The organism is Beduini sp. (genome assembly GCF_047239305.1).
Classification (GTDB): Bacteria; Bacillota_I; Bacilli_A; order Erysipelotrichales; family Coprobacillaceae; genus Beduini.
On sequence record NZ_JBKTEM010000003.1, the window covers coordinates 174,304 to 230,766 of the forward strand.

Annotated in this window: 63 protein-coding genes, 1 pseudogene, 1 riboswitch and 1 other annotated feature (2 of these 66 cut by a window edge); of the genes and pseudogenes, 43 read left to right on the forward strand and 21 right to left on the reverse strand. The window is 37.2% G+C overall.

The features are described from left to right. From ACLRVU_RS07110 to ACLRVU_RS07160, 11 genes are all read left to right on the forward strand, one after another. Positions 1–2,566, forward strand: partial view of a hypothetical protein gene (locus ACLRVU_RS07110; protein WP_412891335.1) — the 3' portion only. 296 nt of this gene lie to the left of the window's left edge; only the last 2,566 of its 2,862 coding nucleotides appear in the window; its start codon lies beyond the left edge, outside the window; it ends in the stop codon at positions 2,564–2,566. Positions 2,567–2,639: 73 nt separating this feature from the next. Beyond that, positions 2,640–3,869 (forward strand): aminopeptidase, encoded by a 1,230-nt coding sequence (locus ACLRVU_RS07115; protein ID WP_412891336.1) that lies wholly within the window; start codon positions 2,640–2,642, stop codon positions 3,867–3,869. A 97-nt stretch (positions 3,870–3,966) separates the two neighbouring features. Next, positions 3,967–4,740 (forward strand): HAD family hydrolase, encoded by a 774-nt coding sequence (locus ACLRVU_RS07120; protein ID WP_412891337.1) that lies wholly within the window; start codon positions 3,967–3,969, stop codon positions 4,738–4,740. Positions 4,741–4,750: 10 nt separating this feature from the next. Beyond that, on the forward strand, positions 4,751–5,452 hold the full coding sequence (locus ACLRVU_RS07125) for a DUF554 domain-containing protein (protein WP_412891338.1): 702 nt from the start codon (positions 4,751–4,753) through the stop codon (positions 5,450–5,452). An 87-nt stretch (positions 5,453–5,539) separates the two neighbouring features. After that, a complete protein-coding gene (locus ACLRVU_RS07130) occupies positions 5,540–5,857 on the forward strand; it encodes a PadR family transcriptional regulator (protein WP_412891339.1) in 318 nt (105 codons plus the stop codon). Next, the gene (locus ACLRVU_RS07135; protein WP_412891340.1) at positions 5,850–6,455 is read left to right on the forward strand and encodes a DUF1700 domain-containing protein; all 606 of its coding nucleotides are present in this window, start codon (positions 5,850–5,852) and stop codon (positions 6,453–6,455) included. Before ACLRVU_RS07130 ends, ACLRVU_RS07135 begins: the two co-directional genes overlap by 8 nt. Continuing rightward, positions 6,428–6,586 carry a hypothetical protein gene (locus tag ACLRVU_RS07140; protein ID WP_412891341.1) on the forward strand — a complete coding sequence of 53 codons (159 nt, stop codon included), beginning with the start codon at positions 6,428–6,430 and terminating at the stop codon, positions 6,584–6,586. Before ACLRVU_RS07135 ends, ACLRVU_RS07140 begins: the two co-directional genes overlap by 28 nt. 172 nt (positions 6,587–6,758) lie before the next feature. Continuing rightward, a complete protein-coding gene (locus ACLRVU_RS07145; RefSeq protein ID WP_412891342.1) occupies positions 6,759–7,250 on the forward strand; it encodes a helix-turn-helix domain-containing protein in 492 nt (163 codons plus the stop codon). After that, the gene (locus ACLRVU_RS07150) at positions 7,250–7,489 is read left to right on the forward strand and encodes a hypothetical protein (RefSeq protein WP_412891343.1); all 240 of its coding nucleotides are present in this window, start codon (positions 7,250–7,252) and stop codon (positions 7,487–7,489) included. Before ACLRVU_RS07145 ends, ACLRVU_RS07150 begins: the two co-directional genes overlap by 1 nt. Positions 7,490–7,619: 130 nt before the next feature. Next, positions 7,620–8,243 carry a TetR/AcrR family transcriptional regulator gene (locus ACLRVU_RS07155; RefSeq protein WP_412891344.1) on the forward strand — a complete coding sequence of 208 codons (624 nt, stop codon included), beginning with the start codon at positions 7,620–7,622 and terminating at the stop codon, positions 8,241–8,243. Next, positions 8,240–8,953 carry a flavodoxin family protein gene (locus tag ACLRVU_RS07160; protein ID WP_412891345.1) on the forward strand — a complete coding sequence of 238 codons (714 nt, stop codon included), beginning with the start codon at positions 8,240–8,242 and terminating at the stop codon, positions 8,951–8,953. The genes ACLRVU_RS07155 and ACLRVU_RS07160 overlap by 4 nt, the downstream gene beginning before the upstream one ends. 22 nt (positions 8,954–8,975) lie before the next feature. On the opposite strand, the gene ACLRVU_RS07165 is transcribed toward ACLRVU_RS07160, so the two are convergent. Next, positions 8,976–10,292, reverse strand: coding sequence for a M18 family aminopeptidase (locus tag ACLRVU_RS07165; protein ID WP_412891346.1), 1,317 nt, complete (start codon positions 10,290–10,292; stop codon positions 8,976–8,978). Between the two features lie 135 nt (positions 10,293–10,427). On the opposite strand from ACLRVU_RS07165, the gene dapF reads away from it, so the two are divergent. The 4 genes from dapF to ACLRVU_RS07185 all read left to right on the forward strand — a co-directional run bounded on the left by dapF (position 10,428) and on the right by ACLRVU_RS07185 (position 14,008). After that, a complete protein-coding gene (dapF, locus tag ACLRVU_RS07170; RefSeq protein WP_412891347.1) occupies positions 10,428–11,255 on the forward strand; it encodes a diaminopimelate epimerase in 828 nt (275 codons plus the stop codon). Between the two features lie 10 nt (positions 11,256–11,265). Next, the gene (gene dapD / locus ACLRVU_RS07175) at positions 11,266–11,973 is read left to right on the forward strand and encodes a 2,3,4,5-tetrahydropyridine-2,6-dicarboxylate N-acetyltransferase (RefSeq protein WP_412891348.1); all 708 of its coding nucleotides are present in this window, start codon (positions 11,266–11,268) and stop codon (positions 11,971–11,973) included. 16 nt (positions 11,974–11,989) lie between these two features. Continuing rightward, positions 11,990–13,111 (forward strand): M20 metallopeptidase family protein, encoded by a 1,122-nt coding sequence (locus tag ACLRVU_RS07180; protein WP_412891349.1) that lies wholly within the window; start codon positions 11,990–11,992, stop codon positions 13,109–13,111. An 84-nt stretch (positions 13,112–13,195) separates the two neighbouring features. Then, complete coding sequence (locus tag ACLRVU_RS07185) at positions 13,196–14,008, forward strand: Cof-type HAD-IIB family hydrolase (RefSeq protein ID WP_412891350.1); 813 nt, start codon at positions 13,196–13,198, stop codon at positions 14,006–14,008. A gap of 2 nt (positions 14,009–14,010) precedes the next feature. Here the strand turns inward: ACLRVU_RS07185 and bcp are convergent, their stop codons facing one another. Beyond that, entirely contained in the window at positions 14,011–14,472 is a 462-nt protein-coding gene (bcp, locus tag ACLRVU_RS07190; RefSeq protein ID WP_412891351.1) for a thioredoxin-dependent thiol peroxidase, read from the reverse strand. 99 nt (positions 14,473–14,571) lie between these two features. On the opposite strand from bcp, the gene ACLRVU_RS07195 reads away from it, so the two are divergent. From ACLRVU_RS07195 to ACLRVU_RS07225, 7 genes are all read left to right on the forward strand, one after another. After that, entirely contained in the window at positions 14,572–15,975 is a 1,404-nt protein-coding gene (locus ACLRVU_RS07195) for a polysaccharide deacetylase family protein (RefSeq protein ID WP_412891352.1), read from the forward strand. Between the two features lie 121 nt (positions 15,976–16,096). After that, the gene (locus tag ACLRVU_RS07200; RefSeq protein WP_412891353.1) at positions 16,097–16,861 is read left to right on the forward strand and encodes an HAD-IIB family hydrolase; all 765 of its coding nucleotides are present in this window, start codon (positions 16,097–16,099) and stop codon (positions 16,859–16,861) included. Positions 16,862–16,873: 12 nt separating this feature from the next. Next, complete coding sequence (gene metF, locus ACLRVU_RS07205) at positions 16,874–17,764, forward strand: methylenetetrahydrofolate reductase [NAD(P)H] (RefSeq protein WP_412891354.1); 891 nt, start codon at positions 16,874–16,876, stop codon at positions 17,762–17,764. Continuing rightward, the gene (locus tag ACLRVU_RS07210; RefSeq protein ID WP_412891355.1) at positions 17,761–18,393 is read left to right on the forward strand and encodes a vitamin B12 dependent-methionine synthase activation domain-containing protein; all 633 of its coding nucleotides are present in this window, start codon (positions 17,761–17,763) and stop codon (positions 18,391–18,393) included. Before metF ends, ACLRVU_RS07210 begins: the two co-directional genes overlap by 4 nt. Beyond that, positions 18,375–20,729 carry a homocysteine S-methyltransferase family protein gene (locus ACLRVU_RS07215; protein ID WP_412891356.1) on the forward strand — a complete coding sequence of 785 codons (2,355 nt, stop codon included), beginning with the start codon at positions 18,375–18,377 and terminating at the stop codon, positions 20,727–20,729. The genes ACLRVU_RS07210 and ACLRVU_RS07215 overlap by 19 nt, the downstream gene beginning before the upstream one ends. A 58-nt stretch (positions 20,730–20,787) precedes the next feature. Then, the gene (locus ACLRVU_RS07220) at positions 20,788–21,204 is read left to right on the forward strand and encodes a hypothetical protein (protein ID WP_412891357.1); all 417 of its coding nucleotides are present in this window, start codon (positions 20,788–20,790) and stop codon (positions 21,202–21,204) included. Positions 21,205–21,299: 95 nt separating this feature from the next. Then, on the forward strand, positions 21,300–21,446 hold the full coding sequence (locus ACLRVU_RS07225) for a hypothetical protein (RefSeq protein WP_412891358.1): 147 nt from the start codon (positions 21,300–21,302) through the stop codon (positions 21,444–21,446). 17 nt (positions 21,447–21,463) lie between these two features. Here ACLRVU_RS07225 and ACLRVU_RS07230 read toward each other — a convergent pair whose 3' ends face one another. Both ACLRVU_RS07230 and ACLRVU_RS07235 read right to left on the reverse strand, forming a co-directional pair. After that, on the reverse strand, positions 21,464–22,909 hold the full coding sequence (locus tag ACLRVU_RS07230; RefSeq protein ID WP_412891359.1) for a metallophosphoesterase family protein: 1,446 nt from the start codon (positions 22,907–22,909) through the stop codon (positions 21,464–21,466). A 167-nt stretch (positions 22,910–23,076) separates the two neighbouring features. Then, complete coding sequence (locus ACLRVU_RS07235) at positions 23,077–23,400, reverse strand: hypothetical protein (protein WP_412891360.1); 324 nt, start codon at positions 23,398–23,400, stop codon at positions 23,077–23,079. Between the two features lie 134 nt (positions 23,401–23,534). Between ACLRVU_RS07235 and ACLRVU_RS07240 the strand changes: the two genes are divergently transcribed. After that, positions 23,535–25,217: a M14 family metallopeptidase gene (locus ACLRVU_RS07240; RefSeq protein WP_412891361.1), complete on the forward strand. Its 1,683-nt coding sequence runs from the start codon at positions 23,535–23,537 to the stop codon at positions 25,215–25,217. Here ACLRVU_RS07240 and ACLRVU_RS07245 read toward each other — a convergent pair. The 4 genes from ACLRVU_RS07245 to ACLRVU_RS07260 form a co-directional block, all read right to left on the reverse strand. Next, entirely contained in the window at positions 25,214–27,268 is a 2,055-nt protein-coding gene (locus ACLRVU_RS07245) for a transglutaminase domain-containing protein (RefSeq protein WP_412891362.1), read from the reverse strand. The genes ACLRVU_RS07240 and ACLRVU_RS07245 overlap by 4 nt on opposite strands. Then, the gene (locus ACLRVU_RS07250; RefSeq protein ID WP_412891363.1) at positions 27,252–28,271 is read right to left on the reverse strand and encodes a DUF58 domain-containing protein; all 1,020 of its coding nucleotides are present in this window, start codon (positions 28,269–28,271) and stop codon (positions 27,252–27,254) included. Before ACLRVU_RS07250 ends, ACLRVU_RS07245 begins: the two co-directional genes overlap by 17 nt. After that, entirely contained in the window at positions 28,268–29,200 is a 933-nt protein-coding gene (locus tag ACLRVU_RS07255) for an AAA family ATPase (protein WP_412891364.1), read from the reverse strand. The genes ACLRVU_RS07250 and ACLRVU_RS07255 overlap by 4 nt, the downstream gene beginning before the upstream one ends. Before the next feature lie 219 nt (positions 29,201–29,419). Further along, complete coding sequence (locus ACLRVU_RS07260; RefSeq protein ID WP_412891365.1) at positions 29,420–30,754, reverse strand: RsmB/NOP family class I SAM-dependent RNA methyltransferase; 1,335 nt, start codon at positions 30,752–30,754, stop codon at positions 29,420–29,422. Positions 30,755–30,991: 237 nt separating this feature from the next. Between ACLRVU_RS07260 and infC the strand changes: the two genes are divergently transcribed. The 3 genes from infC to rplT are packed head-to-tail and all read left to right on the forward strand — an operon-like array spanning position 30,992 to position 32,125. Beyond that, the gene (gene infC, locus ACLRVU_RS07265; RefSeq protein ID WP_147550345.1) at positions 30,992–31,543 is read left to right on the forward strand and encodes a translation initiation factor IF-3; all 552 of its coding nucleotides are present in this window, start codon (positions 30,992–30,994) and stop codon (positions 31,541–31,543) included. Between the two features lie 18 nt (positions 31,544–31,561). After that, the gene (gene rpmI, locus ACLRVU_RS07270) at positions 31,562–31,756 is read left to right on the forward strand and encodes a 50S ribosomal protein L35 (protein WP_041138757.1); all 195 of its coding nucleotides are present in this window, start codon (positions 31,562–31,564) and stop codon (positions 31,754–31,756) included. A 15-nt stretch (positions 31,757–31,771) separates the two neighbouring features. Continuing rightward, positions 31,772–32,125, forward strand: coding sequence for a 50S ribosomal protein L20 (rplT, locus tag ACLRVU_RS07275; protein WP_412891366.1), 354 nt, complete (start codon positions 31,772–31,774; stop codon positions 32,123–32,125). Positions 32,126–32,269: 144 nt separating this feature from the next. Here the strand turns inward: rplT and ACLRVU_RS07280 are convergent, their stop codons facing one another. The 9 genes and pseudogenes from ACLRVU_RS07280 to tenA all read right to left on the reverse strand — a co-directional run bounded on the left by ACLRVU_RS07280 (position 32,270) and on the right by tenA (position 38,618). Next, a complete protein-coding gene (locus ACLRVU_RS07280) occupies positions 32,270–32,947 on the reverse strand; it encodes a hypothetical protein (RefSeq protein WP_412891367.1) in 678 nt (225 codons plus the stop codon). Next, positions 32,947–33,789: an ABC transporter ATP-binding protein gene (locus tag ACLRVU_RS07285; RefSeq protein ID WP_412891368.1), complete on the reverse strand. Its 843-nt coding sequence runs from the start codon at positions 33,787–33,789 to the stop codon at positions 32,947–32,949. Before ACLRVU_RS07285 ends, ACLRVU_RS07280 begins: the two co-directional genes overlap by 1 nt. Further along, positions 33,786–34,250: a hypothetical protein gene (locus ACLRVU_RS07290; protein WP_412891369.1), complete on the reverse strand. Its 465-nt coding sequence runs from the start codon at positions 34,248–34,250 to the stop codon at positions 33,786–33,788. Before ACLRVU_RS07290 ends, ACLRVU_RS07285 begins: the two co-directional genes overlap by 4 nt. Beyond that, a complete protein-coding gene (locus ACLRVU_RS07295) occupies positions 34,247–34,690 on the reverse strand; it encodes a LytTR family DNA-binding domain-containing protein (protein ID WP_412891370.1) in 444 nt (147 codons plus the stop codon). The genes ACLRVU_RS07290 and ACLRVU_RS07295 overlap by 4 nt, the downstream gene beginning before the upstream one ends. 139 nt (positions 34,691–34,829) lie before the next feature. Beyond that, positions 34,830–35,651, reverse strand: coding sequence for a formamidopyrimidine-DNA glycosylase (locus ACLRVU_RS07300; RefSeq protein ID WP_412891371.1), 822 nt, complete (start codon positions 35,649–35,651; stop codon positions 34,830–34,832). Positions 35,652–35,706: 55 nt separating this feature from the next. Further along, entirely contained in the window at positions 35,707–36,501 is a 795-nt protein-coding gene (gene thiD / locus ACLRVU_RS07305) for a bifunctional hydroxymethylpyrimidine kinase/phosphomethylpyrimidine kinase (RefSeq protein ID WP_412891501.1), read from the reverse strand. Between the two features lie 48 nt (positions 36,502–36,549). Next, positions 36,550–37,143: pseudogene (thiE, locus tag ACLRVU_RS07310) on the reverse strand (thiamine phosphate synthase); the annotation flags it as partial. Then, a complete protein-coding gene (gene thiM, locus ACLRVU_RS07315; protein ID WP_412891372.1) occupies positions 37,130–37,954 on the reverse strand; it encodes a hydroxyethylthiazole kinase in 825 nt (274 codons plus the stop codon). The pseudogene thiE and the gene thiM, both read right to left, overlap by 14 nt. Next, positions 37,947–38,618 carry a thiaminase II gene (gene tenA / locus ACLRVU_RS07320; protein ID WP_412891373.1) on the reverse strand — a complete coding sequence of 224 codons (672 nt, stop codon included), beginning with the start codon at positions 38,616–38,618 and terminating at the stop codon, positions 37,947–37,949. Before tenA ends, thiM begins: the two co-directional genes overlap by 8 nt. Before the next feature lie 45 nt (positions 38,619–38,663). Continuing rightward, a riboswitch (TPP riboswitch) is annotated at positions 38,664–38,772 on the reverse strand. 108 nt (positions 38,773–38,880) lie between these two features. Between tenA and ACLRVU_RS07325 the strand changes: the two genes are divergently transcribed. From ACLRVU_RS07325 to ACLRVU_RS07350, 6 genes are all read left to right on the forward strand, one after another. Continuing rightward, the gene (locus ACLRVU_RS07325; protein WP_412891374.1) at positions 38,881–39,597 is read left to right on the forward strand and encodes a DNA alkylation repair protein; all 717 of its coding nucleotides are present in this window, start codon (positions 38,881–38,883) and stop codon (positions 39,595–39,597) included. 34 nt (positions 39,598–39,631) lie between these two features. Beyond that, entirely contained in the window at positions 39,632–39,796 is a 165-nt protein-coding gene (locus ACLRVU_RS07330; RefSeq protein WP_412891375.1) for a hypothetical protein, read from the forward strand. Between the two features lie 189 nt (positions 39,797–39,985). Continuing rightward, positions 39,986–40,258, forward strand: coding sequence for a TIGR04076 family protein (locus ACLRVU_RS07335; RefSeq protein WP_412891376.1), 273 nt, complete (start codon positions 39,986–39,988; stop codon positions 40,256–40,258). Then, positions 40,255–40,899, forward strand: a complete 645-nt coding sequence (locus ACLRVU_RS07340) for an alpha/beta fold hydrolase (RefSeq protein ID WP_412891377.1) — start codon at positions 40,255–40,257, stop codon at positions 40,897–40,899. Before ACLRVU_RS07335 ends, ACLRVU_RS07340 begins: the two co-directional genes overlap by 4 nt. 262 nt (positions 40,900–41,161) lie before the next feature. After that, on the forward strand, positions 41,162–41,431 hold the full coding sequence (locus ACLRVU_RS07345; protein WP_412891378.1) for a metalloregulator ArsR/SmtB family transcription factor: 270 nt from the start codon (positions 41,162–41,164) through the stop codon (positions 41,429–41,431). Next, positions 41,428–42,087, forward strand: coding sequence for an SdpI family protein (locus ACLRVU_RS07350; RefSeq protein WP_412891379.1), 660 nt, complete (start codon positions 41,428–41,430; stop codon positions 42,085–42,087). The genes ACLRVU_RS07345 and ACLRVU_RS07350 overlap by 4 nt, the downstream gene beginning before the upstream one ends. Before the next feature lie 268 nt (positions 42,088–42,355). Here the strand turns inward: ACLRVU_RS07350 and ACLRVU_RS07355 are convergent, their stop codons facing one another. Next, on the reverse strand, positions 42,356–42,790 hold the full coding sequence (locus ACLRVU_RS07355; RefSeq protein WP_147550325.1) for a DUF3887 domain-containing protein: 435 nt from the start codon (positions 42,788–42,790) through the stop codon (positions 42,356–42,358). 183 nt (positions 42,791–42,973) lie between these two features. Between ACLRVU_RS07355 and ACLRVU_RS07360 the strand changes: the two genes are divergently transcribed. The 4 genes from ACLRVU_RS07360 to ACLRVU_RS07375 all read left to right on the forward strand — a co-directional run bounded on the left by ACLRVU_RS07360 (position 42,974) and on the right by ACLRVU_RS07375 (position 46,596). Next, positions 42,974–44,047 carry a M42 family metallopeptidase gene (locus ACLRVU_RS07360; RefSeq protein WP_147550323.1) on the forward strand — a complete coding sequence of 358 codons (1,074 nt, stop codon included), beginning with the start codon at positions 42,974–42,976 and terminating at the stop codon, positions 44,045–44,047. Between the two features lie 181 nt (positions 44,048–44,228). Further along, positions 44,229–45,341, forward strand: coding sequence for a S1C family serine protease (locus ACLRVU_RS07365; RefSeq protein ID WP_412891380.1), 1,113 nt, complete (start codon positions 44,229–44,231; stop codon positions 45,339–45,341). A gap of 62 nt (positions 45,342–45,403) precedes the next feature. Beyond that, the gene (locus ACLRVU_RS07370) at positions 45,404–46,216 is read left to right on the forward strand and encodes a hypothetical protein (protein ID WP_412891381.1); all 813 of its coding nucleotides are present in this window, start codon (positions 45,404–45,406) and stop codon (positions 46,214–46,216) included. Then, entirely contained in the window at positions 46,213–46,596 is a 384-nt protein-coding gene (locus ACLRVU_RS07375; RefSeq protein ID WP_412891382.1) for a hypothetical protein, read from the forward strand. The genes ACLRVU_RS07370 and ACLRVU_RS07375 overlap by 4 nt, the downstream gene beginning before the upstream one ends. A gap of 14 nt (positions 46,597–46,610) precedes the next feature. Here ACLRVU_RS07375 and sspI read toward each other — a convergent pair whose 3' ends face one another. Further along, entirely contained in the window at positions 46,611–46,811 is a 201-nt protein-coding gene (gene sspI, locus ACLRVU_RS07380; protein WP_041138743.1) for a small acid-soluble spore protein SspI, read from the reverse strand. A 54-nt stretch (positions 46,812–46,865) separates the two neighbouring features. On the opposite strand from sspI, the gene ACLRVU_RS07385 reads away from it, so the two are divergent. The 7 genes from ACLRVU_RS07385 (at position 46,866) to ACLRVU_RS07415 (ending at position 55,128) form a co-directional block, all read left to right on the forward strand. Beyond that, complete coding sequence (locus ACLRVU_RS07385; protein ID WP_412891383.1) at positions 46,866–47,546, forward strand: M48 family metallopeptidase; 681 nt, start codon at positions 46,866–46,868, stop codon at positions 47,544–47,546. Further along, complete coding sequence (locus tag ACLRVU_RS07390; protein ID WP_412891384.1) at positions 47,524–48,285, forward strand: TrmH family RNA methyltransferase; 762 nt, start codon at positions 47,524–47,526, stop codon at positions 48,283–48,285. The genes ACLRVU_RS07385 and ACLRVU_RS07390 overlap by 23 nt, the downstream gene beginning before the upstream one ends. Positions 48,286–48,339: 54 nt before the next feature. Continuing rightward, positions 48,340–48,544: a binding site (T-box leader), on the forward strand. A gap of 37 nt (positions 48,545–48,581) precedes the next feature. Next, positions 48,582–49,619, forward strand: a complete 1,038-nt coding sequence (gene pheS, locus ACLRVU_RS07395; protein ID WP_412891385.1) for a phenylalanine--tRNA ligase subunit alpha — start codon at positions 48,582–48,584, stop codon at positions 49,617–49,619. A gap of 1 nt (position 49,620) precedes the next feature. After that, positions 49,621–52,011 carry a phenylalanine--tRNA ligase subunit beta gene (gene pheT / locus ACLRVU_RS07400; protein WP_412891386.1) on the forward strand — a complete coding sequence of 797 codons (2,391 nt, stop codon included), beginning with the start codon at positions 49,621–49,623 and terminating at the stop codon, positions 52,009–52,011. A 73-nt stretch (positions 52,012–52,084) separates the two neighbouring features. After that, positions 52,085–53,011, forward strand: a complete 927-nt coding sequence (locus ACLRVU_RS07405) for an alpha/beta hydrolase (protein ID WP_412891387.1) — start codon at positions 52,085–52,087, stop codon at positions 53,009–53,011. Between the two features lie 179 nt (positions 53,012–53,190). Further along, positions 53,191–54,387, forward strand: a complete 1,197-nt coding sequence (locus ACLRVU_RS07410; protein ID WP_412891388.1) for an ATP-grasp domain-containing protein — start codon at positions 53,191–53,193, stop codon at positions 54,385–54,387. Then, entirely contained in the window at positions 54,388–55,128 is a 741-nt protein-coding gene (locus tag ACLRVU_RS07415; RefSeq protein ID WP_412891389.1) for an esterase family protein, read from the forward strand. It abuts the gene before it with no gap. Positions 55,129–55,191: 63 nt separating this feature from the next. Here ACLRVU_RS07415 and ACLRVU_RS07420 read toward each other — a convergent pair whose 3' ends face one another. Both ACLRVU_RS07420 and ACLRVU_RS07425 read right to left on the reverse strand, forming a co-directional pair. Further along, positions 55,192–55,911, reverse strand: coding sequence for a type 1 glutamine amidotransferase (locus ACLRVU_RS07420; protein WP_412891390.1), 720 nt, complete (start codon positions 55,909–55,911; stop codon positions 55,192–55,194). 2 nt (positions 55,912–55,913) lie between these two features. Beyond that, a protein-coding gene (locus ACLRVU_RS07425) for a MurT ligase domain-containing protein (protein ID WP_412891391.1) crosses the window boundary here: on the reverse strand, positions 55,914–56,463 show its final stretch. Its footprint extends 797 nt past the window's final position; only the last 550 of its 1,347 coding nucleotides appear in the window; its start codon lies off the right edge, out of view; the stop codon is at positions 55,914–55,916.

Here is a 56,463-nt window from a genome sequence, read left to right on the forward strand (position 1 = left end):
AAATATTGTGGATTATTCTACTGATATAATAGAACCATCTCCTTTGTTTATTCGACCGGGTGCATCAGTAACGCTTATTTTAGAAGGTGAAAATAAATTTAAAGGGGCAGATTATAATGCTGCTATTGGAGTTCCGCAAGCGAGTGACGGCACAATGGCAGAATTAATCATTGAGGGAAGTGGTTCAGCAATTTGTCGTACCGGTAAAAGAGGAGCAGGTATAGGTGGAGGGCAAAAATGCGGCTATACAGAAGGAGCCGGTATTATCACTATCAATAGTGGAGTGATCGATACTGTTGGAGGAGATTATGGCGGAGGTCTTGGCAATGCTGAAAGAAATGGAAATAAGAATTGTCAAATTACAATTAACGGAGGAATAATCAAAGCGTCATCCAATAACCAATCTAACGGAATAGGGGGATCCCGTGATAGAGAATCCGGAAAAGCCGATATTATTATTAACGGCGGTATCATTTATGCCAGCGGACCTAATAATGCGATACGTGGTGAATCTATTCAATATAATGGTGGAAATGTTCTTGCTTTATTAAACGGCAATAATACAAATTGGCAGCAATTTAATGTATCTCCATTGGATCAGTCCAGTAATTCTGTTCGTTTTGCGTCTGTTCAGCTGGATAAAGTTGATCGTTCTAAAGAGCTTTCCATTACTTGCGGTGATCATGTTTATTCAGTAACGAGTGATGATCAGGCAAGAGTTAATATTCCTTTATTTCAAGGCGATGGAAATATCATCTCACTTTCGAGTACAACAGGGAATGTTTATGGTTTAGACTATAGTATGCTGACTTCATCTACTATTGTTACAGATCGTCCCTATTCTTATCCTGTACTAACGATTACTCCTGATCACAATCAATCTATTCAATATGGAGAAACATTTACCCCATCATATAAAGTGTATCAAGAAGATGGAAGCATATTTGATGATACAGACAATATTTTTTCAGGAAGTTTAGATTATCAGGTGACAAATAATTGGTATCCTCAAACTGTTGAAATAACAAGCGGAGATATACAAATAAATTCTTCATCTTATTGTTTTACATTGACACCCGATATAACAGCGGTAATCACAAAAAGAAAAATTGCTGTTTCAATTAATGATTTGGAAGTCTTAGATGGTATTTACAGTCGTTATGACTTGCCTTTTCAATATCATTTAGAAGAAGGAACTCTTGTTTTGGGAGATACTTTAGAATCGATTATGAATTCTATTAATGCGGCACCAAATGACGGCAGTGATTATTATCATAAAGGAATTTATCCTAATCTGAAAATTTATTTTAATAGTTCAAAATATGAGATTACATTAAAAGGAAATAATCCTACATTGACAGTCTTAGAAAATGAGTGTCTGTTTAAACAAGGAGATCGCCTGCAATTTGGACAAGATTTATCTCATCATCCTGTAAAATGGATTGTTGCTAATGAAATAGGAGAAAATATACTTCTTTATTCAGAGAATGTCTATGACCAGTTTACTTTTGAAGAAGCTAAGCAGGTGAAAGATAATGCAATTCATTATATATTAAATAAAATTCCTACGCTAACGGATGTATCCTATTTTATTGTAGATACCAGAATAATGGATAATAGTATTGTAAATGAGTTGTTTTTAGATTCATCGTTTGAACAGCAAGCAAAAGATGCAGAAGGAAATCCTGCCAAATATTGGTTGTTTACTGAAGATTCTTATCCATATCAAGAACAGCCGGTATATCGAGATGAAAATGGTGAAATGCAGGTAGCTGCTGATGATACACTAACAGCAGGTGTACGTATCATGATGCTCATTTCAACGCGAACGCATACGCTTCCGCAAATTACTTTAGATGAATCTTTAACACCACGTATTGAATATGGCATGATTGAAGAAGGAACGATTATTGGTCAAGTAAAAGACGGCGCCGCAATCGTTGAACATAAAACAGAATCATTTAGTTTAGTTTCAGCATCAGATGATTTTACATTACAGGAAGATGGTACCGTCATCGCAAATCGAAGACTGAAAGCCGGAGAGTATTTACTAACAGTTTGTTCAATAGATGATACCGGCTATGAAACAAAAAGTTGTATTTCATTTACTGTTGAACCTAGACAAATAGAAATCTTGCCGCAATCCAATATCAGTTTTTCATTGGGGGAAAATCTTCCGGCAATTCCTTATAGTTATGACGAAAGTCGCCTGCTTCATGGTGATGTAATAATTGGATCTTTGGCAATTGAAGGAGAACTTACACCGGGAGAACATAAAATCACTTTAGGGACATTAAGTGCTGGCGTAAATTATCGTTTGGTCTTGTCAAAAGAAGAAACAATTACGATCTTAGATAAACCAAAGGTACCAACACAAAATGAAAATGATCATCAAGATCGAAATGATGAAGCAGACGAGGAAACGATTATTGAAAAAGAAAAGGAAAATGTCTTGACCGGAGATCAGCAGATTCCTGCTATTATTTTTTTTATGATACTATTATCAGGGTCAGCGTTTTTCATTATTAAAAAAATAAAGCAAACAGACGATAGCATGTTGAGATAATAATCAATGCATCAGCACCTTTGTTTTTCTTTCTTTAAGATTAGTGTATAATGGAAAAATAAGGAGGGGAATTATGAAAGAGTTATTAGAAAAATATGCACGTTTAGCTGTAAGAGTGGGAGTGAATTTACAGCCTAATCAGTATTTAGTGATTACATCTACTTTGGAATATCCAGAATTTACACGTATGATCGCTAAAGCTGCTTATGAAGCTGGAGCAAGCAAAGTGGAAATTGAATGGAATGATGCAGAAAGTCATCGCCTAGATTACCTTTACAACAGTGACGAAGAATTGGCAAATATTCCAAAATGGAAGATTAAGCAAAAAGAAGAACAGATTAATCGAAAGTGTGCCATGATCAATATTGCCTCACCTAAACCATCGTTATTAAGTGATATTGACAGCAAGAAGATTCAGATTGAGCAACTGGCATCTTCAAAAGCCTTTCAGCCATTCCGCTATTATAAATCAACTAGTCAAGGACAATGGCTGGGGTTATGTGTACCTAATGCGGACTGGGCGGCTTTGGTTTTCCCGGATTTGGAGCCGGATGCCGCTGTTTGTAAACTATGGGAAGCGATATTTGAATGTTGTCGTATAAATGAAACGGATGATCCGATTGTATTATGGCAGAAGCATGTTGATACAATTTTAAAGCATCGTCAGCTGTTAACCGATCATGCCTTTGAATCTTTGCATTTTAAAAACAGTTTAGGAACAGATTTAATAGTTGGATTAGTAGAAAATCATCAATGGTCAGGTGGGCAGGAAATGACACCGACAAACATTGGCTTTACACCTAACATGCCAACAGAAGAAATATTCTGTATGCCGCATCGTTTGAAAGTTAATGGAAAAGTAGTTGCCACAAAGCCATTAAACATACAGGGGAAATTATGCGAGGATTTCTATTTTGTCTTTAAAGATGGAAAAGTGATCGAAGCAGAAGCAAAAAAGAATCAGGAAGCGTTAGAAAGCCTATTGAATATGGATGAAGGCGCACGCTATCTTGGAGAAGTGGCATTAATCAGTGATCATTCACCGATTTCAGATACTGGATTGATTTTCTATAATACATTGTTTGATGAAAATGCTTCTTGCCATTTGGCTTTAGGAAACTGCTATGGCAGTAACCTAAAAAATGCTTCAAACATGTCAAAAGAAGAAATGGAAGATGCCGGAGCCAACTTCTCAATGATTCATTGTGACTTTATGTTTGGAAGTCCGGACATGGAAGTTATTGGGACATGTGCAGATGGAACCAAAATACAATTATTTAAAGATGGAAACTTTATTATTTAAGAAGGGAATCTTTGTGATTTTCTTTTTTTATTTTTAGAAAAAGAAATATCAAAAATATGTACAGCGACTATACTTATAAACAAAGGAGTGTTAGGGTATGAAATATATATTTTTTGATATTGATGGAACACTGGTTTCAATAAAGGATGGGAAAGAGTATATTCCTGAATCAACAGTAAGAACTATTAAGGCATTGCAGGATAAAGGGCATGTGACAGCGGTTGCTTCCGGACGTTCGATGCTGACTGTAAAGCCGGTAGCAGAAAAGTTAGGTATTCATTATATTGTGAGTGATGGGGGACATGGATTGATGATTCGCGACCAGTTAATTCATGTGGAACCTTTAGATAAACAATTAGTTGTACGCTTGTGTGATGAATTATTAGAGAAGAAAGTGCCTTTTGCTTTTATGATTGATCATTCGGGAAAACTGCATGCTAATTCAACCATGCTATGCGGACAAAAACAAATTGGGTTTGAAACTTTCCCAGTTGAAATAAACGAGGCTTTTGATCATCGTCAAAATGATGCCTATAAAGTCTTTTTAGGATTGCAGCGTGGTGATGAAGATAAAATTCAGACGATTGATGCCCATAAGATCATGCGCTATGTTGATGAATGCATTGCTTTTGAACCGGACAATAAATATAAGGGCGTAAAAGAGTTGGTGGAAATGGAAAACGGCAGTATTGATGATATCATTTTTTTTGGCGATGGTCAGAATGATGTTGCGATGTTTAAAGAAGTTCCGTTTTCTATTGCGATGGGGAACGCTATTGACGAATTAAAAGATTTAGCCTATTATGTAACTAAAAGTGTAGATGAAGATGGCATTGAATATGCCTGTAAACATTTTAATTTGATTGATTAGGGGGAAAACTATGCCATTTGGGGTGATTGTCAATACATTGGCTGTATTCATCGGATCGATGATTGGCGGGTTACTACGTCATTACGTACCGGAACATCTAAAGGAAACTTTGCCTAAAGTCTTTGGCGTGTGTGCGATGTCTATCGGGATTACTTCTTTAGTGAATGTTCAGACATTGCCTATTGTGATTATGTCGTTAATTATTGGTACGGTGATTGGGGAAATGCTTCACATTGATCGTTATGTATCTTGTTTTTTTGAAAGGATACTGAAACGCTGTTCTTTTAAAATAGAAGGAGATCACGGTGCATACATGGAAATGTATCTGCTGGTTGTAGTAATGTTCTGCATGAGCGGAACCGGTATTTTTGGTGCCTTGGTTGAAGGAATGTCAGGAGACTCTACGGTGCTGATGTCTAAATCTATTTTAGATTTCTTTACAGCTATTCTTTTTGGAACGACACTGGGGTATGCTCAGGCATTGATCCCGATTCCTCAGTTTGTCATTTTATTTGCCTGCTTTTTAATAGCGAAGGGGATTCTTCCTTATGTCAATGATGTCATGATCATGGATTTTAAAGCGTGCGGTGGGCTGATGACAATTATTTTAGGCATGAGTGTGGCTAAAATACTACATATTAAAGCGATTAATCTTATCCCGTCTTTGGTGATTGTAATGCCATTAGTTGGCGTATACCAAATTCTTTTATAGCATTCAGATAATGTCTGAATGTTTTTTATTTACTGCTTGACACATAATACTATGTAATATATAGTATTATGTGATAGGAGGGATAAAATGGATATTCAGCTAAAAAAAGGCTTGCTCGATATATGTGTTTTAACCGTATTGAAACGGGGAGATTCCTATGGCTATCAAATCGTCAAAGATGTAAGTGACTATGTTGAAACAAGTGAGTCCACATTATATCCGATATTAAAACGTTTAGAAGCAAATGGCAGTTTAACCACTTATTCTGTGGAACATCAGGGACGTCTGCGTAAATATTATCAGATTACAGATAATGGAAAAGAAAAAATAAAAGAATTTCTTGTGGAATGGAAACAAGTAGAAAAAATTTATCAATTTATAAAGGAGGAGAATGAACGTGAATAAACAAATGTTTTTGGATACACTGGATAAAGCTTTGTTTAAGCTAAGTTATTCAGAAAAGAAAAATATATTAAACTATTATGAAGAACTGATTGAGGATTATAAGGAAAATGGCTGCAGTGAGGAAGAAGCAGTTGCTCGCTTGGAAGAACCAAAAGAAATTGCCGATAGAGCGGTCAGTGAATCACAGCCTGCTTTAGAACAATCTGCCCCTCCTACGGTTTTAGTAAAGACGTTAATTATTTTAGGCTCTCCTTTATGGGTAAGCATCTTGCTAGCTGGGGCAATGTTTATCTTATCAATCCTAATTATTATTTGGTGTTTGCCTATTGTTACGGTATCTTTTGCTTTTGCAAGTGTCGTTGGCGCTCTTATTGGGATCTTTGGCGCAGTTCCAGTCATGATAACAACATTTCTTTATGGCATCTTTCAGCTAGGTGTCGGTATCTTTTGTGTTGGGTTAAGTTATTGGACGATTCGTTTAGCTCAAAAATCGATTGATTATTCAAAAAGTGCAAGCTGGCGAATTATTGACAGTGTCAGCAGTGCATTTAGAAATGGGGGGTGTTTTTCATGGATCAAGATAAATGGATCAAAATAAGTAAGATGTGTATGCTTACGGGAATTATCATATGTTTGCTTGCTTTAATTGCAGGTGGGTTTGACATTCCTCGATTCTTTGATAATCAAGGGCATCGGGAATGGTATCGCATAGGAGTTAAAATCGATTAATCCTTGATTATGCTGTCTATACTTTAATAAAAGAGAGTTCAAATGATAGATTCAACTGCTGGTTTCACGATTTACAACTAAGAGTCGGGAAATCCAACCGCCAGTCTCTTCTTTTCTAATGAGTTCCCATTTATAATCTAGGTGTAAGTTGATTACAGAAAGAGGTAAATGTATGAAAAAAACAATGGGTGAAAAAATTAATGATCTAAGAAAACTAAGAAAGATGACACAAGATGAACTGGCAGAAAAGATGGGAGTCTCATCTCAAGCCGTCAGTAAATGGGAGAAGGATATAAGTATTCCTGATCTTCCTGTTTTAGTTGAATTGTCAGAATTCTTTAACATATCCCTTGATGAATTAGTGAAAGAGCGTGATGAGACAGTCCGCTATGTACCGATGGAAGCCCGTAAAAATATTAATGAGATGTTTCTGCGTGTCAATATTTTGTCAGTAGATGGAGATAAAGTAAAAGTGAATCTGCCATTAGTTTTCGTTAAAATGGCAGCCGATATGAAAATTGAACTGCCTGAATTTAATGGTAGCGAAATATTAAAAGGACTGGATTTGCATATGATTATCTCCTTAATTGAAAATGGTGCTATTGGAAAAATCGTAGAGATTGAAAGCAGTCAGGGAGATATCGTTGAAGTGATGGTGGAGTAATGAAGATTCGAATAAAATCCAAAGGATTCAGGCTTTGGCTCTATCTTCCTTACTCCTTATTTTTAAATCGATACAGCTTTTCTATTTTGTTTTATTCCTTAAAAAGATATGTCTATATCTCTCCAATAGGGCAAAGAGATTTTCTAAGACAGATAAAAAAATATCGCAAACAATTTAAAGGATTAACATTAGTAGAAGTACATTCCAGTGATGGAGATGAAATAATTATTCGTTTATAGATTATAATAGAAACCGATGACACTAAAACCCTGTTATTGGTTTTTTATTTGTGTGTTGTCTTATTGACAGCTAATTGTAATTAGCCTATAATAAAAGAAAGCTAATTATAGTTAGCCAGAGAGGTACGTTATGACAACAAAAGAAAAGATATTAAAAGAAGCATTAACTTTATTTTCAAATAAAGGGTATAGTGCAGTTTATGTCGGAGAAATAGCTGAGGCAGTAGGCATCAAGGCTCCCTCATTATATAAACATTATAAAAGCAAACAGGATATTTTTAATGCAATCCTAGAAGAAATGAAAAAAAGCTATGAACAGCAAACCACTCAATTGAAGATGGAGGGCAGTCAGCCGGATCAGGATATTGCTGTGTTCTCTATAGTAGATGAAGAAACCTTGGTAAAGATGGGAACCGAGTTATTTCTATATTTTCTGCATGATGAATATGTAAGTAAATTTCGCAAGATGCTGACGATTGAACAGTTTCATGATTTTGAATTAGCTGCTTTATATTCAAAGCAGTATGTGGAGGGACCTTTAGCTTATCAATCCGGATTATTTTATTTGCTGGGCCTTCAAAATAAATTGAAAGATAATGATCCAAATATCATGGCAATCCATTTTTATTCACCTATTTATTTGATGCTGACCTTATGTGATCGTGAGCCGCAGAAAGAAAAGGAAGCCTTACAGATAATTGAACAGCATATTCGTCAGTTTAATCATTTGTATAAAAAGGAGGGATCGGAATGAAAATCGTTTTGATTCATGGGCAGAACCATCAAGGCAGTTCCTACCATATTGGTAGAATAATTGCGGAGAAGGTGGGGGCAAAAAATGAGATCAGTGAATTTTTTCTGCCAAGAGATTTGGCGCATTTTTGTTTAGGCTGTTATCAATGTGTAGAAGAAGAACAGCACTGTCCTTTTTATAAAGAGAAAAATAAAATAATGAGTGAAGTTGAAAAAGCAGATTTACTGATCTTAACAACGCCTACGTATTGTTTAAGAGCTTCGGCGCCGATGAAAACTTTTATTGATTTAACTTTTACTTACTGGATGAATCATAAACCTAGAGCAGTTATGTTTCAAAAAAAGGCGGTTGTGGTTTCTACTGCGGCAGGAACAGGCACAAAATCAGCAATAAAAGATATCACGACAGCATTGACTTATTGGGGAATTCCCAATATTGAGCGTTATGGGATCAGTGTTCAGGCGATGAATTGGAAACAAGTTTCACCCAATAAAAAATTGAAAATAGATAAAGAGACAACAGCCCTTGCAAATAAAGCGAAATATAAAAAAGCAAAGGTGGGGATTAAAACAAAAGCTATTTTTTATATGATGCGTTTTATGCAAAAGAAAGATTGGAGTGCTTCACCTATGGAAAAAGATTACTGGAAGGAGCAGGGATGGCTGGATAAAGAACGTCCTTGGAAAAATAAAAAAGTATCACCCCACTAGAGATGATACAAACGAATAATTTTTATTTAGCGATAATGACACCGGGCTCTGTAGACTCTAAATGCGTTGAGAAGAACACTTTCATAGCATCAATCATATAGGCGGTATCTTTTGCACCGGCAAGCTCAAAGCTTGAATGCATGGCTAGCTGAGCCAACCCAATATCAATAGAAGCGATGCTGACTTGATGAGAACTGATTGCCCCTAAAGTTCCTCCACCCATTAAATCAGAGCGGTTTGTATAGTGCTGGTAAGGGACACCTGCTTTTTTACAGCATTCAATAAATAATGCCGCAGATAATGCATCGGTCGTATAAGATTGACGAGCACTGTATTTAATAACCACACCATCATTCATATATACACGATTGTGAGGATCTGAAAGATCCTGATGATTCGGATGCACCGCATGAGCATTATCAGCAGATACAATCATAGAAGAGGCTAAGGCACAATGAAGACGTTCATCATTTCCGCCTAAATTTTGATTAATGCGTGATAATGTATCGATTAAGAACGTTGAAGCAGCACCTTGTTTAGTAGAACTTCCCACTTCTTCGTTATCTGCCATATAAAATACATTGATCGATTGATCTGCTTTTCCTTCTAAAAATCCTTTTAATGTGGCAAATACGCATTGAAGATCATCTAAACGAGGAGACCCGATAAATTCTTCCTCTAATCCAATCATTGTTCCTGAAATACGTGGATAAAGATAAAGATCAGATGAGTAGACAGCATCAGGTTCTACATTTAAACTTTCCGCAATCAATGTCTCAAATGATTTTTCATCTAAAGCTGTACTTCCGGCTAAAGGCAGCATATCAATCTGCGTATTATATTTTTTACCATTGTTGGCTTCACGATCTAAATGGATAGCGAGATTAGGAATAATCAGCAGATCCTTATCGATATTTACTAATTTTGTTTCAAAGCGATCGTTGTTTTTTATAATGGCTCTTCCGGCAACTGATAATGGACGGTCAAACCATGGAGCGCATAAAGCACCGCCATACATTTCAACATTTAATTTATGATAGCGATTATCACTGACAATACGTGATACCGGTTTAATTTTAAAGGTTGGAGTATCGCAGTGTGCAGCACTTATATTGAAGCTATATTGATCCAACTGAGTCCCTACAGTAAAGGCAATCAGTGCGCTTGTGTTTTTAGAAACATAGTATTTTCCACCGGGTTTCAGTTCCCATGAATGACTTTCTGTCAGTTCTGTATATCCGGCTTGATTAAGCATTCTTTTCACGGTATCATTAGCGTGAAATGAAGTGGGTGAATCGTTAATAAAAGAGATTAATTCTCTTGATATTTCTTTATACATTCTTTATCCTCCTTATATGTTTCCTATTATAGCATAGAACATAAAAAAATAATTCTTTATATTTGTTTTTTGCAACAAATATAATATAATAACACAAAGAAAAAAAACAATTTATATTCATCGGAGGATAAGAGTGTGAAGTTTACGAAAATGCATGGAATCGGCAATGATTATATCTATGTAAATGGGATGAGTGAGGATGTCTGCTATGACAGGGAATACATTCAAAAAATCAGTGATCGCCATACTGGTGTAGGATCGGATGGCATGATCGTGATTTTAGCTTCAGAACATTGTGATTTTAAGATGCGAATGTTTAATAAAGATGGAAGTGAGGGCAAAATGTGCGGCAATGGCATTCGCTGTTTCGCTAAGTTTGTCTACGACCATGGCTTGACAAACAAAGAGCGAATCACAGTTGAAACGTTGGGCGGAAACAAGATCGTCTATCTTGATATTGTGAATGGAGAAGTGCTGTCCGCTAAAGTAGATATGGGAGAACCAATCTTTGAATGTTCAAGGATACCGGTTGCCTTAGAATGTGCACAGATGATCGATGCGCCGCTTACTATTAACCACGTTACTTATCAAGTCACATGTCTTTCGATGGGGAATCCCCACTGTGTTATCTTCGTAAACGATGTTATGGGTATGAATTTAGATAAAATTGGACCATACTTTGAATATAGCCTCTATTTCCCAGAATCAGTGAATACCGAATTCGTTGAATTAATAGATGAAGAAACGATTAAAATGAGAGTTTGGGAAAGAGGCTCAAAAGAAACGCAGGCGTGCGGAACCGGAGCTTGTGCTTCTGCTGTGGCAGCAATGCTTTTATCCAACCGCAAAAGAAAAATAACCGTGCAGCTATTAGGCGGTGATTTGGATATTGAATGGGCAAAAGACAATCATGTCTATATGAGCGGTCCGGCGGTAAGCGTTTATCAAGGAGAAATTGATTAGGAGGAAAATGATGGATTATAACAGTGCAGAACAGATTATTCAATATATTAAGGAAGCAAAGAAAAAAACACCTATCAAGGTGTATATTAACGGAACCCATTTACCAAAAGATTCACATCTGAAGATATTTGGAAATGAAGAGAGCTGCTTGCTGATTGGTGATCAGGAAGATGTTAGTGCTTATTTGCAGGCAAACAAAGATAAAATTACGGATTCTTATATGGAATGTGATCGCCGCAATAGTGCTATTGATTTATTAGATATTACTTCAATCAACGCCCGAATTGAACCGGGAGCTATTATTCGTGACCATGTAACCATTGGCGATCAAGCTGTGATTATGATGGGAGCAATCATTAATATTGGCTGTAAGATCGGTGAAAATACGATGATTGATATGGGAGCTGTTTTAGGTGGACGTGTAGAAGTTGGGAAACGTTGTCATATCGGCGCCGGAACTGTGTTGGCTGGCGTTATTGAACCGCCTAGTGCAATGCCGGTCATCATTGAGGATGATGTCATGATTGGTGCAAATGCGGTTGTTGTGGAAGGTGTACATATTGGTAAGGGAGCCATTGTCGGAGCGGGAGCTATCGTACTAAATGATGTTCCTAGTGGAGCAGTAGTAGCCGGCAATCCGGCAAAGATCATTAAGACTCATAAAGATGAGAAAACTTTGAGTAAAACCCAGCTGTTAGATGATTTAAGACAACTATAGAAAGAGGATAAATAAAATGGAGGAACGGATTAAACATTGGCGTCAGCAGTTGCATCGCATTCCCGAGATCGGGTTGAAAGAGTATAAAACTGCCCAGTATTTACGTCAGCAGTTAACGATGATGGGATATGCTTATGAAGCAATTTTGGAAACCGGAACATTGGTTTATATCGATGCTCATCAATCTGAAACAATGGCTTTTCGCAGTGATATTGATGCTTTAAATATTGTGGAAAAGAATACGATTCCTTTTAAATCTGAGCATTTGGGTTGTATGCATGCCTGCGGTCATGATGGGCATATGGCAACGTTGTTAGGTTTTGCTAAGTGGCTGAAAGATCATAAGAATGAATTACGTTATAATGTACTGCTGATTTTTCAGCCAGCAGAAGAATCTCCCGGTGGCGCAGGACTTTTGGTTAAAGCAGGCATCTTAGAAAAGTATCGTGTGAAAGGTATCTTCGGTTTGCATTTAATGCCGGACATTCCGGCTGGGAAGCTTGCCTGCCGCCAAGGACCGTTAATGGCAGAATGCGGAGAACTGCATGTGACGGTTCGCGGTCAGAGCTCTCATGCGGGATTGTATCATCAAGGCATTGATACGATCATGATTGCCAGTCAGCTGATTGGTCTGTATAAAAGTATTAAAGTAACATCGATCTCCCCTTTAGAGCAAGGACTTCTCCATATTGGCATGATCGAAGGCGGAAGTGCCAATAATATTGTTGCCAACAAAACAACGATGCATGGTACTGTGCGTACTTACAGCGATGATGTTTTTAAAGAAATCAGTTCACAGATAAAAAAGATCAATGCCTCAATGGAGAATATCTATGGCTGTCAGATTGAATGCGTCTGTGATCCGATGTATCCACCGGTTCTTAATGACCATACGCTTTATCAGCAGTTTAAAGCAATTGCCTTTCAAGACGGGGATATCGAATTAAAAGATCCGTTAATGTTAGCAGAAGACTTCTCTTTCTATCAGACTAAAGTTCCGGGGATATTTTTCTATGTCGGAGTTGGAACGCCTACACAACACAGCGGACTTCATACAGAGACATTTAATTTTGATGAAAAATATCTGATGAGAGGGTTAGAAACATATATTGCGCTTATTCAAAATATTGAATTATAGGTTCGTTTTCAGAACCTTTTTTCATATCCGGAAATAAAGCCGGAATTATATAAAATTCTGTTACGATTAGACCGAGGTGGAAATATGAAAGACATTAAAATGATATTGTGCGATATTGATGGAACTTTACTGGATGACCATCGAAAGATTACTCCGGCAACCTTAGAAGCCATCAGTAAATTAAAAGAACACGGCATCCTGTTTGGAATTGCGACAGGGCGTTCTCCGATTGCCGTTAAACAGTTGTTAGGTGATTGGGGAGTAGAAGCCTATACTGATATTTTGATGGGATTTAATGGTTCCCAATATTTTGATTATGCATTAGATAAAGAAGAGCGTTCACATTTAGTAGAAGGATCTATTCTAAAAGATATCATGAATACCTATAAAGACTTCGATATTAGCTTTGGTATTTTTGATGACTATGAATATCATGTGACTCGAGATGACAAAGTATCTAATGGAATCGCTAAAAATAATAAACTGAAATTATGTGTCGATGATTTATCTGCTTATACCTGTACCAATGCAACGAAGATGCTGGCAATGGGAGTACCGGAAGTAATTGATGAAGTAGAAAAATATTGCTTAGCCCATCCTGATCCGCGCTACCGTGGAGTGCGCAGCACAAAGGAGCTTTTTGAATTTTTAGAACCGCATGTATCTAAAAGCTTTGGCATTGAACGTATTGCTAAAAATCATGGATTTACACTGGAAAATGTATGTGTTTTTGGTGACGAGTTAAATGATTTGGAAATGATTCGTGACTGCGGTGTTGGTGTCTGCATGGCAAATGGGAATCCAATTGTTAAAGAGACTGCGGATTATATTACGAAAAGCAATAATGAAGATGGAATAGCCGTATTTATTAATGAACACATATTAAAAGAGGGATAGTGCTATCCCTCTTTCAGCGTTTCATATAAGTCTTGTCCGTGGGTTGCGACTTTGACTTTATTGAAAAGATGCGTAATCGTTCCTGATTCATCTGCGACAAAAGTTGTTCGTACCACACCCATATAGGTTTTACCGTATAGTTTTTTCTCTTGCCAAACTCCAAATGCCTGAGCGATCGAAGTATCTTCATCACAGATAAAATCAAGCATTAAATGGTTCTTTTCTTTAAATTTAGCTTTTGATTTGGCGTTTTGCGGACTGATTCCTAAAATAGTATAACCAAGATCTTTCAAAAGCTGATAATGATCATTAATTGAGCAGGCTTCTTTCGTACAGCCCGGTGTAGAATCTTTTGGATAAAAGAATAAGATGCTTTTCTTTCCCAGTAAATCATGCAGATTTCCAGTTTCTCCATTATCTAACTGATAATCTAAAGATGGGATTTGATCTCCAATTTGCAACATGTTGTAACCTCCTGTATAGAAATAATTATATAGTTAATAAGAAAAAAAGACAATGAATGTGCAACAGGTTCTAAGCATAGAATGATAATAGGTGGTAAAATGGCTAAAAGAAAAATAAGAAAAATGCGTCTGGCAGTGTTGATTGGAAGTATTGCGGTTATTTTAATAGCTTCAGTGGCTGGCGTATCTATATTTTTATTAAAAAAGAATAAACTTCTCACAACATCAAAAGTAGAACTGTGTATACATGAAACTTTTGATTCTAAAAGTTATTTGAGAAAAAAATATCAAAATAAAGATATAAATATTGCAGGTGAGGTCCAGACAGATCAGTTAGGCGAATATGAGCTTACATATACGTTTGAAGATAAGCAGGATGTACTGCGTGTTTTCGTTGTGGATCGCTTAATACCGGAAGTGACGCTGAAAGAAGCGACTTTTATTCAGGGGGAATCTGTTCTTCCTGAGGAACTTATTGAAAGTATTCATGATGATTCAGCAACGACAGTGACGTTTGATCAGGATTATGATTTTAGTGAGTTAGGGGATTATACAGTAAAAGTCATCGTTACTGATGAGTGGGATAACCAGGTAACCAAGGAGACAGTGATTCATATTGAAAAGAAAGATGGAACACCGCCAGTCATGCAGGGACTAAGCAAAATGACCGCACCTGCCAGCAGTCCCATCAATTACTATGAAGGGGTAAAAGCAATCGACAATCAAGATCCTGATCCAGAATTTACGGCAGATTTCAGTAAAGTCAGAGAGAGTGTCCCGGGTAACTATGAAATTTATTATACGGCTAAAGATCGTCAGGGAAACGAGGCGGTCTATACTCGTGAGATTGAAATTACGAAAGTCAAAGATGCACAAAAAGTGGTGTATTTAACGATTGATGATGGTCCTAGTTTTAATACTCCGGAAATCTTATCGATTCTTAAACGCTATAACGCTAAAGCGACTTTCTTTGTTACCGGTATGTGTCCGGAATATTACAGCTATATTAAAGAGGCATATGATCAGGGACATGCCATCGGCATGCATACGTATTGTCATGATTATGATAAGATTTATTCAAGTGATGAAGCCTATATTGAAGATTTAAATAAAATCACCGATGTGGTAGAAGCGCAGATTGGCTATCGTCCGAACATCTTTCGTTTTCCCGGAGGAAGCAGCAACACGGTCAGCAGTCATTATAATAAGGGCATTATTTCCCGACTAAGTGATTACTCAAATCGCAATGGGATGATTTATTATGACTGGAATGCCGATATTGGCGATGGCAATGCCGGACTGACAGCTCAGGATATGATTACGCGTGCAGTCGAAAGCGGGGATGGTATCACACGTATTGTTATGCTGATGCATGATGGGCGTGGGAGTACGGAAAGTGTTAAAGCCTTGCCATCAATCATTCAGTATTACCAAGATCGTGGTTATGTCTTTAAAGCTTTAGAAGATACTTCGCCAACCGCACATCATCGTATTTATAACTAACACCTCCTAAGGTGTTTTTTTGCTAGATATAGTAAAAAACTATGACTTGTGACACAATTTTGGTATAATTATAAATATTGTGAAGACTAAATAAATATGGTTTAATAATAAGGAGAATTTTATGAAAAAGAAATATATGTTTTTTGATATTGATGGGACTTTAACCAATGACAATCCAGGCGGGGTTATTCTTCCTTCGACTCGACATGCTTTAAAGAAGCTTCAGGAAAATGGTCATTTTGTTGCGATTGCAACCGGAAGGGCACATTGGATGGCGATGGATGCCGCAGAAGAAACAGGAATTCTCAATCTTGTTCATGATGGTGGAAATGGCATCACAATCGATGGGAAAGTGCAATGGATTCACCCATTAGATCGACAAAAGGCTTTATTGATTATTGATGAGGCATTAGCAGGTGGCTTTCATGTGGAAGTTGTGATTGATGATACGCCTGCTCACTATACTAAAACACCGCCTAAAGAAGAGGCGGATTGGTGTGAAATCATTGTGGATCCAAAAATGGATTTTCATCAGTTGAAAGAAATCTATAAAATTTACATCACGATGACACAAGAGGAAGAATCAAAGCTAAAGCATTTGAAAACATTGGGGTATATGCGTTATCGTTCGGATGGCATTATCGTAGAACCGGATGATAAATATCATGGTATTGTGGATCTTGTCAAGCTAGTTGGCGGAAATGAAGAAGATATCGTTGTATTTGGTGATGGTCATAACGACTATACCATGTTTAAGCAGGCACCGATGTCTATCGCAATGGGCAATGCTATCGATGAATTAAAAGAAATTGCGACATACATTACAAAATCCAATAAAGAAAACGGGATTGAGCATGCATGTCAGCATTTTGGCTGGATTGATTAGAAAGGAATTTGTATGAAAATTGATGAACTATTAAAAAAGAAAGCAACGATCTCGTTTGAGATCTTCCCACCTAAAAATCAGGACGGAAATATCGACTCTATTTATCGTACGATTGATGAATTATCTCATTTAAATCCTGATTTTATTTCAGTGACATACGGAGCTGGAGGAAGCTCTAAAGGAAAAACGGTGGAGATTGCTTCTAAAATAAAAAATGAATATCATATTGAAGCAGTGGCTCATTTAAGCTGCATTACCTCTACCAAAGAAGAAATCAAGACAATCTGCAGAGAACTGCAAGATAACCATATTGAAAATATTCTGTCTTTAAGAGGAGATTATCCTGCAGATCCGGAGTTTAAACGAGCAGAACAGCCGGATTTTATGTATGCGAGTGATCTTAGTCAATATATTCATGAAGAATTTGGGGATGCCTTTTGTTTGAGTGGGGCATGCTATCCGGAAGTGCATCAAGAAGCGGACAGCTTTGAACGTGACTTGGAAAATTTAGTTAAAAAAGTAGAAGCGGGAGCTAAATATCTGATTACTCAGATCTTCTTTGACAATCACTATTATTATCGTTTAGTAAAGGAAATTCGCAAAAGAGGTATTGAGGTTCCCATTTTGGCTGGGATTATGCCGGTGACAAACGCTAAAGGACTGCTTCATACAGCGAAGCTATGCGGCTGTAATATCCCTTATGATCTTTCGACGATGATCGAACGCTATCGTGATAACCCTAAAGCCATGCGTGAAATCGGCGTACAGTATGCGACTATGCAGATTTTAGATCTCATCACCAATGGAGTAGATGGGATTCATATTTATACAATGAACAAACCAAGAATTGCCAAGAGTATTTTTGAGGCAATCCCAGAAGTTTTAAAAGGAATGAATCCATGAATGAACAGGCTTTAAAATATTTAGGCTATATGACGCAAACGATTACTCCGGAAATGGAAGCGATGATGGAGGAATGCACGAAAGAAGTAGAAAAGTACGCAGAATTTAAAGCGGTGTATGAAACCTTTACATTAGCTCATCGGCCATTATCTATTCCGGCGATTGATTTGAATTTAGACTATCCGGCGTTGAATGGTTTGCTAGAAAACTGTTCTCAATGTATTCTTATTGCCTGTACTTTAGGTGCCGGATTAGAACGCCGAATACGTTATTATGGGAAGTTTGATCAGGCAAGAATGATCGTAATGGATGCTATTGGCAGTGCTTATGTAGAAGCACAATGCGATGCATTTGAAAAAAATTTGAATCTAAATCAGCGCACTTATCGCTTTTGTCCAGGATATGAACAAACGCCTTTATCCATCAATCGAAAGATAGCTAAAGTCTTGGAGATTCATAAAAAAATAGGGGTAGAATTGAGTGAAAGTGACTTGATGATCCCCCAGAAATCAATGATTGGAATTATCGGAATCGGTGATTCTAATCATAAAAAAACATGCAGAAACTGCATTCTGAAAGAAAACTGTGATTTCAAAAGGAGGAATACAAGATGCTACAAGATCGATTAGGAAAAGATTTACTGATCTTTGATGGAGCGATGGGAACCCAACTGCAGGAAAAAGGATTAAAAGCCGGAGAAATTCCTGAAATGCTGAATATAACCCATCCGAAATGGCTTCAGGACATTCATGAAGCATATTTACGAGCGGGAGCGGATTTCATTACAACTAATACCTTTGGAGCGAATCGTCTGAAAATGAAAGAAGCCTCTGCTTCATTAAAAGAGATCATTGAGGCGGCTATACATAATGCTAAAGAAGCAAAAAAGAACGTAGGGAAAGAAGCATATATTGCTTTAGATATCGGACCGATTGGAAGTCTGATGGAGCCTATGGGAACTCTTACTTTTGATGAAGCTTATGATATTGTAAAGGAACAGATTTTACTGGCAAAAGATGAAGTGGATCTTATCTTGTTTGAGACTATGAGCGATCTTTATGAAGTAAAAGCAGGGGTTTTGGCAGCGAAGGAAAATTGTGATCTGCCGGTTTTTGTGACTATGACCTTTGAGGCAAATGGACGTACACTTTCTGGAAGTACACCGACAACCATGGTGAATGTTTGCAGTGGCTTAGGGGTGGATGCCATCGGGGTGAATTGCTCACTTGGTCCTGACGAACTAAAACCGATTATTGAAGAAATCCTTTCGGTTTCTCATTTACCTGTCATGATTCAGCCTAATGCGGGATTACCTTGTCTAATAGATGGACATACGCATTTTGATATTACCCGTGAGCATTATTGTGAATCTGTCTTAACTTATGCTCAAAGCGGAGTAAGCATTATTGGCGGCTGCTGTGGAACAACCCCGGCCTTTATTGAGCTGTTAAAAGAAACATTGCCAAAACAGGCATCACCACGCGTGCTTCCTAAAAAGACATTGATTTCCAGCGGAACCGATACAATCGAGTTAGGAAAAAGTATTACAGTTTGCGGAGAACGTCTGAATCCAACCGGAAAGAAAAAATTGAAACAAGCTTTGTTAGATCAACAGTATGAGCGTGTTGTCCTAGAAGCGATCAATCAAGAACGTGCCGGTGCTCATGTATTAGATGTTAATGTCGGAGTTCCCGGAATTGATGAGCCTTTGACGATGAGGAATGTGATTAAAATGGTACAGGAAGTGGTCACGCTGCCTTTACAGATCGATAGTTCTAATATTGATGCATTGGAAACAGGCTGCCGTTATTATAATGGACGTCCTTTAGTCAATTCGGTTAATGGTAAATCAGAATCGATGGATTGTATTTTTCCAATCGTTAAAAAATATGGGGGGATCATTATTGGCTTAACTTTGGATGACCAGGGAATTCCCGATCGAGCGGAAGAACGTTTTGAAATCGCTGAAAAGATTATTGCGAAAGCCAAAGAGTATGGCATCTATGAAGAAAGTATCGTGATTGACTGTCTGGTCTTAACGGCGTCTGCCAAACAAGCTGAAGTCATGGAAACAATCAAGGCTGTTCAGATGGTTAAGACACTTGGCGTGCATACGGTATTAGGGGTCAGCAATGTCTCATTCGGTCTTCCGGATCGTCCATTGCTTAACCGTACTTATTTGACGATGGCAATGACAGCCGGTTTGGACCTTCCGATTATGAATCCGATGGATCAGGAAATGATGGCAGTCATTGATGCTTTCAATGTATTGCATCATAATGATGTGGATGCTGTGCAATATATTGAACGACATGTACAGACTAAAAAGAAGCTGATATCATCAAACACATCATTTACTTTAAAAGAAATTGTGATGCGAGGAATTAAGGATGAGGTTGTTCAGGCAACACGTACACAGCTAAAAGAAAAAACAGCGATGGAGATCATCAATACTATTTTAATTCCTGCCTTGGAAGAAGTAGGGAACGGGTTTGAAAAAGGAACTGTCTTTTTGCCTCAGCTCATTCAATCAGCGGAAACAACCAAGATGGCTTTTGAAATATTAAAAGAAACGTTTAAAAATGATGCTGAGACTTTAAAGGGGCCTATTGTCTTAGCGACAGTAGAAGGGGATATTCATGATATCGGAAAGAATATTGTTAAAGTCGTTTTAGAAAGCTATGGCTTTCAGGTCATCGATTTAGGGCGTGATGTAAAGGTTGAGAAAGTGGTAGAAGCTTACCATCAATATCAGCCTAAGCTAATCGGACTAAGTGCCCTAATGATAACTACTGTGGTATCGATGGAAAAGACAATCGCTTTATTAAAACAGATCGATCATGTCTGTCCGATCATGGTAGGCGGTGCTGTACTGACACCTGAATATGCAATGCAGATTCATGCCGATTATTATGCTAAAGATGCTTTGCAAAGTGTAGAAATAGCACAAAAAGTGATTGGCTGATATGAAAAGAAAAATATTTGTCTTGTTGCTGATTGGATTATTTTTATGAAGCAGTCAGATGAGTTATGATAAGGATTATTTAACTAAATATAAAACGTATTTCCACTTCGTATTTAAAGACTGTACTGTCATTAAGAATGAACGTAAAGAATATAATTCTTCACCGATTCCGGCACATGGAGAATTCAATCAGTATGAGATTTCTTATCTGGCAGATGATGGACAAACTTATAGATTATCTTTTGATAATCGGAAAGATTTTCACTGGGTGATCTTAGACCATGCCAAAAGACGCTCTGAAGAAGAGGTATCGCAATATTTTGAAAATGTATTTCCTGGATTCAAGGAGAGTAAAGCGTTAAATATCTTTTATAGTCTTGAAGTACCTAGAGATAAAGATGGCATAATAAATATAGTAAAAAGATGCTTTCCGGAAAAGGACTTCAGTTTACTCATTTTGATATCTCAACTTTAAAGAATTATCAGATTTCTTTCTCAATTATTAATTATGATATGCAATCCGGTCAGGATTAAGGCAGTAAAGAGGAATTCAAGCAAAACCTTTTACCGGTGTTTGAACAATTAGCAGAATTGTCTCAGAATGATCAATGGGCGGCACATATCAATATTGGGGATAGTGCAGATAACTGGATAAAATATACTGCAGAATATAATAAAGATACCCAAACAATCGTATATAATGAAATAACACCATAGCAAAGCTATGGTGTTGTTTATTTAAAAAGATGAACTTCAATGCGGCGTCCTTCGTTTCCATTAGCCGCTTCATAACAAATTAAGCAGACCTTCATTCGGTGTGTCTGATTGTCATATTTTAAAATATTATAGCTTAAATACTTCATTCGGCTTTCTTTTAAGTAACCGCATGAAGAACCGCAGGAAACAACGTAGAACTGATGATATTTTCTAAAATAGGGAATATGCTTATGCCCATGCAGAATGTATTGAACATGGCGCTTTTCTAACCAATCAATCAAAAGATCTGAATCAACCAATTCTTTTGATGTTTCCATAATCTTGCTTAACACTTTTTTCTCATTCCATTTTTTCTTTAGAAAGTCAGCTTTGTCGATTGGGAATACATGATGATGAATCATAACCATTAACTGATAGCTGTCTAAATCTGTGATTGCGGATAATTCTTCATCAATTTCCTCGAGCTGCTGAATACCTACTTTACCACGGGCAAGATTTCCTTCATAGGCAGAATTAATCTTAATTAAGATAATCTTTTCTTTTTCCAGCACTTTAATATTTTCACCAAGCAAGTATGCCACCACTTTTGCTTTTTGGACACGTAATAGATTTAATCCATGTACGATGACATCATGATTTCCTAAAATAAAAGAAATATCAGCCTTATAGCGCTTTTTCAAATCATTCATCAATCCCGAAGCTAAGTACATGTTTTTACGATTCGGACTGTTCATCAGATCTCCGGTAATGAGTATTTTTGTTTGGTTGTCCTTCGGCAAAGAAGGATAAAGATTATCTAACGCTCGTATCAGTGCGGCAGCACCGGAATTATGTTTTTTAGATCCTAAATGCAGGTCACTTAAATGAATGAAGAAAGTTTCATCCTGCTTCTTTTGATTTATCTTCTCATTAAGAATAACAGCCTCTATTTCCTCTTTAGAATGAATAGGAATGAAACAGATTTCATCATCATGAATTTTTAAAATGCCAGGCCATTGGTCAGCATTAAACAAAGCCTGCATGAGGCTGTGTGCGGGATTTGAAAACATATAACGATCTTCATCAAACGGCTCCTGCGGATAAAAAATCATACCGGAACACTGCTTTTGCAAGGCTTGAATATAGCTCTTATCTATAAAGCATTGGTTGATTGGGTTCTCTTGATCTTTTCCCGGAAAAAGGAGATAGTGAGTCTCAGAGCGATTCTTGACTATAAATGCATCTAATTCTCCTTGTATATCCATTCTCAGCAAAGCCTCAATCTGAATAACTTCTTTACGTCCGGTTAATAACGGTAAATCATCTTCTTTGATTCTTTTTAACCATTGAAAATCAATATTTTGATTCATCATCCATTTTTTCATTTCATGATGTGTCTGAACGCTTGAAAATAAAGTCGTGATAAAGACATCCGGATTTTCATAAAGCAAATGAATGATTGCATTAATAAAATCAAATGTCATACTTATCACCTCCATGCCTTTTATTATACACAATTTTATACTAAAATAATACTAATTGAGGTGGTTTTATATAGGGTGAAAGTAAAATGAAAGAATTCTTATGCACTTAATAATAAAAGACCATGCCAAAGAGAATGACATGATCCTTCAGAGAATTAAAAGAAGAATTATTTCCATGCATTTGTTTTCAGCCAGCTATGCAGCTGTTTGATAGTAACATCTTGTTTTGTTAAAGAAAGTTGATCAAAGAACTGCTCCTGAAGCTGCTTTGCGGGTGGATCAAAATGAATTCTGTATTGATGGTCGTTCAGCTGCCGAATCCCGTAGATGCCATGAACGCTCTCAATTTTGGAAAGTTTCATTTTAATTAATGGTGAAAATTCCAGCAGATACTCTTTTTGGTAATTTGGCACAACTCTTAAATAACGGATCGCAAATATGGCAGTGAAAAGGATACCGCCAACAATTAAAAACATAATCAGCCGATTCATAAGTACGCCTCCTTTAATCTTTGAAAATAAATTCTATCTGATACTTATATTATATCATATTCTAATATTTTTTACTAAAAGATTGTGAATATCGTAAATAAACGCTATAATTATATGAAAAAGGGGGAGAAGGAATGAAAACAACGTTTAATTACGACCATTATTTCTTATATCAGGAATTATCTGATCATTTAACGGAGCTGGAAAAGAAATATCCGGACATTATGCATGTGGATATTATTGGTACTACACCTAAAGACCGTCATGTTTATGCCGTTACGATTTCAAAAGGCGACAGTGATAAAAAGCCAGCCTATTATATTGATGGGAATACCCATGCCGGAGAAGTAACCGGATCCATGGCGGCAATGCATACGATTGATTATTTAGTTACGAATTATAAAGAGGATAAGAAAGTGACAGATTTGATTGATCGCTTTACATTCTATATCATTCCACGTATTTCACCAGATGGGGCGGAGGCTTATTTGACAAGTGAAACGAAACTGCGTTCAGTAGATCGTCCTTATTTAACTGAAACTCAGGAAAACGGGCTTTATGATGATGATATTGATCATGACGGGGTTTTACGAATGATGCGTGTCAAAACACCTTATGGTGCTTGGAAAGTCAATCCGGATAATCCGAATGTGATGCTGAAACGTCAGCCGGATGAATTTGAAGGAACTTTCTATAATGTTTATCCTGAAGGGCAAGTAAAGGGCTTTGATGGGGATCATTTCAAGAATGCCAATCCATTATGGGGACTGGATTTTAATCGTAACTATCCTTTTGGCTGGTTCAGTGAAGTAAGACAGCCCGGTGCCGGACCTTATCCATTAAGCAATATGGAAAATAAAGCGGTGGTAGATTTTGTTTTAGCTCATAAAAATATTGGCGGGGTAGCGACGCATCACACCTTTGGTGGTATGATTCTGTGTCCGCCGGGAACTCGTCCTGAAAAGACATCATCTAAACTCGATCAGAAAATATTAAAGGAAATCGGAAAGATGGGAACCGAAGAAATGGGTTATCCGGTGGTAGCCATCTTTGATTCATTCACAGAAGATCAAGCCAGCTATTCTTCCGGTGCTTTTGATGACTGGTGCTATCAGCAAAATGGAATTCCTGCCTATACAACGGAACTTTGGAATATGGTGAGCCGTGCCGGAATCAAGCAGACTTGGCCGAGCCTGCCAAAAACAGATAAAGAAATGGCAGAGGAATATCAGAAGTTAATTGATTGGTGTCAGGAAAATGCTCCGGAAGCCTTTAAGCCTTGGCAAACTTGTTCACACCCTCAGTTTGGTGAAGTAGAAATCGGTGGTTTGGATATGAAATTCAGTTTGCAGAATCCACCTGTTGCTTTCTTAACACAAGAAGTAGAAAAGACAACGCGTTTTTGTTTAAGAATGGCTGCCACTTTGCCACAGTTAACTTTCGATCATGTTGATACAATAAAAATAGGAGAAGGCACATATAGAATTGAAGCGCATATTGCCAATAAAGGCTATCTGCCAACCTATTTGACGGATGAAACAAAGAAAATGAAAATTGTTTCACCAGTGAAAGTGGAACTGCTGGAAGAAAAAACAAAAGCCGTAAGTCCTACTGAAATCGATTTGGGAAATCTGGAAGGATTCTCAGGTGTTGCGACAGATTATTTCTTTGATCATTCTATCAATACATTTGATTATGAACCGATCATGAAAAGAGCCACTTTCTTCGTTGAAGGAAAAAGTGGCGATACGCTAAAACTAAAAGCGTCTTGTCATAAAGGCGGAACGATTGAAACAACCATTACGCTAAACGATTAGTAAATAAGAGTGATCCATACCTTTTTAATGAGGGAGGATCCTTTTTTTATTTCAGATACTTTCTGATGATAGTAGCTTTCCATCTTCGCCAATTCCACAGCGGTGATTGGATGCGGTGAAAAGCGAACTTTTAATACTAACTGATAAATATCTTCTTCTACCTTTGGTGTTAATCGAAGCAGGCGCTTGTAGTAGTGCAGAATATTCTTTTTTGCATCAGAAGAATGACAGTCTTTATACAACCACCAGCGATAGAGTCCATAGGCAAGCAAAATAACCGGAATCACAATCAGCAGATATAAAGGAGCAAAAGAAGTTTTAACGTTGACTTCGGTGTTTATATCGCCGGTATTCGTTTGATTTTGATTATTTTGATTTTGCTGTGAGGAGGTATTATTTTCTTCTAAAGGACCCGTGATCTCCTCCTCTTCATTTTCGATGGGGGCATATGTTGCCGGCGGTGTAACATCAAAAGGAATCCAACCGAAATTCTGGAAATAAACTTCAACCCAAGCATGAGCCTGATTATCTCGAACCAGAGCCGTTCCGTCTGTAAAGTCCTGACTGTTTAAAGAATAGCCTTCCACATAGCGAGCAGGAATGTCAAGGGCACGAAGCATCAATGTTGCTGTAGTGGCAAAATGAACACAGTAGCCACGTTTATTGACATTCAAAAAGTATTCTACAAAATCCTGATCTTCCGGAGTTAAGCCGGGAGACAAGGTATAGTCTGCACTGTTTTTGACGATGTCTACTACTTGATCCACAATGATGCCAGTAGAATCGAAAGGTGAGATTTGATCATCTAAATAATCCAGTAAAACTGAACGGGTATGATCAGGAATCTGTAAATAATGGCTGCGTATATAGCGATATTCTTCATCAACACGGAGAATGGGTGTGCTTAAAACATCAAGCGGAACGTCCATATACTGAATTAAATAAGTAGAAGCATTAGGAGTGAAGTAGAACCCCTTTGCTTTAGAATCTAAATTATAAAGACCGCTTTGCCTTGAGATAAAATAAGGTATATACATAAAATTATCCAAAGAGGAAGTATTTTCAATCACCATTGTGCGATTTGTATAATCAAATGTAGGATAGACTTCAGTTAATAAATCTTCCATTGTAGAAGTGGCAGTCATTTCATGTTCGCGATAATCAACGGTTAATTCGGGATTACTCCATTCGTTGTTTTGATATTTCATGAATGAAGTCCCTTTTAATAAAGTGGTGACAGGTTCATCAGCCTGTACGGTTAAATCTACTTTACCTGTATAATAGCGATTCCCGGCAGAAAGCAGGTTAGAACGATTGGCATCACGCTTGCTGAAAAGGTCAAAAATCAGATTAATTCCTTCTTTGCTCAGGTTCTTGCGGATATTCTCTGCCCATTCATTTCGCTGATAATTATTTTCCGGATAATAAGCTTGAATACCAAAAAGCAAACAAAAGACTAAAAGAAACACAATTAAAGGAAACGACTTGGCAGCGGATTGGTTTTGCTTGCGCACCTTCAAGCTCATTAATAGAGAGACAAGACTGGCAAGATAGAAAAATAAGAGCGTACGATGAGCTTCAATATTGAAAAGTAAAGGAATGCCGATATAAAGCAGTGAAATCAAAAACGGCAAAATGAAATGCTTTGCTTTTTGTATGGCTTCGGTACTTAGAAAGATAAAGGGAACAAACGCTATAATTAAAAAATAATTACAAGCTAATGCAGGCTGATTCCCAAACGGAATCGCAAGACTTGAAAAACCAAACTGAGAATGTGCATTGTAAGCTTTGATAATTGTATTGATCGTAATACTAAACCCCTCTTTTAATAAAGGAAAACTTACTATCATGAGTAAGATATACAGTATAAAAAGGATTTTGAGCGGTTTCTTTTGCTTATAATAGAGAAGAAAATAGAAAATGACTGCGATTATTCCGCTGATGATGAAGGTCATCGATAAATCAAACGTAAACTTCAACGGAGACAGCATATTTAATAATGCAGCGATGATAAAAGACACAATTAGAAATAAATCAAGAGCGATGTTCATTGTCTTCACCTCCGATCAAGATACCATTTTCACTGATTCCCCATTCATTTACATGATAGTGTTCACTGTAATGTGTTTGATCAGAAAGATCTGAGAATATGTATTCTTTTTCCAAAGGAAAAGTCAGCAGCTCCTGAAAATAGGTTTCGTATTGTTCAAGTCGGACAAAGGAATGGGTGATGACATCATGATGGCGCAATACTTTATATTGAATGTCAAAAGGAATTTTCTGAAGACATAAATAGGTTGCCAGTGAATGAAATAACGATAAAATCCGGTCATTCTGATCGGCTTGGTGGGTCAGACAAAAAGTAAGCAATATATGATCGTCAATGGGCAGACTTCCTTCTTTAACCATTAAATTCCTGCTTTTCATAGAAAGCTTCCAATGAATTCTGTTTAAGGCATCCCCCTCTTGATAAGAACGTATATCAAATAATTCACTGTAATCATCACCGGGATGATGGGGATCATAGTAAACATTTTGATGGGTTTGGCAGTTTAGCTGTTCGATTGTGGCTTCAATATTTAATAAAGGCGGCAGCACCATCAGAGACAATGTTTGCCTGCTTCTTTTTTTAAGAGAAATCAAACTGAAATAATCACTGAAATAAACATGATAAATTTGAATCTTGATATTACCGCAATGCTGAGCGTTCAAGATAATATGGATTTCTTCATCTTCGAAAGCATAGTCTTGACTTTGATGAATGGTGCTTAATGGCTGATCATATAGAAATGAAAAAGTAATTTTTCCGACCGGGAATAATTTTGTCTGACTGCGTTTGATCGTTACTTTGGCTTCTTCGTTTAAATGAATGACAGAATGATCGAGCGAAACTTCTAAATGTGTTTGAAAATAACCGATCAGACTTAATAAGAAGCTGATTAGCGGCACCGTTAAAATAAAGATGAAAATTAAAAATGAAAGATAGCCATTATAAAACAGATAGAAAAGACCGGCTCCCAGAATAAATAAGCAATAGGTAAAGCGTCCTTTCATCGGATGATCCTAGGGCGTGGCGTCTCTTTCAAAATCTTGGTTAGAATCTTTTTCGGATCTGATTTATCCAGACGGGCTTCATTATTTAAAACGATGCGGTGACTTAAAATATCCAGGAACATGGCTTCAACATCTTCCGGAATGACATAATCACGTTCATAGGTATAAGCGACGGCTTTTGCTACCTGCATCAAGGCCAAGGTACTGCGTGGGCTTCCGCCTTGAAGAATCAAGGGGTGTGAGCGCGTTGCATTGATGAGATCGACAATATAGTGATAGATGCTTTCATCTAAATAAATAGAACTGATTTCTTTTTGCATCATTAAAATCTCGCTAGGGGAACTGACTGTTTCAATATCATCGAGTGGATTATGACGCTCTTTTCGCTTTAATATTTCAATCTCTGCATCTTTGCTGGGATAGCCGATTGAAAGACAGACCATGAAACGATCCATTTGTGACTGGGGCAATAGCTGTGTTCCTGCCGAACCGAATGGATTTTGGGTGGCAATGACCATAAATGGCTGCGGGGTGGAATGGGTAATTCCATCTACACTCATGCGACCTTCTTCCATGACTTCTAATAAAGCAGACTGGGTTTTACTCGAAGTACGGTTGATTTCATCAGCTAACAATAAATTACACATTGCCGCTCCTTCTTTATATTCTAATGCTCCGGTCTGCTGATTATAAAAAGAATAACCAATGACATCACTTGGCATGACATCAGGGGTAAATTGTATACGTTTAGTATCTAATCCCAAAGCTTTAGAAAAGGCAAGCGCTAAATTGGTTTTTCCTACACCGGGAATATCCTCTAGTAAAACATGACCATTTGCTAACATCACCATTAGAATCTTATGAATGATCTCATCTTTTCCAATTACGGCTTTTTTAACTTCTTTAAATATTTTAGCTGCATTTTGCATATTTTTCCCTCCTTATATCTATTATACAGGAAAACAGTCCTTTTTTAATAGGAAAAACGAGCGCTGATGAGACGCTCGCTGAGATTTAGATACAGTTGTTTGATGTGTATTTGTTTTGTGTGCTTGGTATTTATAAGGAAAGGAGACTGTATCTGTAAAGTATTATATCGAACATGTCTTAAGAATAGTGGGGTAAAATTCTAAAAATATTCTAAAGAATTAATACTGTTTTCTTAAGCCTTTAGGAAATTGATTTTTTATGATCCCATTATTCTCCTTATAAAAGGCAAGGGGATAGCTGTCAACGAAAAGAACACCGTATCCTTTTTGACCGGTTCCCTGTAAAGTTTCCCCTTTTAAATACTGCTGTATTTCTTTGCTTTGTGCATCGAACTGATAATAGCGTTTTACCATGCTTTGGTCTAAGCAGTGGGACAAGGCATAACTTGGTTCGAAACGACCTTTCTTGCATTCACCTAAATAGAGTCCCTGACGCAGAATCTTCACTTTATTTAATTTAGGAAAATAAGGTCGAATAGCATAAAGATGCTGCTGTGAATCGAAAATACAGCTGGGCACTGCAATCTTTAAATGCTCTTTATAAAATTGATTCAGCAATAGCATTTGATCTTTTTTTACGGTTGATTCCACGCAAGGTACATTGTGGCGCTTCATTTCTCTGTCTTCTTTTTGAAATAAAGCGATGAAATGTCCCTCGCCAAAATGCTTATGCGGATAAAGACGACAGCATTCTTCATGACCAATTCCGGGCATCATACCATGCTGCAAAGGAATCGACAGCAGATGGATATCTTCATGCAATGCAAGTAAATGGTCAACAACCTCTTCATTTTCTTCTTTTGAATAAGTACAGGTGGAATAAACTAATACTCCGCCGGGTTTTAAAGCTTCATAAGCTTGTTCAATCAATTCTTTTTGAATGAACGCACATTCTTTTACTTTTTCCAAAGACCATGTATCGATAGCCTGATCTAATTTTCTGAACATCCCTTCTCCTGAACAAGGGGCATCTAAGATCACTTTATCAAAATATTCGGGTAATTGTTTGGTTAACTGTCCGGGAGCAGTATTTGTTACGATTGTGTTGCTTAATCCAAAGCGTTCCACATTAGAAGAAAGGATGCTTGCCCTGCCAGCATTGATATCATTGGCAATCACTAAACCGGTCTGCATAAGCTGACTAGCTACATAGCAGGTTTTTCCGCCGGGAGCGGCACACATATCTAAGATATAGTCATCAGGCTGAATATCTAATAAGGAAGCAACGATCATTGCACTGGGTTCTTGAATATAATACAACCCACTATCATGATAAGGATGTTTTCCTAAAGGAAAGCGTTCATGATCGAAATAATACCCGTTTTTAACAAAATGGTGCTTTTTTAATTGGAATTTTTCAATGAGCGGTTCTAAATCCTGCTTGTTAGGATTAAAATATAGAGCCTTGACTTGTTTTTGACTCAGCGCATTGGCAAAATCCTCATATTCGTTTTTTAGTAATTTCTTCATACGTTCTATAAATAATGGATTCATTTTATCACCTTTTAAAACTATATCACATCTATAATCAAAATAAAACAAGAAATGTATTGACAATATCATGGCAATTTGATATTATGTCTAAGTAAAAAGTAGTGGAAAGAAGAAGTGCCTGCTTCTCGCCCGATTGCCAAAGGCTTTGGGCTAATGTCACAAGATAACAATTTATCTTATTTGATATGACTGTGGGTGCGCGTATGTAAACTCACTTTTTATTTTATAACAAGCACAATGGAGGTGGCTTTTATTAGCAATAATAAGTATATCAACACTGGTTCTGATGAGTTAGTGAATGAAAAAATTCGTTTTAGAGAAGTTCTTGTAATTGATCAAAATGGTGAACAATTAGGTGTTAAAACTCGTAATGAAGCTTTACGTATCGCTGGGGATGCATCGATGGATTTAGTCTGTGTTGCTCCTAAAGCACAAACGCCTGTTTGCCGAATCATGGATTATGGTAAATATCGTTTTGAACAACAGAAGAAACAAAAAGAAATGAAGAAAAATCAAAAGATCGTTACATTAAAAGAAGCACAGCTTTCACCAACGATTGATGTTCACGATTTTAATACAAAATTAAAGCATTCAATCAAATGGCTATCTGATGGAGATAAAGTGAAAGTAAGTGTCCGCTTCAGAGGTCGTCAGTTAGCTCATATAGATATTGGTGAAAAGATACTTAATGATTTTGTTGCTCAATGTCAGGAATATAGTGTCATTGAGAAGCCTGCTAAATTAGAAGGCAGAACATTAACGGCTATATTAGCACCAAAGAAGAAATAAAATTAGGAGGATTTAACTATGCCAAAAATGAAATCACACAGTGGATTAAAAAAACGTCTTAAAAGAACAGCAAGTGGAAAATTGAAACGTAGCCATGCTTACGTATCACATTTATCTCATAACAAAACGCATAAACAAAAGAAACATTTGGCTAAAGCTACTTTAGTTTCTAAGAGCGATTACAAGAGAATTAAATCTAGATTACAAGGTTAATAGGAGGTCGAAAACATGGCAAGAGTAAAAGGTGGATATACTACTAGACGTAGAAGAAAGAAAATTTTAAAATTAGCTAAAGGTTACTATGGATCAAAACATACTTTATATAAAACAGCTAATGAACAAGTAATGAACTCATTAGAGTATGCATATAGAGATAGAAAAGCATTAAAACGTGAAATGAGAAAATTATGGATTGCACGTATCAATGCAGCAGCTAGAATGAATAATATTTCATATTCTAAATTAATGCATGGTTTAAAACTTGCAGGTATTGAAATTAATAGAAAAATGTTATCAGAAATCGCTATCTGTGATCCTGAAGCATTTACTACAATCGTAGAAAAAGCAAAAGCAGCTAGCTAATCAGAACCTTCGGGTTCTTTTTTTATTATAGAAACAAGCGTTAAGCAGTGGATCATCTATAGATTATTTATTTTAAAGATAGTACCTTTACAACAAATTAAAAAGAGTGATCTTCTGACAACGAAAATCACTCTTTTTATGGGATTACACATCCTCTTTAATACTTTTTTGGTAGCTGTGATAAAACCAATAGAGTAAGATCATACTCGCAGATACTAAGACGATAAGAGTGATCATGTCCGCTTGATGAATATCGGTCATGAGAATACCGATCTGTTTGGAATAGAGGATCAAAGCTATTTTGTTTAGCCCTTCATTAAATTCTGTCAACATAGGAATAAAGGAAAAAAGCATAGCAATAGGCATTACCAAAGCATTGGCAGAGGTCATGGAAGAAGTTGATAAAGCGATACAGCCGCCAAATAAAAGACTGATGATGATCCCGATCATTGAGGCAGTGATGAAAGAGAGGGGGTCCAATGAAAAACCTGGAAAAACAAGAAAAGTAGATGTAAAGAGTAAAGTCAATAAGAAGATCAGGCAGCTATGGACAGCTAAATATTGAGAAGTAGGGATTCCGGCATAGGCGAGATTACGAATGATCTTTTGTTCTTTTTGTTCGGCGAGAACGGTGACCATTATCATCATCGGTGTAAAGACGACATGCATGGTCGCAAAAACGACAATGAAAAAAGAGGACTGATCTTTCATGCTGCTGCTCATTATAAAACCAATAGCTGGAAAAACAAAGAATAAAAGGCAGGTTTGAAGATTTTTGATCATATCTTTTAATTGTATTTGAAATAAGGCTATAAATTTCATTATAATAATCTCCTTCCGGTTACTTCTCTAAAGATTTGTTCAAGATTTGGTTCGGAAGAATGAATGCTTTCAATATTGTCGGTACGTAAATAATAGGCAAGCTGATCCGCATTTTCCGGTGTATTTTTTAATTTTATCATTTGCTGATCTCGAGTGTGGATGAGAAGGGTACTTAAATGATCAAAACGTTGGCAGAGTTCTTTGGGCTGACCATACAAGACGATATGTCCTTCATTCAATAAAGCAACATGATCACAGAGCTTGGAAGCTTCTTCCATATTATGGGTGGTCAAAAAGACGGTGGTTCCTTGGTGATTCAGTTGACGAATGATATCATGAAGTTCTTTCATTGTATTCGGGTCTAATCCGCTGGTCGGCTCATCTAAGAAGACTAAAGAAGGCTTATGCAATATGGCATTGGCGAAAGATAAGCGCTGTTTCATTCCTTTGGAAAGATTCTGTATCGTAGTCTTGCGATCCTCATATAAGGAAAGCTGCTGAAGAACTTCGATGACTCGCTGTTTGGAGATACCTCGTACTTTGGCGAACATACAGAGATTTGTCCAAACACTTAAACGACGATAAAATCCATATTCGTCCATCGACATACCCATCGTTTTGATCCATTTTAAATGATGCTCTCTGCATTCTAAATTATGGATCAGAATATTTCCGCAATAAGACATCTGTCCGCTTAATAGCTTGACCATCGTTGTTTTTCCGGCACCGCTAGGACCCAGCAAGCCAAAGATTTCCCCTTTATGAATCTCAAGGTCAATATCGTCCAATACTTTCTTTTGCATAAAAGATTTAGATACATGTTTCATCGTTATCTCATTCATTGCGGTTTCTCCTTTTGTGTTCTTTTAAGACATATATTATACAAGCGTTCTTCTTTTTTATACTTATACATCGTTACGCCGACGGCGATGATGAAGCATAACAGAAACGAAATCAGAAAACCAACCCAGCCTAACCATAAAGAAAGCGGAAACCATTTAAACACAATAATAAAGATGGCGGTAGTAAAGCCGGATAATAAAAACATCAAGATCGCTTTATATAAAAATAAGGTCTGTCTGAGCTGGTGTGACTGAAATAGAATCAAGTCATAGAGGGATACTAAAAAACTAAGGGAGGCAATTTCTAAAAGAGCCAAATAAGAAATACCTTGTTTCCCTAGAGAAAATAAGACTGAAAAAGATCGAACATGATCGCCTACGATATAGCCGATCAAGGAAATGAGAAATGTGCTTGTGGCAAAAGTGATGAGAAACTTTGTCCAAAAACCCTGTTGTTTCATTTTAGTACCCCCAAACGTTTTTTTAGTGATGGTGCATATTGACGGGAGACAAATAATTTGATCCCGTTCTTCATCGTCACTTGTATCCTGCCGCCTAAATCTGGGCGCAGAGACTTAATCTTTTGAAAATTGATGATAGTCGATTTTCCGATACGAAGAAAATCCAAGTCGATAAACCGTTCTTCAATTTCATATAAGCGCAGATCAGATTCATAAGTTATCGTTTCGGTATATAAATAGACTTGCTTATCTAGGGTATCGATATAATAAATATCCTCTAATGGAATCAGATGATCTTCTCCGCGATATTTCCCGATGCACTTATGATCTTGAATTTGAAGAAGAGCGAGTAATGCCTTCAGCTTTTCATCTTGTTTAGGACAACGAATCGTGATCTGTATATCCTCAGCACGATCATCCTCTATGATTTTTATCTGCATAATCCACCCCCGCTTTATATGTTTAGTTTAACAGACATTCTTGTTCGTGTCTTAAAATTAGAACTAACCCGTCGAAATCTTCTGCTTACTTGCATATCCTATCGGCTCAATAAAAAAATTCTCAATAGCTGAGAATCTTTTATTTTTGACAGTGTGAACAGTAGTAGATACTGCCGCCAAGATATTGTTCCTTATGAAGGGGCTGCTGACATAGCGGACAAGGCTCTTTGTAAGTTTTTTTGCTTAATAGGACATGATAACCACCGGGTTGATTAAAGATATCTTTTTGAGTATCTCGCCCATGTTCCTCTGCCATTGTTTTAAGGGTTGCGATTAATGCTTCATAAAGATTCATTAGTTCTTCCTTGTTTAAAGTATTCATTTTACGTTTAGGAAGAAGATGAGCGTGGAAAAGAATATCCTGAACGGTACCATTGCCAACGCCTAAGATACGCTGATCTGTCGCTAAAAAAGCTTTGGTACTTAACTTGAGCGTATTTTCATTAAGTAAACTCTTAAAGTATGGCCAAGTAAATTTTTCATCTAGAGGACCAACACCGTTTAACTCCAATTGATAGTAAAGGTTATCATAGCCGTCAGTTGTTTTGAATAAAGCGATTTCGGCATACATGGATGTCGTCATATTCAGGGAGCTTCCATCTTCGAAAACTAACATCAGTTTACTTTTTTTAGGGTAGGGAGGCGTTTGATAATAGCGCAGATTGGCGCCATCTCGAAACAGCAGGGTATATTCTCCGATTTTTAATTCAATATAGAAATGACGATCCACGATCTGATCTACTCTCTGATTTTTGAGTAAGTCATCATATTGGTTTGGATCCCCTTTGTAAAAAGTGAACTTATGGCCTGTAAAGTTACCGCTAACTTGAATAACGGTCTTATGAAGAATTGTTTTTCTTAAATCTGCAGCGATGCTGAGTGCTTCGGGTAATTCAATCATGTTATCCCTCCTTTTTTTTATTATAGCAGATTATATAAAAGAAAACCCTAACTCATCATGAGTTAGGATCTTTCGTATTCCATAAGTGATTAAGCGGACCACGTCCGTTACCTAGATTCATGCCATAGGAAATAGCTTGGTAAACGTATTCTTTTCCATGACGAATCGCACTCATTGGATTTTCTCCTTTAGCTAGATAACAAGCAATTGCACTGGATAAAGTACAGCCTGTTCCATGTGTGTTCGGATTATCTAATTTAGGGGCACTCAGCCAAGTGGAAATTCCATCATGATACACAAGATCATCCGCATTGCCGCTGAAATGACCGCCCTTAATTAAGATATATCCATGATAATGCTGAGCAATTTTCTTTGCAGCCTTAACCATGTCCTCTTTGGTTTCAATTTTCATTTCTGCCATTATTTCCGCTTCACTCAAATTAGGCGTGACAATATCCGCCAGTGGAATCAGACATTCCAGTAGTTTGACAGTCGCATCATTTTGCATGAGCTGAGACCCGCTGGTTGATACCATGACCGGATCAACCACAATATTCTTTGCTTTATAATAACTTAATCTCTCGGCAATGCATTCTACTAACTGAGGCTGACTAACCATTCCGATTTTAATGGCATCAGGATAAATATCACTGAAAATACAGTCTATTTGATTTTTAAGGAATTCCGGTGATATATCCATTATCCCATAAACACCGGTCGTGTTTTGAGCCGTAAGGGCGGTAATGGCACTCATTCCATAAGTATGTAGGGCACTCATGGTTTTAAGGTCCGCTTGAATACCGGCACCGCCGCTGGAGTCCGAACCGGCAATCGTCAGCACTTTTTTGATTTGACTTCTTAAATAGAGATTCACTCCATTGCGAAGTGCATGAGCGGCCTGACGAATATCATTTTGAGCTAGGATAGCAGAGATAACAGCAATTCCATCAATCTTTGTTCCTTTAAATTCAGAAAGATTTTTCTGAGAGATGCCGCCAATAGCGACAGCTGGGAGGTGTGTGGCATCCATGATCGCGTTCATTGTTTCTAAACTGACCGGAGTCGCATCCTCTTTTGATGTCGTTGCGAACATGGTACCGATCCCTAAATAATCAGCTCCGTTAGCTTTGGCAATCAATCCTTCTTGAATATCGTGAGCGGATACCCCTAAGATTTTATCGGGACCGATTAAAGCTCTTACTTTTGAAGCTTCCATATCACTTTGACCAACATGAACGCCGTCAGCGTCTACAGCTAAAGCAACCTGAATATTATCATTGATGATAAAAGGAATGTGATATTCCTGACAAAGGGCCTTTACCTCTTTCGCTGTTTTAATAAAAGCATCTTCATCTAAATTTTTTTCGCGGAGCTGTACCATTGTCACTCCACCAAGAATCGCTTGACGAATATCTTCGACTAAAGGACGTCCGTTTAACCAGCGCTGATCGGTGACTAAATACAGTCCTAAATCGTTTCTATTGAATTTCAACTTTCATTCCTCCGTTTAATGTTTCATGGCTCATCATGCTCATAGCGTCGATCAGATAAGTACGGTAGCTTGAAGTTCCGACTTTTTGCTGACACATCTTATCATACGCGCTTTCTCCAGCAACGCCCATCATCGTGACGGCATAAGCGGTTGCTTCTAGTCGCTGTTTGGGATTAGCGGCAACATAAACAGCAATCACACCGGCAAGCATACATCCGGTTCCGGTAATCCTCGACATGATCGGATGCCCATTCTTAATCAGATAGGAGTGTTCAGTGTCACAGACTACGTCGATCGGCCCGGTAATCGCAATGACTGCTCCGGTCTGCTGACTCAATTTTTTAGCGAAGGCCAGGACTTCATCGATATTGGCTTCGTTGACCAAATCGGCATCATTGGCATCAACCCCGGCAGTCGTGTTCGTTTTTTGAGCGATACATTTAATTTCTGAGATATTTCCTTTGATCACAGTGAATTGGATTTCTTTTAAAAGGCGTTCTGTCACTTCATTGCGATAGGTTGAAGCCCCGGCTCCTACCGGATCCAAAATGACAGGGTGATGTAGTTCGTTTGCTTTTTTCCCGGCAGCAATCATCGATTCTACCTTGGTTTGGTTTAAGGTTCCAATGTTAATGACTAAGGCATTCGTGATAGAAGTGATTTCGGTCACTTCCTTGATTTCATCTGCCATGATCGGTGAGCCATCAATGGCTAAGATCATATTTGCGACATCATTAACGGTTACATAGTTTGTGATGCAATGGATAAGAGGGTGCTGCTGCTCTACGTTTTCTTTTATTTCTTTATTCATTTTCTTTTCCTTTCTGATATGCCATATTCCAGAAATTTAATTCATGGAGTGAGCATTCTTTAAATATTTTTCTGATTTTATTTTGGTGCTCATGACTGATGGACTCTGCTAACTGATTGAAAAGGTCAGACCAGCGTTTCGTGTAATAACTGTAGTTTTCGTTGCTGTAATCGCTGAACCATTGTCCGTAGAAATGATGTTTCAAGACATCTTTTGATCTTTGGACATAGTGATCGGCAATGAAACGATAACTGACCATACAAGGCAAAGAGGCAGCTAAGACATCAATGACCTGTCCGCTTTTGGCAATGTTTAACATATAGGCGGTATACATTTGATTCACAGGATCAGGATTTCGATTTTCCACTTCGTCCATATCTTCACCTAATTCCTGTAGATGCAGAATACGGCTGTAAGCTTCATTTTTTTGAACAATGGACAGCATTTCATAAAAGTATCGCATTTGTGCTAAAGTATCCGCTTTATATAAGGCGTAGGCATACACTCTGCCAAACTCCTTGAGATATAGGGTATCTTCAATCAGATATTGATGATAGAGATCAAGGCTTAAACTTCCTTCTGCCATTCCTTTTATAAAAGGGTGGTCTAAATATTGCTGCCATATTGGCATGTTTTCTTCGATTAATGTCTCTAAAAATGTCATAATTCCTCCTTAACAAAAAAAGACGAGCCACGTAGACTCGTCCTAAAAAGTACATATAAGGATTCCCTACGTTGGCATTATCCAAATCAGGTTATCGGTCGAGATGTTACGTCATCTCCTCTCAGCCTGCCTACAGGCTCCCGTTCACACTTTTATTATAGCTGGATATTTATTTAATTCAACAAGAATTTATTTTAGTCAATAAATAATTAGAATGACTTATAAAAATAATCATGTTAGGATTAGAGGAGGAGGAAAGCTTATGAATGGTCAGGAAATAATTTTAGAGCTTCAATCAATGGCAGATGAAAAATATAAAGCCAATGTCGTTAAAATGGGAATTCCTAAAGAAAATGGGTTAGGGGTATCGACAGGAGATATTCGCAAGCTCGCTAAAAAGATTACTAAATCGAATGATACTGCTGAAGAATTGTGGCAGACAGGGTATCATGAAGCAAAACTTTTAGCTGTGCTTCTCTTTGATCAAAAGACAACCTCTCTCGAAGAGGTGGAAATGCTGATGAAGGATGTCGTGTCTTGGGATCTGTGTGATCATTTATGCAAGAATTTGATTATTAAATTGCCTCATTATCAAAGCTTGATCGATCGATGGGTAGAAGCAGAGGAAACCTATCAGAAACGGGCGGCATTTACTTTGATCGCTTCCAGTGCTATTCATGAAAAACAAATCGAAGAGGATACTTTGGATCGCTATTTAGACTATATTAAAAGCTACTCTCAAGATGACAGAGAGCATGTGAAAAAAGCGGTCTCTTGGGCATTGAGAGAAATTGGTAAGCGTGATTTTGACTATAATGAAAAAGCGATTCTGCTCGCTCATGAATTAAATGCTAAAGGAGATCTAACACAAAAGTGGATCGCTAAAGATGCTTTAAAAGAATTAGAGAATCTTGTGAAAGTAGAAGGAAGAAAACGATTGATCTCTTCTCAAAGCCAAATGGGGAAAAATAAGAAATAAAGATAAATGGAATAACGTAATCAAGGAGGACTTCATGGAAATATTGGTAAGAAAGGCAGAGGAAGAAGATCGTGAGGCGATTGCATTATGCATTGCGGAAGGTTTTGAAAAAGATTTTTCCGTCTTATGCAAAGATCAGCAGAGAGTAGCCAAAGCGATTTCCGGCGGCATCTTACAGAAAATATTTTGGTTTCATTAAAGGAAAGATTGCGAAGATTGTTTTGAGAGAGGAGTTTGAAGCAGCACTAGACTACCCGAGCGATACCGGCTATATTGAATTTGTTGCTGTGCGAAAAAAGAACGCAGAAAAGGAATCGCCACCACGATCGATGTCAAAGATACAAATAAAAGCGCATTGAGTACATCGTATTAATAAGAGGAAGAAAAGATGGCTAAAATTAAATTAACGGTTACTAAAAGCTGCTGTCGGGGTGGCTTCTGTAAGAAAGGAGATATCTATATAGTCGAAGATTTATGTCCGCCTTTATGTCATGAATTTTGGAATACGATTTATCCCTTCGTATATGCTTTGCAAAATGGGGCAGATTTGGATTATGGCAATACCCGATCTAAACAGTTTGATGCTAAATGTCCAGATGGCGGCAGAGTATGGGTACATGGTGAAATAGAGGATGACTTGGAAGGAGGAAAAAATGAATGAGACTATTATTTTTATATGGGGTAAACTGTACTGTAAAGATTTGGAAGGATCTGAACCCTTATTTTAAAGAGACCGAGATTGATTATGTGGAGTATCCTCATGAGATTACACTCACAGCTGCGAAAGTAGAGGATCTTACCCGTTGGGTGTATACGAATTATGGTAACAATCAATATGACGCAATCATTGGTCACAGTTTGGGCGGAATCATTGCCTTGCAATTAGCGGCAAAGTATAAGATGAAATGCAAACAAATTATTTATTTAGATACCAATTTAAAACCAGCCGAGGAATTTTATAGAAATGTAATGACTCCTAAACATATGGAACTTTATGGTGCAGAAGTTCTGCAAATGTTTAACGAAGAGAGACTGTTTTATCGTAAAGAACTGTTTGCCTGTATTCAAGGTGATTTTGATTATACAAAAGAACTATCGGATATTACACAGACTGTATATGCCATCTATGGAGACCGAGGGGTTCATGATTATCCTAAGAGAATAAGTGATTTAAACCTGCCAGAGGAAGCATTGATGAAGTTAGAACTGAAGTTTGTTCATGATGCTTGTCACATGATGATGATTGAAAATCCCGAAGAGTTATCCACAATAATAAAAGAGATTTTGAAAGAAGAAAACTAAGTCCTAGAGGCAAATAGGGCTTGTAAAACGATATACGATAGATTAAGCAGAGTTGGGAGAAGGCGGCTTCTTTCGATTCTTTCTTTTTTTGTGATGGTAAAACAACGAGCAAAGCGAATTTCCTAACAAGAAAGAATAGATAATTTAATAGGGCATAATAATTTCTATTTAAAATTAATTTTAAATAGAAATTGGAATTAAATGAAAAAAACGTTATAATCTACTTAAGGGATATTTTAAATAGATAAGAGGAGATGATTCGTTGGCAATCCATGAAGTTTTGACTGCGTTGGCAGATGAAAACCGTCGAAAAGTCTTATTAAAATTAAAGGAAGGAAAAATTAGTTCCGGCGATTTGGCGGCAGCTTTGGAGATGACGCCGCAGGCATTATCTTATCATTTATCTAAACTGAAAAGAGCGGATCTTATTTATGAAACCCGATATAAAAATTTTATTTATTATGAGTTGAATCTATCGGTCCTTGATGAAGCGATCATTTGGATAAATAACTTACGAGGAGGAACGTTATGAAAACTAAACAAAGAGTGCTTTACTTCTTTATGCTGCTGCCTTTAGGTGTCACTTTAGCATCACTGTTTTTCTTACCTGCACAAATTCCTACACATTACGATTTTAATAATCAGGTGACACGTTGGGGCAGTAAATATGAAACGCTTATTGTTCCGCTTTGTGTGATTGTTTTTGGTTTCTTTATGCTTGGGATGGCAAAGTATTCAGCGAAACAAGAAAGAAACGGAAGGAACAATGAAAATGTATGCTTGGTTAGCGGAATAGGGACATTGATTCTATTCAATGCGATGACATTCTATTTTCTTTATACCGATTTTAATAAGGTTGAAAATTTGTCTTCTGTTTCACTGGATCTTCATCAGATGCTTTTTGGGATTTTCGGAATCTTTATGATCATTCTCGGTAATATTATTCCGAAGGTACGTATGAACTCTATGATCGGATTACGAACAAGCTGGAGCATGAAAAATGAAATGACTTGGAAAAAAAGCCAGCGCTTTGGTGGGATCACTTTTATTATCGGCGGTATTGCTGCAGTTGCCGTTTCTTTGTTTACAAAAGGAATGGCTTGTATGGTCGCAGTGATGAGTATCTTTATCGTTTTATTAATAGCTGATGTTTACTATACGTATCACATCGCTAAAAAATATGGATAGCTTAATTTCACACAATTGCAGACTCACGGTTAAATGATTGTTTATTGATACGAATATAATTTTAAATTAAACAGAGTGCTTATTATCATACACTCTGTTTTTTGTTAGAGTTAAATGCAGCATTTAATTACATCTGCTTTTTATTTTGAATGTTATGCTGAGGATAGATCATCAATACTTAGGATAGATGCTGCTTTTGATTAAGCGAGACGGAAAGAATTTAATGGGGTAATAAAAAAGCTCTCACGTATGAGAGCGAGGTACTGCGTTATTCTTCTTCTAGGCTAGTTGCATAAGGCATAAAAGAAATATTATAAATACGTTCTTCACTGTCAAAGGTGATAGCAATATTCAAATCTCCCATTTCAAAATGAGTTGGTATTTGAACAACGGTGTAATTGGCAGATTCACTTGAAAAAGCTGCTTCAAATCCGGAAATTGTTCCTAACGTGTTGAACGTTGGCTCTAAAATGGATTTCACACGTCCGCTTTTAGCTAAATCCTCTATATTAGAACTAAACGTATATTTTTCGTAGAAATCAGTGTAATCATCGTTTTTGAAATCATTTGCCATCGAAAGTGCAATCTCTTCTTTAGTTCCCTTTACTAATTTACTGTCATCCTTCCCCTTAGAACATCCCGTTAATCCTACTAAGGCAAGTGTGCATACACAGCATGCTAATAATAATTTGAGTTTTTTCATTTAAAACCCCTCCTCTTACTTATTATTATACTATTCAAATAATTTTATGCAACTATATTATTTAAATTATTTTAAAATATTTTATTATTGCATGAATTGAGATGTATGGCTTTTATTTATAAATTTTTCGTGATATAGTATAAAATATAAATAAATTTATTGTTATAAGAAATGGAGGCTTTTATGGCAGACTTGAAATTTTTAGAAGAAATTACCATGGCAAAAGGGATTTCTGGCTTTGAAAAAGAAGCAACTCGTGTAATGAAGAAATATTTAGAAGATTGTACAGATGAGATTGTGTATGACAATATCGGAAGTATTATCGGGATTAAAAAAGGAACAACTGATCTTAAAGTAGCGATGACTGGACATATTGATGAAATCGGTTTTGTAGTTAAAGAAATCACAGATGCCGGATATATCAAAGTTCATCCAATCGGTGGATGGATGGGACAGAATATTCCAGCACATACTTGCAATATCACGACTCGTGACGGTAAAGAAATTGTAGGTGTCTTTGGGTCTATCCCGCCTCATGGAAAAGGACCTGAAGCTCGTGATAAAGTCACTGCTCCGGGAGATTCATTCTTGGATATTGGGGTAGCAAATAAAGAAGAAGTGACTGCGTTGGGAATTCGCATCGGTGATCCGATCACCCCTCGTTCAGAATTTTTACCATTAGCAAATCCTAAATATTTAATGGCAAAAGCTTGGGATGATCGTGTAGGAGCCGCTATTGCGACCGATGTTTTAAGAGCTTTAAAAGGAGTAGAAACATCAGCAAACATTTATGCTTGTGGAACTGTACAGGAAGAAGTAGGATTAAGAGGAGCAAAAACAGTAGGACAAATGATCCAGCCGGATGTTGCTTTTGCGATTGATGTATGTTTTTCAAAAGATCTTCCTGATGGAGAAAAGAGCGACGTTAAATTAGGCTGTGGTGTTACATTGGGTGTATTAGATGGCAGTGTCATTGCTCATACCGGATTATTAAAAGAAATGGAAAAAATCTGTGAAGAATTAAATGTTGGTTATGCGCTGGATGTTCTTCCATTTGGCGGAACCGATTCAGGAGAACTGCATAAAGTAGGAGCCGGGGTAGTCAATATGACATTATCGATTCCTTCACGCTATATGCACTCTCATCGTACGATCATTCATGAAGATGACTATGATGCAACGGTAAAAGTATTAGCTGAATTCTGTAAACGTCTGACACCAGAATTATTAGAAGAGATTAAAGCGGATAAAAGATAGATCCGAAAGGGTCTTCTTTTTTTGTTTCTTAAGATATTTTTAAAGTTTTCGACAATTTCACACAGTTTAAAAATAATTTCCTGTTAATTTCTTTATACGATATGAGTGAAAAAATTAAGAAAGTTTGCTACTATTATATATATTCGCTATAATAGGGGTACACTTAAATAGGAGGTAAATTATGACAAACAAAAATATCTTTAAATACCTATTAGCAATTATCATTATTGCTTTGATTGCTTCTAATATCTATTTATTTACGACAATCAAAGGTTTGCAAAATAATAAAAACAACAACAGTACACCAAATACCAATACGACTATCCAAAATGTAGTCAGTGATATTAAAACGAATGCAGTGGATGCCGTAGAAGCGGTAAAAGACAGTGTTGTGGGAATTCAGGTGTATTCCAATTCTCAGTTAGCGGGAAGCGGAAGCGGTGTTATTTATGAAGTAAATGGAAAAGAAGCCTATATCATTACAAACCATCATGTTATCAGTGGAGCAAACCAAATCGAAGTAGTTTTCAGCAATGGTGAATCAGCAGAAGCAACATTGGTGGGAAGCGACCAGTACAGTGATATTGCTTTATTAAAATTAACCAGTGATGTTGAAATGAAGGCAATCAAGGTTGGGGATTCTTCTCTGCTTGATCCTGGTGAAACTGTGTTGGCAGTAGGGTCTCCATTAGGCATTCAGTATTCTGGAACTGTTACTCAGGGAGTGGTCTCAACAAATAGCCGCAGCGTTTCTGTCGATTTAAATGGCGACGGTGTAGAGGACTGGGAAATGTCAGTTATTCAAACAGATGCAGCCATCAATCCGGGGAACAGTGGGGGAGCATTAGTGAATCTTGCCGGAGAATTAGTCGGTATCACCTCTATGAAATTATCGGATACCTCTGTTGAAGGGATGGGATTTGCCTTACCAATTAACCAAGTTATTCAAGATATCGAACAAATCAAAGCAACCGGTAAAATCGCAAGACCGGTATTGGGAATTTCAGGATTATCTATCAGTGATCTCACCAGCTACGAATTAAGAATGTATAAGATCAATACGACAGCGACAGATGGTGTCTATGTAGCCAGTGTATCTGATGGCTCAGCAGCAAGTAAAGGCGGAATTCAGACAGGTGATGTCATTACATCATTCGATGGTCAGGAAGTCACAACATATAAGAGCTTTGTGAAAGCTTTATACGCAAAACAGCCGGGTGATACAGTCGAAGTGATCGTTAACCGTGGTGGTAAAAGCGTTACATTAAGTGTCACATTAGGTGGACAAAATTAAAGGTCGTAGAAATTACGACTTTTTATTTTGAGGAAATATAGTATAATGGAGAAGGTGATAAAATGAAAAAAATAAACAAGACACATTTATCGGTGGCAGTCCTACTATTGGTGGTCCTGCTATTTCCGTTGATGACACAATATAAAAACTTTGTCTTTCATACCTATGAGACAAAAGTGTTTCAAAAATCAATCTATTATGGACTGCATGACTCAGCCTTTGTTGATTATTATAGTTTAGTCGAAAATGAAAAGGGCTATCAGCTAGGCAAAGCAAAAGTTACTATTAAAGATGAGAGCTTTATACATGATGGGGATGAGGTTGAAATGACCTCTTTGATTGATGATCATTCTTTTGAACATGTCTTGGAAAAAGAAGACTTGTATCATTATAATTTAGATTTGATTACAGATAAGAACTTAGGATCGGTAAACCAGCTGACACTGGAAATTAAAAATAAAACAACGGGACAGACTTTGTCTATTCCGCTGAATCCATCAGAGTTAAATGTTTATACAGGTCAAAATAAAGACTTTACGGTAAAGGAATTATATGTCTATAAAAACAGAATTCAGTTAGGCAGCATCAACTGTGCTAATATCGATCAATGGAAAAAAGAATATGATAATGTTCGTATTGAATACCGCTATAAAAAACCGGAATCAACGAGTAATGATCAATATGTAGTTTTTTATAAGCAGACGGGAACAATAGATGAGATCTTTAATCATTATTCGATGGATCGCATTGACGTGAAAATGCCGGAAGATATCCTGCTTCAAAATTTAGATTTAAGTATTGTCATCGTATTAGAAGGAGAAAATGATCTAGCCTTCAGTATTAATTTAAGTAAAGTAAATGAGGTGAAATCATGAAAGATGATCTCCAATATATCCTAAAAAATGTTGCGATTGGTTTAACGGTTGTATCCTTAGCGTTTATTATTGATTTAGCGGGATATTATCGTGTTGACTTTATGAATAGTGCCCGCCGCTTATTTACCGGTGATATTTATTCTTTGACCTATTATGGGGTGCTGGTTTTATTTGTGATTGTTTTATGGGAACTATGGAATACGATCAATGAAGCAATGGAGGAAAAACAGCGGTTTATTGCTTTTTGGGTTTGTTTTATAGGGGCAGTAGCAGTCTATTTCCTGCCGGTCTTTCAATTATTTAAACTGATTGCGATTTTCTTTTTAATTGCCGTCATGCTTCATATTGCTTACCAGCAGTATCTATTAAAGAAAAAATAAGCACAATTTCGTGCTTATTTTAATAATGAAGAAAGTACATTACAAAGGTTAGCCTGCCCAGAAGCATCTAATGTGTTATAATAATCTTCAAATAAGACTCCTAAACCGGGAAGAACAGCTTCATCCGGAGAATGGATACTATCATTGATCACACTTTTAAGCTCGTTGGCAGAAGCGTTTTTTAAACGATGATGGACCGCTTCACGAATATCCATGATACGTCACTCCTTTCTTACGTAGTATGAACATATAAAGAAGGAAATAATCATATGGAAATAAAAAAAACATTGTGGATAGAGAATGAAGAAATCGAGTATTTTATCCATTATAAAAAGATTAAACATGTGTATTTAAGAATCGATAATGGAAAGATAAAAATAAATGCTCCTTTTTATTGTCCGCTGCCGATTATTGAACAGTTTTTAAATGATCGTTATGCATTGATTAAAAATAAAATCCAAAATTATCAGCCTGATGTTATCTATCAGGATGGCGGATATGTTTATTTTTTAGGCAAACGCTATCCGCTTATTCTGCGAGATATGAACATAGCAAAAGTAGTCATCAAAGAAGAACGCTTCATTGTTTATCATAAAAATATGAAAACGGTTTTGGATCGCTATTTACAGGATTATTTATATCGTTATATTAAAGCAATGATCGATTACTATTGTCAAAAAGAACCACGTTTTCCGGTTCCGGTCATTGAATTAAAAAAAACGAAACGACGCTATGGAGCTTGCTTTTATCAACGTAATAAAGTGTCATTTAATCCTATTTTAGTCCATAAAGATAAACGCTTTATTGATTATGTCATTGTCCATGAACTCTGTCATTTTATTCATCCTAATCATTCTCCGGCTTTTTATGCGGAAATTGAAAAATGGATTCCAAATTATAAAACTATTGTGAAAGAAGGCGAACAGCATGAAAATAACCTCAGTCAATAATCCTAGAATTAAAGAAATCATGAAATTAAAAAAGAAGAAGTATCGCGATCAGCAGCAGCGTTATCTTGTTGAAGGGGAGCATCTAGTTGAAGAAGCATTGAAAGCGGGGGTTGTTGAAACCATTTTGGCGTTGCAGGATTCTCACGCTGCCTCTGTAGAAGTCATAGAAGTAAGTGAAGAAATCATTGAACGTCTTTCTTTGGTGGAAACACCGCAGCCTATTATTGCCGTATGTAAAATGCAAAGCGACAATACTTTAATGAAGGATGGCAAACGTTATTTATTATTAGATGATTTACAAGATCCGGGCAACATTGGAACATTGGTCAGAACGGCAGTTGCTTTTGGCTATGATCAGGTCATACTAGGGTTAAACAGTGTAGATCTGTATAATGATAAGTTTATTCGTGCTTCTCAAGGCGGAATCTTTTATATTCACTGCATCAAACAGGATTTGAAAACGGCGATCTGTCAATTACACAATGATGGTGTCAGTGTATATGGAACCAGTCTGTTAAATGGAAAAGAAATACAGGAAGTCAGCTATCAAGAGCGTTTGGCGATTTTATTAGGAAATGAAGGCAATGGTGTCAGTGAGGAACTACTAGCGCTTACGGATCAAAATGTCTATATCCCTATCAAGGATGCGGAATCACTGAATGTTGCGATCGCCGGTGGTATTTTGATGTATCATTATTCAAAGCGGAGTTTAAAACTGGAATCTGCGGTTAAACTTTAAATGATTCTAAAAAAGAAACTTGTTTTTATTGGGAATTTTGCTATAATGGGAAATATAAAAACGAAGATAAGGACCAGTAAATATAGAAATTGTCTAAGAGAGGAAAACATTGCTGAGAGTTTTCTACAAGGAATATATTGAATTCACCTTGGAGTGCGACTAATCCTCGCCGTTACACGACGTTACCGTGAATTAAGGGCATGGTCATATTTGTGATCATGAATTAGGATGGTACCGCGATCATAGAGTCGTTCCTATTTAGGAGCGACTTTTTTATTTGTAAAGGAGAAATGCATATGAATGAATTATTAAAAATCAAAGAAGATGCTTTAAGTCAGATTGAAGCATGTCCTGACTTAAAAGTGCTGAATGATCTTAGAGTCCATTTCCTTGGGAAAAAAGGACCGATCCAGGATGCAATGAAATCAATGAAAACAATGGCACCGGAAGAGCGTGCTGCATTTGGGCAGATATCAAATGAAGTAAAGCAATCCATTACCGCTGCTATTGATGAGGCAAAAGTAAGATTGGAAGAGGAAGCTATTAATCAAAAATTAGCGAAAGAAGTGATTGATATTACCTTACCGTCTTTTCATGTTCATGAAGGAACGAAGCACCCTTTAACGATGATTCAAGAAGAAATGGAAGATTTATTCTTAGGCATGGGCTATCAGATTGCCGAAGGTCCTGAAGTAGAATTGGATCATTTCAACTTTGAGTTATTAAACCTGCCTAAAGATCACCCCGCACGTGATATGCAGGATACATTCTATATCGATGAAAACACAGTGATGAGAACACACACTTCACCGGTGCAGGCTCGTACTTTGTTAGCGTCAAAAGGAAAAGGACCGATCAAGATTATTTGTCCGGGAAAAACGTATCGTAAAGACGATGATGATGCTACCCATTCTCATCAGTTTACACAATGTGAGGGATTGGTTATCGATGAATCGATCACGATGGCAGATCTTAAAGGAACCCTGCAAATCTTTGCCGATAAAATATTTGGCGAAGGAAGAGAAATCCGTTTCCGTCCTTCATTCTTCCCATTTACTGAACCATCAGTTGAGGTGGATATCTCTTGTTTTAGTTGTGGAGGAAAAGGATGTTCAATATGTAAACAGACCGGTTGGATTGAAATATTAGGAGCTGGTATGGTCAACCCTAAAGTATTAGATATGTGTGGTTTTGATTCTAAGAAATACCAAGGCTTCGCCTTTGGAATTGGGCTTGAACGTGTCGCTATGCTGAAATATGGGATTGATGATATTCGTCATTTCTATAGTTCTGATTTACGTTTCTTAAATCAATTTAATAGAAAGGACTCTTAATATGAAAGTAAGTTTAAATGTATTAAATCAATATGTTCAGGTAAAAGATATCGAACCTTCTAAATTGGCAGATTTAGTTACAGCTGCTGGATTTGAAGTAGAAGGCATTGAAAAATTAGCTTATGGCACTCACCTTGTGATTGGTTATGTCAAAGAGTGCGTGATGCATCCTGATTCTGATCATCTGCATGTCTGTCAGGTAGAGGTTGCTCCGGGGGTAGTAAATCAAATTGTTTGTGGGGCACCGAATGTAGCGGCCGGACAAAAAGTCATGGCTGCTTTGCCGGGATGCGAGTTAGCCGGAGGATTGAAGATCAAAGAATCTGTAATTCGCGGTCAGGCATCTAATGGGATGATCTGTTCATTAAGTGAGATCGGTATTGATGCTCGTTTCCAAAGTGAAGAACAAAAAGCTGGAATCGAAATTTTAGATGAAAATGCCCCTATCGGAGAAGATGCATTAGCTTATCTTGGGTTAGATGATGTTATTTTAGATATTTCTCTAACTCCCAATCGTGCAGACTGTATGTCATTGATCGCGTTTGCTTATGAAGTAGGAGCTGTTTTAAAGCGTGATGTGACATTACCTAAAGCGACAGTGAAGACTGTTGGCAAAGGGGATATCCAAGTTGTTACTAAAACCCCAAAATGCCCTTATTTTAGTGCGAAATTAGTAAAAGGTGTGAAAACACATGAATCACCTCAATGGCTGAAAACAGCCTTGATGGCAAGCGGAATCAAGCCGATCAATAATGTTGTGGATATTTCTAATTACGTCATGCTGGAAACCGGACAGCCGATCCATATGTATGATTATGATAAAATGAAAGAAAAACAGTTTATCGTAAAAACCGGATTAGATCATCAGGCAACTTTACTGGATGGGCAGAAATACCAGTTAGATAAAGAAGATGTAATCGTCTGTGTTGACGGGGATGTAGGGTGTATTGCCGGGGTTATGGGATCAGATTCCACAAAGATTGAAGATGACAGTACCAATATTGTGATTGAAGTGGCAACCTTCAATGGGGCAAGTTTAAGAAAGACGGCGCGCCGTTTAAATTTATTAACGGACGCTTCACAGCGTTTTATTAAAAATGCTGTTGATACCGCAAGCAGTCTTCATACTTTAGATCGTGTCGCTGAGTTGTTAGTAGAACTTTCAGAAGCAAGTGAAGTTTATGAAAGTGTTGAAACCGGGGTTAAACCCGAACCGATTCAGGTTAGCTTACGTGAAAATCGTGCTAATGAATTATTGGGAACTGCAATTACTACTCAGGAAATTGCTGATATTTTTGATAGTTTAAAATTTGACTATACATTAACGGACGGAAAATTTACAGTTAATGTTCCGACGCATCGTCATGATATTACTTTAGAAGCAGATTTAGTAGAAGAAGTGGCACGTTTATATGGTTATGATCATATTCCGTCAACACTGCCGGTCATGGCATCTACTACCGGTGTACGTACTCCTGTTCAGCAAAGAAAAATGCTGATCAAGAACTTGTTGTCAAATCTTGGATTGCAGGAAGTGGTGACCTATACATTGGTAACACCGGCGATTGTAGAAGATTTCAATTACTTCCATAAAAATGAAAACGTAAGCTTAATGTCACCTTTGGGAGAAGAAAGAAGTGTCACCCGTAAATCGGTTATGCCAAGTATGCTTCAGGCGGTGAACTATAATCAGTCACGCTCAAATAAAGATGTGAATATCTTTGAAATCAGCAATACGTATACAAAAGACTGTGAAATCTGTACACTAGGCATTGCCTGCAGCGGGACTTACTTAGTAAATAAATGGCAGAAAGTCAGCAAAGAAGCGGATTTCTATTTAGTCAAAGGTTTCGTAGAAGCGGTATTTAAAAAATTAGGCATTGAAGAATCACGTTATGTATTGCAGCGTGTAGAAAGCGATAATCCATACTTGCACCCCGGACGCAGCGGATACTTATATATCAATAAACAGCTGGTTGGATATATCGGACAGGTACATCCGACAATGGCTAAAAAATATGATATTGCTGATACTTTTGTGGCAGAATTAAACTTAAATGTGATTGCCGAATTAAAAACGAAGAAATTAAAATATGAGGCAGTTCCTCAGTATCCGAGTGTTTCTCGTGACATCGCATTGGTTGTGGACGCTAAAGAAGAAGCGTATGCAATGATTCGTACCATTAAACGTGCAAGCAAGCGTTTGGTAAAAAATGCGATTATCTTTGATGTTTACCAAGGTGAACACATCGAAGAAGGCAAAAAGTCGATTGCTGTCAATCTTATCTTCCAAGATCCAACGAAAACCTTGGGAGAAGCTGAGATTAATGAATGCTTAGCAAATATTTTAATGGCCTTGCAGAAAGACCATCAGGCGATTTTAAGAGGTTAAAATGGGAAGACATACTTTATTGTATGTCTTTTTGTGTTATACTAATAAAAAAAGAGATAAAAAGGAGTCATGTATGAATAAGAAAAAAACAATATTTGCACTCGGTGCATTAGCCGGTGTTAGTATCACTTATTTTTCATTGTGTCAGCGTTTGTATAATAATGTATTGAAAGGACACAACAAGTCGGCAAAAACAAAAGATGAAACAGACTACAGTGTTCTTGATTCAAGACGTCAGGCAGGACAAGTTTGGGCAGAAACAACAGAACATGCCATCGTTTACATCTCTAGCTTTGATCATTTAAAACTGGCAGGCTATCAGTTTTTGAATCCAGGTAGTGATAAATGGGTGATCATTGTTCATGGGTATCAAAGTGAAGCAAAGTATGTCTTCCAAAACGGAAAAGAGTTTTATGACAGGGGATTCAATGTACTGATCGTCGACTGTCGTGGACATGGACTCAGTGAAGGGGATTATATCGGCATGGGCTGGCATGATCGTTTAGATGTTGTGAAATGGATTGAACATATTTTATTGCGCTATCCATCAGCTCAAATTGTCTTATACGGAATCAGCATGGGGGCCGCAACGGTCATGATGACAACCGGTGAAGACTTGCCAAGCAATGTGGTATGTGCGATTGAAGACTGTGGATATTCAAACCTTTATGATGTTTTTGCGGATCAGATTAAAAAGCTTTATCATTTGCCGCCAATTAGTGTTTTAGCGGGAATCGATTGTGTGATGCGCAGCAAGGCAGGTTATTCGATCGGCGAAGTAGATACAATTAAACAGTTACGTAAATCAAAAACACCGACCCTATTTATTCATGGACAGGAAGATGATTTCGTTCCATTTACAATGGTATTTGAAAACTACAATGCTTGTGCGGCACCTAAAGAAATTATTACGGCATCAAGAGCAGGCCATGCATTAAGCCAAACGAAACCTTATTATTATTTAAAAGTATTCGAATTTATCGACCATTACATAAAATAAAGATCTGTCTGCACTATTGTTGATTCTGTTTTATATAGAGAGGCAAAAATAGTGTGCGGATCTTTTTCTTTAAATTCTTAAAAAGACAAATAATAAGAAATGTAAAGGCTTAAAAAAGAAAGATTAGATAGTTACTTATTTATAGTTCATGGTATAATAAAATAAAGGAGGGGTGTAAGATGAATTTTGTTTTTATTTCACCTCAATTTCCAAAAAACTATTGGCATTTCTGTGACCGCTTAAAACGTCGCGGAGTCAATGTGTTGGCGATCGGGGATACGCCTTATGATGCGTTAGGGGATCAGTTGATTCAGGCCGTCACGGAATATTATCGTGTGGATGACATGGAAGATGAAAAACAGATGATTAAGGCTATGGGGTATTTTATTCATCAGTATGGAAAAATTGACTGGCTGGAATCGAATAATGAATACTGGCTGGAAATGGATGCAAGACTGCGTACTGCATTTAATATTACGACTGGAATGCAGATTCAGCACATCAATGAATTTAAATTAAAATCAGAGATGAAGCACTATTATGAAAAGGCAGGGGTAAAAAGTGCCCGCTATCATTTAGTAACAACGTTAGAAGAAGGCAAGGCCTTTATCAAAGAAGTCGGTTATCCGGTTATTGTGAAACCAAATAATGGAGTAGGAGCGGCTAAGACTTATCGGATCGATAACGAACAAACGTTAACGGATTTCTATGCAGAGCTGCCGGAGATACCTTATATTATGGAAGAATTTGTCAATGGCACGATTATTTCTTATGATGGGATTGCCAATTCAAAAAGAGAGGTCTTATTTGAGACAAGTCATGTTTTTCCAAAACCAATCATGGATATTGTGAATGAACATCAGGATTTAGCTTATTATTCATTGCGAGAAATTCCTGAAGACGTTAAAAGTGCAGGGCATAAAGTGGTGGCAGCTTTTGATAGTCAGAGACGTTTTTTCCACTGCGAATTTTTCCGCTTAAATGAAGATAAGGTCGGACTTGGCAGAAAAGGAGAAATTATTGGCTTAGAAGTCAATATGCGTCCGCCCGGAGGCTATACGACAGATATGATGAATTATGCCAACAATATTGATGTCTATTCGATCTATGCCGATATGGTGCTGAACGATGAAAGTCACTATGACCGATTGTCTCGCCCATATTTCTGTGTTTATGCCAGTCAGCGGGATATGCAGGAATATAAGCATTATCATCAGGAAATCATGGATCGCTATTATCGTCATATGGTGATGTGTGAAAGAATGCCGGATATACTTTCAGGGGCAATGGGAAATCAAATGTATACCGCTCGTTTTGAAACGTTAGCGGAAGTTGAAGCGTTTATTTGCTTTGTTCACGAGCAGAAAGGAGTTTAAATGGATACACACTACTATAAAGAATACAGTCCCTGTCTGCAAAGACAGATGGAGTTTAAAGTCTATGGCTATACCGGTCAGCCGTTATTAGTCTTTCCGGCTCAAGATGGTCATTTCTTTGATTTTGAAAACTTTGGCATGATTGCTACTATACAGGATAAAATTGATCGCGGTATCGTTCAGGTTTTCTGCTGTGACAGTATTGATAAAGAGACATGGAGCGATCAAAACGGAGATCCTGCACACCGTATTTATATGCATGAACAGTGGTATTATTATATCTGTCATGAACTGGTGCCAAGAATTCGTCAAATCAACCGTTCAAGCAAGCGCATCATTACTGTTGGCTGTTCAATGGGAGCAAGCCATGCGGTTAATTTCATGCTGCGACGTCCTGATTTATTTCTTGGAACGATTGCAATGAGCGGTTACTATAACTCAGATATTTTCTTCCAGGATTTTTGTGATGAACATGTCTACGATAATACACCGGTTCACTACTTAATGGGAATGCCGATCGATCATCCTTATATTGAACAATATCGTCACTGCAAAATTATTATTAGCTGCGGTCAAGGTGCTTGGGAAGATGAAATGTTGAAAAGTACTTATCAATTACGTGATCTGCTGTATGCGAAAAAGATACCAGCTTGGATTGATATTTGGGGAAAAGATGTTAATCATGACTGGCCTTGGTGGCAGAAACAATTCCCTTATTTTTTAGAAGAAATCTTAAAATAGAGACAAAGCAAAATCGCTTTGTCTTTTTGTATAAAGAAAAAAGTCCCATCAGAGGGACTAAAATTATGATTTTAAATAACGATCAAGAATAGTCTGCTTAGCTTTCATTTCAAAATCATCGTCCAGTGGCTCAAACTCAACTTCTTTATATTTGAAGTTTAAAGCATTCAATAGAATTTCATCGCATAGCTCCGGATTTTTAGAAAACAGGGGTCCATGCAGATAGGTGCCAATAGTATTTTTGTATCGGCAGCCTTCTTGCTGATCGTCTCCGTTATTGCCGAAACCGTACTTGACAGTGCCTAATGGACTTAAACCATTAATATGTGTCTTACCGGAATGATTTTCAAACCCCACATAGTAATGATCGTTGTCTTGAATGATGAGGTTATTAATGGCACGATGGTCACCTTTTTCTGTATAAATGTCTAAAACGTCAAGACCTTCCAGCAATTCATCGTTGGCAGACATATAGTATTTTCCCAGTAGCTGATAACCGCCGCAGATCGCAATCAAAACTTTTCCGTCTTCAACATACTGTTTTATGGCATCACGTTTATTTTCTTTAAGATCAGCAGAGACGATGCTTTGTTCAAAATCCTGACCACCGCCAAAAAAGACAATGTCATACAGATCGGGTTCAAACGGATCGTTCATACTGATGTTGTGAATGATCACGTCGATGCCTCTTTGCTTTGCACGGTACTGCATGATTAATATATTCCCGATATCTCCATATGAATTAAGCAGATCCGGATAAAGATGACAAATATGTAGTTCCATAATTACCTCCAGTAATCCTTGATATAACCGGCATTTTCCAAATATTTACGATATTCCAGCATAGCTGTATAGGTAAGGGTGGCATAAATATGCGTTGTAGGGGCAGCCAGTATGGCTTTAGTGATAGCCTCATAATCCTCATAAACAGCAAGATGATCACTTTGACCGGTTGCAATTTTTAAGCGCACCGCCATATCGTAGGCACGAATCCCCCCGATAATATATTCTTTGATCGGCATTTTTATCAGGTTTTCTAAATGGACATCGTAAATCCATGAAACGTCGGTTCCATCGGCATAACGATCATTAAGCATAAATAAGCAAGTAAAAGGTTCTTGATCTAAAGCGATTGTATCAATCGTTTGATTGAAACCGGCTGGGTTTTTCACAAGGAAGATCGTCAATTTTTTATCTTCCAACGAAATGACTTCCTGACGTCCAAAACGAGATTCCTGATTTTCCAAGACATCTTTAATAATGCTGGGGTTGATAGATAAAGCCGATGCAATGCTGTAGGCACATAAGGCATTATAGATATTATACAGTCCGGCT

Excerpts from the sequence above, each read along its gene's own strand:
- ACLRVU_RS07385 (WP_412891383.1), top strand. The coding sequence starts at position 46,866 with ATGGAAATAAAAAAAACATTGTGGATAGAGAATGAAGAAATCGAGTAT.
- rpmI (WP_041138757.1), top strand. The coding sequence starts at position 31,562 with ATGCCAAAAATGAAATCACACAGTGGATTAAAAAAACGTCTTAAAAGA.
- bcp (WP_412891351.1), bottom strand. The coding sequence starts at position 14,472 with ATGTTGCAAATTGGAGATCAAATCCCATCTTTAGATTATCAGTTAGAT.
- ACLRVU_RS07180 (WP_412891349.1), top strand. The coding sequence starts at position 11,990 with ATGGAGGAACGGATTAAACATTGGCGTCAGCAGTTGCATCGCATTCCC.
- ACLRVU_RS07120 (WP_412891337.1), top strand. The coding sequence starts at position 3,967 with ATGAAATATATATTTTTTGATATTGATGGAACACTGGTTTCAATAAAG.
- ACLRVU_RS07155 (WP_412891344.1), top strand. The coding sequence starts at position 7,620 with ATGACAACAAAAGAAAAGATATTAAAAGAAGCATTAACTTTATTTTCA.
- ACLRVU_RS07130 (WP_412891339.1), top strand. The coding sequence starts at position 5,540 with ATGGATATTCAGCTAAAAAAAGGCTTGCTCGATATATGTGTTTTAACC.
- metF (WP_412891354.1), top strand. The coding sequence starts at position 16,874 with ATGAAAATTGATGAACTATTAAAAAAGAAAGCAACGATCTCGTTTGAG.
- ACLRVU_RS07215 (WP_412891356.1), top strand. The coding sequence starts at position 18,375 with ATGCTACAAGATCGATTAGGAAAAGATTTACTGATCTTTGATGGAGCG.
- ACLRVU_RS07390 (WP_412891384.1), top strand. The coding sequence starts at position 47,524 with ATGAAAATAACCTCAGTCAATAATCCTAGAATTAAAGAAATCATGAAA.
- ACLRVU_RS07325 (WP_412891374.1), top strand. The coding sequence starts at position 38,881 with ATGAATGGTCAGGAAATAATTTTAGAGCTTCAATCAATGGCAGATGAA.
- tenA (WP_412891373.1), bottom strand. The coding sequence starts at position 38,618 with ATGACATTTTTAGAGACATTAATCGAAGAAAACATGCCAATATGGCAG.
- sspI (WP_041138743.1), bottom strand. The coding sequence starts at position 46,811 with ATGGATATTCGTGAAGCGGTCCATCATCGTTTAAAAAACGCTTCTGCC.
- ACLRVU_RS07375 (WP_412891382.1), top strand. The coding sequence starts at position 46,213 with ATGAAAGATGATCTCCAATATATCCTAAAAAATGTTGCGATTGGTTTA.
- ACLRVU_RS07230 (WP_412891359.1), bottom strand. The coding sequence starts at position 22,909 with ATGACATTTGATTTTATTAATGCAATCATTCATTTGCTTTATGAAAAT.
- ACLRVU_RS07240 (WP_412891361.1), top strand. The coding sequence starts at position 23,535 with ATGAAAACAACGTTTAATTACGACCATTATTTCTTATATCAGGAATTA.
- ACLRVU_RS07280 (WP_412891367.1), bottom strand. The coding sequence starts at position 32,947 with ATGAAATTTATAGCCTTATTTCAAATACAATTAAAAGATATGATCAAA.
- ACLRVU_RS07295 (WP_412891370.1), bottom strand. The coding sequence starts at position 34,690 with ATGCAGATAAAAATCATAGAGGATGATCGTGCTGAGGATATACAGATC.
- ACLRVU_RS07340 (WP_412891377.1), top strand. The coding sequence starts at position 40,255 with ATGAGACTATTATTTTTATATGGGGTAAACTGTACTGTAAAGATTTGG.
- ACLRVU_RS07125 (WP_412891338.1), top strand. The coding sequence starts at position 4,751 with ATGCCATTTGGGGTGATTGTCAATACATTGGCTGTATTCATCGGATCG.
- ACLRVU_RS07260 (WP_412891365.1), bottom strand. The coding sequence starts at position 30,754 with ATGAATCCATTATTTATAGAACGTATGAAGAAATTACTAAAAAACGAA.
- ACLRVU_RS07220 (WP_412891357.1), top strand. The coding sequence starts at position 20,788 with ATGAGTTATGATAAGGATTATTTAACTAAATATAAAACGTATTTCCAC.
- ACLRVU_RS07145 (WP_412891342.1), top strand. The coding sequence starts at position 6,759 with ATGAAAAAAACAATGGGTGAAAAAATTAATGATCTAAGAAAACTAAGA.
- ACLRVU_RS07185 (WP_412891350.1), top strand. The coding sequence starts at position 13,196 with ATGAAAGACATTAAAATGATATTGTGCGATATTGATGGAACTTTACTG.
- pheS (WP_412891385.1), top strand. The coding sequence starts at position 48,582 with ATGAATGAATTATTAAAAATCAAAGAAGATGCTTTAAGTCAGATTGAA.
- infC (WP_147550345.1), top strand. The coding sequence starts at position 30,992 with ATGGAGGTGGCTTTTATTAGCAATAATAAGTATATCAACACTGGTTCT.
- rplT (WP_412891366.1), top strand. The coding sequence starts at position 31,772 with ATGGCAAGAGTAAAAGGTGGATATACTACTAGACGTAGAAGAAAGAAA.
- ACLRVU_RS07150 (WP_412891343.1), top strand. The coding sequence starts at position 7,250 with ATGAAGATTCGAATAAAATCCAAAGGATTCAGGCTTTGGCTCTATCTT.
- ACLRVU_RS07235 (WP_412891360.1), bottom strand. The coding sequence starts at position 23,400 with ATGAATCGGCTGATTATGTTTTTAATTGTTGGCGGTATCCTTTTCACT.
- ACLRVU_RS07420 (WP_412891390.1), bottom strand. The coding sequence starts at position 55,911 with ATGGAACTACATATTTGTCATCTTTATCCGGATCTGCTTAATTCATAT.
- ACLRVU_RS07330 (WP_412891375.1), top strand. The coding sequence starts at position 39,632 with ATGGAAATATTGGTAAGAAAGGCAGAGGAAGAAGATCGTGAGGCGATT.
- ACLRVU_RS07195 (WP_412891352.1), top strand. The coding sequence starts at position 14,572 with ATGGCTAAAAGAAAAATAAGAAAAATGCGTCTGGCAGTGTTGATTGGA.
- ACLRVU_RS07200 (WP_412891353.1), top strand. The coding sequence starts at position 16,097 with ATGAAAAAGAAATATATGTTTTTTGATATTGATGGGACTTTAACCAAT.
- ACLRVU_RS07415 (WP_412891389.1), top strand. The coding sequence starts at position 54,388 with ATGGATACACACTACTATAAAGAATACAGTCCCTGTCTGCAAAGACAG.
- ACLRVU_RS07165 (WP_412891346.1), bottom strand. The coding sequence starts at position 10,292 with ATGTATAAAGAAATATCAAGAGAATTAATCTCTTTTATTAACGATTCA.
- ACLRVU_RS07210 (WP_412891355.1), top strand. The coding sequence starts at position 17,761 with ATGAATGAACAGGCTTTAAAATATTTAGGCTATATGACGCAAACGATT.
- ACLRVU_RS07300 (WP_412891371.1), bottom strand. The coding sequence starts at position 35,651 with ATGATTGAATTACCCGAAGCACTCAGCATCGCTGCAGATTTAAGAAAA.
- ACLRVU_RS07370 (WP_412891381.1), top strand. The coding sequence starts at position 45,404 with ATGAAAAAAATAAACAAGACACATTTATCGGTGGCAGTCCTACTATTG.
- ACLRVU_RS07250 (WP_412891363.1), bottom strand. The coding sequence starts at position 28,271 with ATGAAAGGACGCTTTACCTATTGCTTATTTATTCTGGGAGCCGGTCTT.
- ACLRVU_RS07350 (WP_412891379.1), top strand. The coding sequence starts at position 41,428 with ATGAAAACTAAACAAAGAGTGCTTTACTTCTTTATGCTGCTGCCTTTA.
- ACLRVU_RS07355 (WP_147550325.1), bottom strand. The coding sequence starts at position 42,790 with ATGAAAAAACTCAAATTATTATTAGCATGCTGTGTATGCACACTTGCC.
- ACLRVU_RS07140 (WP_412891341.1), top strand. The coding sequence starts at position 6,428 with ATGGATCAAGATAAATGGATCAAAATAAGTAAGATGTGTATGCTTACG.
- ACLRVU_RS07245 (WP_412891362.1), bottom strand. The coding sequence starts at position 27,268 with ATGAACATCGCTCTTGATTTATTTCTAATTGTGTCTTTTATCATCGCT.
- ACLRVU_RS07115 (WP_412891336.1), top strand. The coding sequence starts at position 2,640 with ATGAAAGAGTTATTAGAAAAATATGCACGTTTAGCTGTAAGAGTGGGA.
- ACLRVU_RS07410 (WP_412891388.1), top strand. The coding sequence starts at position 53,191 with ATGAATTTTGTTTTTATTTCACCTCAATTTCCAAAAAACTATTGGCAT.
- ACLRVU_RS07360 (WP_147550323.1), top strand. The coding sequence starts at position 42,974 with ATGGCAGACTTGAAATTTTTAGAAGAAATTACCATGGCAAAAGGGATT.
- ACLRVU_RS07405 (WP_412891387.1), top strand. The coding sequence starts at position 52,085 with ATGAATAAGAAAAAAACAATATTTGCACTCGGTGCATTAGCCGGTGTT.
- ACLRVU_RS07160 (WP_412891345.1), top strand. The coding sequence starts at position 8,240 with ATGAAAATCGTTTTGATTCATGGGCAGAACCATCAAGGCAGTTCCTAC.
- ACLRVU_RS07255 (WP_412891364.1), bottom strand. The coding sequence starts at position 29,200 with ATGCAAAATGCAGCTAAAATATTTAAAGAAGTTAAAAAAGCCGTAATT.
- ACLRVU_RS07365 (WP_412891380.1), top strand. The coding sequence starts at position 44,229 with ATGACAAACAAAAATATCTTTAAATACCTATTAGCAATTATCATTATT.
- dapD (WP_412891348.1), top strand. The coding sequence starts at position 11,266 with ATGGATTATAACAGTGCAGAACAGATTATTCAATATATTAAGGAAGCA.
- ACLRVU_RS07285 (WP_412891368.1), bottom strand. The coding sequence starts at position 33,789 with ATGAATGAGATAACGATGAAACATGTATCTAAATCTTTTATGCAAAAG.
- ACLRVU_RS07335 (WP_412891376.1), top strand. The coding sequence starts at position 39,986 with ATGGCTAAAATTAAATTAACGGTTACTAAAAGCTGCTGTCGGGGTGGC.
- thiM (WP_412891372.1), bottom strand. The coding sequence starts at position 37,954 with ATGAATAAAGAAATAAAAGAAAACGTAGAGCAGCAGCACCCTCTTATC.
- pheT (WP_412891386.1), top strand. The coding sequence starts at position 49,621 with ATGAAAGTAAGTTTAAATGTATTAAATCAATATGTTCAGGTAAAAGAT.
- ACLRVU_RS07290 (WP_412891369.1), bottom strand. The coding sequence starts at position 34,250 with ATGAAACAACAGGGTTTTTGGACAAAGTTTCTCATCACTTTTGCCACA.